This is a genomic window from Enterobacter sp. 940_PEND (assembly GCF_001059415.1).
In the GTDB taxonomy this organism is placed as follows: Bacteria; Pseudomonadota; Gammaproteobacteria; order Enterobacterales; family Enterobacteriaceae; genus Enterobacter; species Enterobacter cloacae_M.
On the sequence record NZ_JUMS01000012.1, the window covers coordinates 1 to 55,281 of the forward strand.

Genomic DNA, 55,281 nt, shown 5'->3' on the forward strand with positions numbered 1-55,281 from the left:
ACCATCAATACCGTGGCGGGCGATAACGTCATCAACGCGGCGGAAGTGGCCGCAGGCCAGACCATCAGCGGTAAGGTAGCGAACGCGGAAGCGGGCAACACGGTAACCGTGACTATCGGCGGCAACAGCTACACCGCAACGGTTCAGAGCGATCTCACCTGGTCCGTGAACGTGCCGGAATCCGTCCTGACGGCGCTGGGCAACGGCGATTTGACCGTGTCGGCGACCGTCACCAACGGCCACGGCAACACCGGCGCGGGCGAGCGCGAAATCGTGATAGACGCCAGCCTGCCGGGTCTGCGCATTGATACCGTGGCGGGCGACGATGTGATCAACAGCATCGAGCACGGGCAGAACCTGATCGTTACCGGCTCCAGCGACGGGCTGGCGGCAGGCACCACGCTCACCGTGACCGTCAACGGCAAAACCTATGCGGCCTCCGTGCTGGCAGACGGCACCTGGAGCGCGGCAATCCCGGCGGCGGACGTCGGGGCCCTGGCAGCAGGCACGGTCACCGTGACCGCTGCAGGCCAGAGCGCGGCGGGCAACCCGGTGAGCATCAGCCACGATGTCACCGTCGATCTGTCTGCCGTTGCCGTCAGCATCGATGCGATTGCCACCGACGACGTGATTAACGCGGCGGAGAAAGGCGCGGATCTGGTGCTGTCCGGCAGCACCTCGAACGTGGAGGAAAACCAGACCGTTACCATCACCTTCGGCGGCAAGACGTACACCGCGAAAGTCGATGCCGACGGTAACTGGACGGCCACCGTGCCTTCCGCCGATCTCGCGGGCCTTAAAGACGGCGATGCCAGCGTGCAGGTGAGCGTCACCAACGCGCACGGCAACAGCGCCTCGGCGGGCCGGGAGTACAGCGTGGACGCCACCGCGCCAACTGTGACCATCGATACGGTCGCAGGCGATAACGTGATTAACGCCAGCGAAGCGGCTGCGGGCGTGGCCATTTCCGGCACCACCACGGCGGAAGTCGGTCAGACGGTCACCGTGACGCTGGGCGGTAAGAGCTATACCGCGCAGGTGCAGCAGGGCGGTATCTGGAACGTGAACGTGCCGGGCACAGACCTGTCCGCACTGGCGGATAACGGCTACACCGTGCAGGTCAGCGTGAGCGACGCCGCGGGTAACCCGGGCAGCGCGGGCAAAGCGATTACGCTTGATACCACGCCGCCGACCGTCAGCTTTAACGACGTCGCGGGCGATAACGTCATTAACAGCGTGGAGCACGGGCAGGCGCAGATCGTCAGCGGCACCGCAACCGGCGCGAGCGTCGGCGATAAGCTGGTCATCACCATCGGTTCGAACCAGTACACCACCACCGTTGACGCTAGCGGTAACTGGAGCGTGGGCGTGCCGGCCAGCGTGATTTCCGCGCTGAACGACGGCACCGTGACCCTCAGCGCGACGATTACCGACAGCGCGGGCAACAGCAGCACCCAGACCCACGATGTGGTAGTGAACACCGCCTCCGTGGCGCTGACCATCAACACCGTTAGCGGAGATGACGTCATTAACGCGGCTGAAGCCGGTTCGTCCCTGGTGATTAACGGCTCCAGCGCCCAGTTCGCCAGCGGTACGCAGGTCACCGTGACGCTGAACGGCAAGAGCTATACGGCCACCATCCAGAGCGACGGCAGCTGGACGACCACCGTTCCGGCCGCCGACGTGGGCGCGCTGGCCGATGGCGCGAGCTATCAGGTATCCGTGTCGGCGCAGGACAGCGCGGGCAACAGCGCGTCGGCGACGCACGGCATCAGCGTGGATACTACTGCGCCGGTCGTGAGCATTGCGACGCTGTCGGCTGACGATATGCTGAACGCGGCAGAAGCGCAGCAGCCGCTGACCGTGCGCGGCTCTTCCAGCGCGGAGGCGGGTCAGACCGTCACCGTGACGCTGGGCGGCAAATCCTACACTGCAACCGTGGCAAACGACGGCACCTGGACGCTCGACGTGCCGGCGGCAGACCTGGCCGCCCTGAGCCAGGGCGCGCTGACGGTGACCGCCTCGGTCAACGATAAAGCGGGTAATAACGGCCAGACCACGCACACCTTAACGGTAGACACCGTCGCGCCAACCGTGACCATCAGCACCGTGGCCGATGACGATATCGTCAACAACGCGGAGCAGCTGGCGGGTCAGACCATCAGCGGCACCACCACGGCGGAACAGGGCCAGACGGTGACCGTCTCCTTCAACGGGCACAGCTATCAGGCGACCGTCGGGGCGGACGGATCCTGGTCGGTCTTCGTGCCGGGCCGTGATTTCCTTGGCCTGAGCGACGGGGATTACACCATTACCGCTTCGGTGAGCGATAAGGCGGGTAACCCGGGCAGCGCAACGCACGACGTGACGCTGAACGGCGATGTCCCAACCATCACCATCAACACCTTTGCGCAGGACGATATCGTCAACGCCGCCGAGCACGGTACGCCGCTGGTCGTCAGCGGTACCACCGACGCCCCGGCGGGCCAGACGGTGACCATTACGCTGAACGGCAAAACCTACACGGCGACCGTCCAGAATGACGGCACCTGGAGCTATACGGTCGGCAGCGCAGACGTGACCGCGCTGGCGGACGGCGGTTCGTACGTGATTAACGCACAGGTCAGCAACACCATCGGCAACAGCGGCAGCGATAACCACAGCGTCACCGTGGATCTCACCGCGCCGTCGATGGGCATCAGCATTGACTCGCTGCAAAACGACACCGGCCTGAGCGCGAGTGATTTCATCACCAACGATGCTCAGGTGGTGGTCAACGGCTCGCTGACCGCGCAGCTCGGCAATAACGAGAAGGCGCAGATCAGCCTCGACGGCGGCACCACCTGGATTGACCTGACCGTGACCGGCACCACCTGGCGCTACACCGATGGCCGCACCCTGACGGACGGTACGTATCAGTACCAGGTGCGCGTTATCGACAACGCGGGCAACGTGGGGGCGACGGACAGCCAGGACGTGGTGATTGACCTGACCATGCCTGTAGCAACGACGATTACGGTTGATTCCATCACCCAGGATACGGGTCTGTCCGGCAGCGACTTTATCACCAGCGACAACCAGATCAGCCTGAAAGGGACGCTCGGCGCGGCGCTGGGCAGCGGCGACCACGCGCAGATCAGCCTCGACGGCGGCGTTACCTGGATAGACGTCAGCGTCAGCGGCCTGAGCTGGACCTATGTCGATGGCCGCACGTTGGCCGACGGGGATTATAACTACCAGCTGCGCGTGATTGACGACGCGGGCAATATCAGCGCCACCGCCAGCCAGGTGGTGACCATTGATACGGTTGCGCCGGACGCCAGCAAAACCATCGCCATCGACAGCATCAGCGACGATACCGGCCTGAGCAGCAGCGACTTTGTCACTAACGATACGTCCCTGACGCTGCACGGCTCGCTCGGCGCGACGCTGGCCGACGGCGAGTATGCCCAGATCAGCATCGACGGCGGCGTCACCTGGCAGAACGTGATCGTCACCGGCAACAGCTGGTATTACGTCGATAGCCGCACGCTGGGTAACCAGACCTATGACTACTACGTTCGCGTGGTGGATGCGGCGGGCAACGTGGGGGCCAGCGCCCATCAGCAGGTGACCGTCGATACGGTCGCCCCGGATGCGGCGATTACGGTGACCGTGGATAAAATCACCGTGGATACCGGCTTCGACAATAACGACTTCCTGACCAGTTCGACCTCGTACACGCTGCACGGAACGCTCGGCGCAGAGCCTGGCGCGGGTGAATTCGTGCAGGTGAGCATGGACGGCGGCAGTACCTGGGTGTACGCCACCGTCAGCGGTACGCAGTGGAGCTACAGCGACACCCGTACCCTGACCGACGGCAGCCATAACTATCAGGTGCGGGTCGTTGACCAGGCGGGGAACGTCGGGGCAACCACCTCGCAGGCGGTGACGGTGGATACGCAGGCGCCGCAGTACGGCGTCACCATCGACAGCATCAGCGAAGATACCGGCCAGTCCGGGAGTGATTTCATCACCATGGACACCACGCTGACCATCAACGGTTCGCTGGGCAGCGCGCTGGCAAACGACGAGCGCGTGCAGATCAGCCTGGACGGCGGGAACACCTGGCTCGATACCACGGTCACCAACCAGCGCTGGAGCTACACCGATACCCGCGATCTGCCTGACGGGGACTATACCTACCAGGTGCGGATTATCGACCAGGCGGGCAACGTCGGCTCCACCGCCTCTCAGGTGGTGACGGTAGACACCACGCCGCCATCGACGGTAGGCACGGTCGTGAGCTATACCGACGGCGAAGGCGAGCGTCAGGGCACCTTTGGCAGTGCGGTGGCAACGGACGATAACTCGCCGCTGATCAACGGTACGCTTAACCGCGCCCCGGACGACGGTGAAATTGTGCAGCTCTATCGTGACGGGGTCCTGCTCGGCCAGGTGACCATGAACGGCAGCGCAAGCTGGTCCTTCCAGGACAACGGCCTCAGCGACGGCAACCACACATACATTGTGCGCGTCACCGACAGGGCCGGTAACTACACGGAATCGGACGGCTTTGTGCTGAACGTCGATACCAGCATCCCGACCACCACGGCGGCGATTACCGCGCAGACCACGTCGGACACCACGCCGATTGTCAGCGGTACCGTCTCCGCTGACCTGGTGAACGGTGAATACCTGGTGGTAACGGTGAACGGTAAAACCTACACCTCCCAGACCGGCGGCGCGGTGGTGGTCGATCCGGATCACAACACCTGGTATCTGCAGATCCCGGACGGCGATGCGCTGAGCGTGTCGAGCTACAGCGTGACGGCGCAGGTGAAGAGCAGCGCGGGTAACGGCAATACCACCGGTACGGCGACCGGCAGCCTGGTGATTGATACCACCTCGGTGAATACCGACTGGGCGACCACGGCGGGGAACAGCAACAACTCCACCATGACCCTCGGTATGAACAGCAGCGGTCTGTGGAACATCATTGCTAACGGCCAGTCATACTCCAGCAGCGATAGCTCGACCTATGCCGGAAATGCGCTGACCAACACCCGCGGCTACTACGTGGTGAGCCAGACCGCCGCCGACTTTGACCGTAACGGCACGCAGGATATCTTCGCGACGGAAAATACCTACGCCGGGTCAACGCAGGTGATGTGGACCTACGACGGCAGCACCTATAACGCCAGCCAGCTGGCGATGGGCACCACCATCTGGTACGGCGGCGTGATTGCCTACGACAAAACCGGGGATGGCTATCTGGATCTGGCGTACGGCGATGCCGGTATGGACTCATTGACCTACCTGGTGAACAACAACGGCGTACTTTCGCCGGACGGCACCGGCGGGGAAGGCGGGTTCTACGGTCAGTTCGATTCCGGGCGTGAAATCTCCGGCGTCGACCTGAACAACGACGGCACGGTGGATATTGTCCAGCACACCAACCGCAGCGGCGCGTACTCGTTAACCGTGATCAACAACAACGGTAACGGCACGCTCTCTATCGGTCAGAACCTGACCAACGTGTTTGTGGTCAACGCCTCGAATACCACCACGGCGGCGTCCATGACGTGGGCGGACTTCAACGGCGATGGCTACATGGATCTGTACCTGGGCAGCAGCTACAACAATAACGGCGGGGTGATCTACTACAACGACGGTACCGGGAAGCTCTCTGCCACCAAGAGCGCGGTGGAAGCCTCTAACGCCACAGCGGGCTATCTGTCGGTGGCGGTGGACTGGAACGGCGACGGGCAGATGGACATCATCAAGCTCAGCACCTACGGCGGCTCGCAGACGGCGACCCTGTTCACCAACAGCGGCTACGGTTCCACCTGGACCTCCAGCCAGCTGGCGTCCGGTATTGCCTACGCGACCGGCGTGGCGGCGGTGGACTACAACTGGGACGGCGCGCAGGATCTGCTGGTCTCTCAGCAGAACGGCAAGGTGGTGCTGGTGCAAAACAGCAAAACCATTGCTGACGGCACCGCGATGCACCTGCACATTGTCGACAGCGAGGGCATCAACGCCTACTACGGTAACACGGTCAATCTGTACAACGCCGCGGGCGTGCTGGTGGCCTCGCAGATCATCAACGCCCAGTCCGGTATCGGGTCGAACGATACCTCTGCGCTGGTGAGCTTCTACGGTCTGGATCCGAATGAAACCTATTCGGCCGAGATCCTGAAGATCACCAACGGCGTGTCGGATAACGTCACCTGGAGCGGTCTGGAGGCGGGCAACGGCAAAGAGGGCTACGTCCTGACGGCCGAAGCCGCCACCGGCGGCCACAGCGGGACCATCACCGGGACCGGGTATAACGACACCTTTATCGCAGAGGACGGCACCTATACCTACAACGGCTCCGGCGGCTGGAATACCCACTCCGACTACGACACCTGGAGCAACACCGGCGGGATGGACGTGGTGGATTACCGCAATGCGACCTCCGGCGTGACCGTTGATTTGCGCCTCTCAACCGCGCAGAACACCGGGTTCGGTACCACGCGACTGTTGAACATTGAAGGCATCAACGGCTCGGATTACGACGACGTTATTACCGGCAACAGCGGTGATAACCAGTTCGAAGGGCGCGGCGGAAACGACACCTTCAACATCGGCAGCGGTGGTCACGATACGTTGCTCTACAAGCTGATCAACGCCTCGGATGCGACGGGCGGTAACGGTCACGACGTGGTGAACGGCTTTACGGTCGGCACCTGGGAAGGGACCGCGGACACGGATCGTATTGACCTGCGCGATCTGCTCTCCGGCAGCGGCTATACCGGCACGGGCTCGGCGAGCTACGTGAACGGCGTCGCCACGCTGGACAGCAGCGCGGGCAATATCAGCGATTACATCCGCGTGGTGCAGAACGGCAGCAATACCGAGATCCAGGTTGACCTGGACGGTACCGGCGGTCAGTTCTCGCCAACCACCCTGGTGACGCTGAACGGCGTGCAGACGGATCTGGCGACGCTGCTGGCGAACCATCAGCTGTTAATTGCGTAAAACAACGCCGCGGGGAGCGATCCTCGCGGCCTTTTGCGTTTCTTTACATGAAAAGCGATAACCCTATATTTCACAAGATTATTTTGCGGGCTCGTTTAGAGAGTGTTCGATTTTTAATCATTCCGTAAAGGTATCATTTCAGTGCGAAATTACCGCTCTGGACAGGACGTAGCATTATGAAGACACATCCACAGTACGAACCCTGGCTGCAGGGCATGCTCATCATCGCGAAGCACTACCGGCTGGATTTCTCAGCGGAGCATGTTCGGGTCACGATTAACCATGAAAGCCAGTCTCCGCGCCAGCTGGTGCTGGAGGAGATGGCGCGCCAGCTTGGGCTGGGGATGCGTATGGTGGCGGCTGAAGCGGTATCCCTCGATCCGTGGCGCCTGCCGCTGCTGGCGGAATTCACCGGCGGACAAATCGCGGTCATTAACCGCATGGACAGCGAAGGCAACGTCAGCCTGCAGTTTAGCGGCGACGCGGGGCTGGAGACCACGCTGACGCGTGACGAACTCGGGGCGCGGTTAAAAGGGCTGATGGTGCTGCGCCCGCTCGAGTCCACGCCGGATGCCCGCGTGGACGACTACATCAAACCCTATGAGAAAAACTGGTTCTGGCAGCTGGCTCTGAAGGACTGGCGACGCTACAGCGACATTATGCTGGTGGCGCTGGTTGCCAACGTGCTGGCGCTCTCCGGCATGGTTTTCTCCATGCAGGTGTACGACAGGGTGGTACCGTCGCAGTCGGAAGCCACGCTGTGGGTCCTGTTTGGCGGCGTGATGATTGCCATCGTGTTCGAATTCATCATGCGTATGCTGCGGGTGCATATTTCTGACGTAGTGGGCAAGCGCGCCGACCTGCGTATCTCTGAACGCGTTTTTGCCCACGCGCTGCGGATTAAAAACGGCGCGCGCTCGAAATCAACCGGATCGTTTATCGCCCAGATCCGCGAGCTGGAGTCGGTGCGCGAGCTGATCACCTCGACCACCATTGCGGCTATCTCCGATCTGCCGTTCTTCCTGCTGTTCGTCTTTATTCTGTGGATGATTGGCGGCCCGCTGGTGCTGGTGGTCCTGCTCGCCGTGCCGCTGCTGCTCATCCCCGGCCTGCTGGTGCAGCGCCCGCTGGGGAAACTCTCCAGCGAAGGGATGCGTGAATCCGCCATCCGCAACGCCACGCTGGTGGAAGCGGTGCAGGGCATTGAGGACATCAAGCTGATGCGCGCCGAGCAGCGTTTCCAGAACCAGTGGAACAACACCAACGACGTCGCCGCCAGCGTCGGCATGAAGCAGCGCTGGCTGACGGGCCTGCTGCTCACGTGGACGCAGGAGGTGCAGTCCATCGTCTATGCGGTGGTGCTGCTGGTGGGCTGTTATCTGGTCATCAGCGGTGACATGACCACCGGTGCGCTGGTGGGAACCTCGATTCTGGCATCGCGCACTATCGCGCCGCTGTCGCAGATCTCAGGCGTGCTCTCGCGCTGGCAGTCGGCAAAGGTGGCGCGCAAGGGGCTGGACGACCTGATGCAGCGCCCGATTGACGATCCGCAGCACGGCAAGAAGGTGCATAAAGCCCACCTGCGCGGCGACTATGCGCTTGAGGACGTCGGGTTTTATTACGACGAGGAAGAGAAACTCACCGTGCTCAACATCAGCAAGCTGCAGATCCGCGCCGGAGAGCGCGTGGCGGTGCTCGGGCGCAACGGCTCCGGTAAAAGCACGCTGCTACAGCTTCTGGCGGGCATGCAGGAGCCGCAGCAGGGCAGCATCCTGCTCGACGATATCGCCCTCAATCATCTGGACCCGGCCGACGTGCGCCGCGACATGCAGCTGCTTAGCCAGCAGGCCCGGCTGTTCTTTGGCTCCGTGCGGGACAACATCCTGATGGGGAACCCGTTAGCCACCGACGATGAGATTCATCAGGCGCTGGTTAACAGCGGCGCGCTGGAGTTTGTGCGCAAGCAGAAAATGGGGCTGAACTACATCATCAACGAGGGCGGGGCTGGCCTCTCCGGCGGTCAGCGTCAGGCGCTGCTGCTGGCGCGTGCCCTGATTACCTCGCCGACTATCCTGCTGCTGGACGAGCCTACCGCCTGGCTGGACGAAATGAGCGAGAAGCAGTTTATTCAGCATCTTCACAAATGGCTGGGTAAACGCCGGACGCTGGTGGTGGCGACGCATCGCCTGCCGATTCTGGACCTGGTCGACCGCATCATCGTGCTGGAAAACGGCAAGGTGGTGATGGACGGCCCGCGCGATGCGATCCTGCACCAGCACGGCATGGCGCCGCAGAAAGCCGCGCAGCGTACGGTGACCATGAAGCCGGCGGCGGTTGCAGAGGAGGGCGCAGCATGAATGATTTCTCTCGTTTCAATAGCCGACTGAAGGAGCCGCGCCTGCCGCGCTCGTCGCTGGTGGCATGGTCCCTGTTCGCCCTGCTGGCGGTGTTTATCGTCTGGGCAAGCCTGTTCCATCTGGATGAAGTGACGACCGGCAGCGGCAAGGTCATACCGTCTTCGCATGAGCAGGTCATCCAGTCTCTGGAAGGCGGCATCATCCACAGCCTGATGGTGCGCGAAGGCGACATCGTGGAACGCGGCCAGCAGCTCGCGCAGCTTGACCGGACAAAAACCGAGTCGAGCGTGCTGGAGAGCGAGTCTCGCCTGAATGCGGCGCTGGCAACCGCTGCGCGCCTGAAGGCCGAGGTGAACGACACGGAGCTCGCGTTTCCGGAGGAGCTGGATGACGACGTTGAGCTGGTCAAACAGGAAACGGCGCTCTATCAGTCCCGTCGTGAAAGTCTCGAAAAAGGGCTGGCCGGGTTGCGTCAGGGCGCCGAGCTGGTGCAGCGCGAGCTGTCGTTAACCCGACCGCTAGTGACCCAGGGAGCGGCCAGCAAGGTTGAGGTGTTACGTCTTGAGCGTCAAAAAAATGAGCTTGAGAATAAAATCACCGAGATGAAAAACCAGTATTACGTTCGCGCCCGTGAAGAGCTGGCAAAAGCCAATGCGGAGATTGAGGCCCAGCGTTCGGTGATGAAAGGGCGTGAGGACTCCCTGACCCGGCTGACCTTCAATGCCCCGGTTCGCGGGATCGTGAAGGATATTGACGTCACGACCGTGGGAGGCGTTATCCCGCCGAACGGCAAGCTGATGAGCCTTGTCCCGCTTGACGATCAGATGGTAGTCGAGGCGAAAATCTCGCCGCGCGATGTGGCGTTTATTCATCCTGGCCAGAAAGCGCTGGTGAAAATTACGGCCTATGACTACTCCATTTACGGCGGGCTGGAAGGGGAAGTGACCATGATTTCGCCGGACACCCTGCAGGATGAGGTGAAAAGGGATGTCTACTACTATCGCGTTTATATTCGTACCGACAGTAACCATCTGACCAATAAGCAGGGTCAGGAATTTCCGGTCTTTCCGGGCATGATTGCCACCGTTGATATTAAAACCGGCAGCAAAACCATTCTGGATTATCTGTTGAAACCGCTGAACAAGGCAAAAGAGGCGCTGCGGGAACGATAGGGGAATGGCGTTCGGAACTCCGAACGCCTGCTGGATTATACGGTTGACGTCACGTTGTGAGCGTGGCGTCGCTCTTTAGGCACAACGTTGATGTAATGCGTAACATACGCAAAATATAAACCGGCATAATTTTCGACAAGGTCGATAAACGCCGGGTATATCGACATCCGACCATCACCACGATCTTTAAGATATCCCGCCTCTTGTGCCGATTTGATAATTCGGTTGACGTGGATGCGTGAAACAAAAAATTCTTTTGCGAGCGTGCTGGCTGAATAGTCAATGACCGCACCGTGAGCGGATTTATTTTTCATGGCCTGCAGATAGATATAAAGCATAATCATACGGCCGCCATCTTTATCAATAAATAATCCCACCTCAGGCAACACCTTTCTGAACGTTAATCCCCGAAAAAGATATTCAGCCGCGCGGCGGAAGAAGTTGTTTCTCAAAATATCATTATCCAGCAGATTAACATTAATATTAAATGCCGGATAAAGAATGCTGACGGGCAAAAAAGCGCCGGACATATAACGCTTAAGTTCATTGAGTCCTTTTTCAGTTGGCGCGATTCTCGTTTTGCGTCGATCATCCGTGCAGCGCCAGGTCCTGATGCGCCCGGTGGTTCTCAGTATCGTAATGATCGCAATCACGCTGTTGGGGCTGGCTATTTTATAGCGAGAGCATAGCTCTTTAATCTCTGAAACTGACTCGGCCTGATTTCCAAAAATAAAACAACACATGGAGAGAATAATGTTAAATCGTGATTCCTGCAGCATTGTCTTGTAGAACAAAGGTTGTTTTTTGTAGATGGTGTCATTAATTGTGTAGTGCTCTAATATTGCCTCACCGAATCGCGGATTGTTCTTTATAACATCCCTTCGATGTAGCAAGGCCCTGGATGAGATGTGATTATCCATAGCATTTTTCTCGTATTTGAATGAGCCGATAGATGAAGTGTCCACTCTTCTTTTCGGAATTTTCATTATACCCTGAGAATAAGATATTTGCCGTTGTTATTTGCAAAGAAAAGTACATTTAAACGACGGTGATTAACGCAAAGATGTTCCTGTGAGTTCAGCTGATATCTGTTTCTTACCCTGAGTCGGTACTGTAAAATTAATGTTTATAACAGGTGCGTTAAATTTTACGTATTCACAAATGGAAATGGCGCCTTAGTGCCCAGGAGCAGTTTATGACCCACACAATTTCTCTCAGAAATGAGGCGTGCGATGAACATAAATTTGTCATCTCCACCTGCGGTTTTACGTTCCAGGGATATCGTCTGATCCTTAACCAGTACGGAATACAGGCTTCGCATATTCACTTTGACGGGGATGAGGCATCCCAACAGGATCTGGAAAATATCCTTATAAATCAGAGCGCTCATATTGTGGTGTTTCTCGGAAAAGGTATCGTCAGTCTCCTGGAGAGCCTGAAGCGACTGGCATCCGTGCTCAATGCACTTCCCGTTATTCGACGCGTCACCCTGTATGGCGACATACCGGATGGCTGGCTATATCGCACCCTGGGCACTCTTTTAAATAATAGTTATCAATTATCATTGATTCGCATAGCCCGCGTTTCAGATGTCGTCACTGGTTCTCAAACGCACCATCATGTTTTTAAAGATCGTTCGTACTTATTACGCGATCGCTACAAGGATAATTCTTCGCAAGACAACGTAAAATGGCTAACAAAAAGAGAGATTGACGTTTTATTAAATTTCTACCGCGGCATATCCGTAAAAGAAATGTGCGATGAAATGGGGCTTTCTAATAAAACGGTTTATACGCACCGTAAGGAAGGCGTGCTGAAATTACGCTTAATTAAGCGGTGGTTACACGACTCGCACAATTTTAATACGGAAAGAAGTATCAAGCGGCGGAGTCAAAATACGGAGTTTACGGATAAGGAAGCAGAGATTTTTAATGCATTATATAAAAAAGAGATCTTCCCTGCTTATCAGATCATTACCGATCGTGACAAAAAAGGCGTAGGCTTTGAGATACTGATCCGCTGGAATAAAAACGGTAAAATTGTCAAGCCGGCCAGTTTTCTCACGGATATTTCAAACCATGAGATATGGTTGAAAATAACGGCGTTAGTCATCCATGCCGCCGTGTCCGGGATTAATAAGTATAACGGTAAATACTATTTTTCTGTGAATATTCCGCCTCGCCTGGCTTCCGGGAATGCATTGCCTGATATGGCAAAGAAAGCTATCGACATGCTGCTCAAACCGCAGTGGGCCGAGAAGCTGGTCTTTGAATTCGCCGAAGATATTGACGTGACGAAGGACAAAAGGATCCCTGAAACCATGCGGCATTTGCGTAATACGGGGTGTCGATTGTTCCTGGATGACTGCTTCTCTAATCATCAAACTATGTTCCCGGTGCGACAGGTGCATTTTGATGGACTCAAGCTGGATCGGGACATCGTTGAGCATTTTGTGGCAAACGACAATGACTATAACCTGATTAAAGCGATACAGATTTACAGCGACATGACCGGAACGGACTGTATTGCCGAGGGGGTTGATAGTGCAGAAAAGTTTGAAAAATTAGTCGCGCTGGGCGTCAAAAACTTTCAGGGATATTATTTATCGCGGGCCGTGAAAGAGGAAGAGTTAGATCGCATGGTCAGGATTTTTAGCTAAGAAAAAATAAAGCCCCGAAGGGCCTTTTATTATTTTCGACCCAGCAGCAGGCCGAGAACAATACCGACCGCACCCGCTGCGACGAGGCCGGTGAGGGGATTATTTCTGACAGCTTCAGTAACGTCGGAAACGGCATCGCTGGCCTGTGCGGCATATTTTTTAGCCGCACCTTTTACCTGATGCTTTGGTGAATCGACGAATTCACCAAACTGCTGCTGCGCTGAACCTGCAAGCTCGTCAAATTTATTTTTTGCTTTATCTTCAGCAAACTGGGTGTTTTTATCAGTACCGAAATCAGACATTTTTACCTCCTTTTGTTGATAATTAAAGGATAGCCGCTCTTTCTGGATGTGGGAGACATAAGGCTAAATTCGGTACACGTCAGGGCTGTTTTCGGATATATCTCTATACCGGGAACCCGTTATTTCTCATTGTCATCCTGACCGTAATACAGTTTCCCGATGCGAATCAGCGGGCGTCCCTGAGACTTACGATGCAGGTTACTGTCCCTGAGTGAATAAACGCACCCGCAGTACTCCTGCTGGTAAAACTGCTCCCGCTTGCTGATCTCAATCATGCGAGAGGAGCCGCCCTGTTTACGCCAGTTATAGTCCCAGTAAACCATACCCGGATAGCGCGCGGCAGCACGCTGGCCGCAGTCATTTATCTGCTGCATGTTTTTCCAGCGGGAGATCCCCAGCGAGCTGCTGATGACGCTGAATCCATTTTCTGCCGCATAGAGCGCCGTACGCTCGAAACGCATATCGAAGCACATGGTGCAGCGGACGCCACGCTCGGGTTCCCATTCCATGCCTTTCGCGCGCTCAAACCAGTTATCGGTGTCGTAATCGGCATCAACAAACGGCACGCCGTGTTTTTCCGCAAACCGAATATTTTCCTCCTTCCGAATGAGGTATTCCTTCTGCGGATGGATATTGGGATTGTAGAAGAAAATCGTGTAGTCAATCCCCGACGCCTGGATAGCCTCCATCACTTCACCCGAGCAGGGGGCGCAGCAGGAATGCAACAGCAGCCTGTCGGCACCGTCTGGCAGGGAAAGTTGTGGGCGGATAAAAGGGGCTGTCGTCATGGCGTTCTGCAATATGTTTATGAAATTTATGGAAGGGTAGCATAAATTCAGAATCTGTTGAGGCGGGATAAAGGCAGGACAGAGCGATCCCGCAGGGCGGGATCTTCTCCGGTACCACGTGTCGCTATTCGGCAAATTTCAGCAGCGCGTCGCTATCAAGACGATAGCGAACCCATTCGGACTGCGGCAGCGCGCCTATGCTCAGGTAAAAATCAATGGCGGGCTGGTTCCAGTCCAGAACGCTCCATTCAAGGCGGCCGCACTGCCGTTTTACCGCGAGCTGCGCGATATGTTTCAGCAGCGCTCTTCCCGCGCCTTTACCGCGATAATCCGGAGAAACGTACAGGTCTTCCATATAAATCCCGTTGCGTCCCAGCCAGGTCGAATAGCTGGTGAAGAACACGGCATAGCCGGCTATCTTACCGTCAAACTCCGCGATCAACGCTTCGGTTTTTGTGCCTGCGCCAAAGAGCGTTTCGCGGATCTCCTCCGGCGTGGTAACCACTTCTTCCGGCGCTTTTTCATACACCGCCAGCTCGTAGATCATGGCGTATATTGCCGCTGCATCTTCGGGGCGGGCCTGACGAATGGTGATGCTCATTGTTTTTCCTGTGTTTCGATTGATGGCGTTAAGCATACGGAGTATTGTCCGAAGAATTAAGTGCAATGAAATCAACAAATGATGAATATTATGCATCCGGTACTGAGGCGTCTTGATTTAAACCTGCTGCCCGTTTTCGACGCGATTTACCGCCACCGTTCCGTTCGGCTGGCCGCTGACGAGCTGGCGATGAGCACATCGGCACTGAGCCATGCGCTGTCGCGTTTGCGCATCACCCTTAATGACCCGCTCTTTTTTCGCGAAGGGCATCGCATGTCCCCCAGCGTGTATGCCACTCAGCTTGCGCCTTCCATTGCTTCCGCATTGTCGTTCCTCAATCATGAGCTGACCCCGCAGCCGGAGTTTGACCCGGCCAGCAGTACCGAAAGCTTACAAATTGGGATTACGGACTTTACCGCGCTGTGCATTTTCCCGGCGCTGATGCACAAACTGCAGCTTGCTGCCCCGGGTTTGCGTTTCGAATTGCGCTATCTGCCGCACAGCCCTGCGCTGACGGAACTGCTGGCGGGCGAAGTGGATCTCGCGCTGGGGTTCAGCACTCAGGATGATATCCGGCACCCGGAGCTGGAAGAGATCGACTGGTTTGAAGATGAGTATGTGGTCATCAGCAACGCGCGCCGGACGCGTCTCACGCTGGAGGAGTATCTCGCGGCCCGACACCTGGTGGTGACGCCATGGAATGAGAAGCAGGGCGTTCTGGACGTGCGGCTGGAACAACTGGGCTATACCCGACAAATCGCGATCAAAACGCCGTCGATGCTCAGCGCGCCGTTTATCGTTGCGGAGAGCGACCTGCTGATGGCGATCCCCCGTTTTGCCGCTGAGAAGCTGGCTGCGGCAGCGGACCTGAGGATTTTTCCTTTACCGTTTTCGATACGCACGTTTGAAGTGAAAATTTACTCGCATAAACGCAGCGGCCAGCGGGGCGCAACGCGCTGGCTTAAGAAGGAGCTGCAAACGCTGGCGCAGACGCGTCATTACGGGCTGTCCGGCTCCCAGAAGAGGATGTCGCCGGGTTGACACTGCAGCGCCTCGCAAAATGAGTAGGGCACTAAAGTCCAAACGATAAAAAGAGATGCGACCGGAGAGGAAAGTACGATATCGTAACTCTATGATTAAACGCGTAGTTCGCAGGAACACCGTCGCAACAGGACGATAAATGATTGATGACATCCGTTATCTGATAGTGTTTGCAAAGATTGCTGAGGCAGGATCCATTTCAGGTGGGGCGGAAGCGTTAGGGCTTACAACCGCAACGGCAAGCGCGCATTTATCAAAGCTGGAAAAAAATCTTGGCTGCGCGTTACTGTACAGAAATACCCGTAAACTCTCTCTGACTCACGATGGCGCCAACTTGCTGGAAACGGCCAAATCGATGCTGGCGCTGTATGAGCAGGGGGTCATTGAATTTAAGCAGCGTTCGATCTCAACGGCGAATAAGCTGACTGTTTCTCTTCCTGCCGTTTTTCTGAAGAGTCCGTTTACCCGCCATCTGGCCGATTTTATAAAACGTCATCCGGGCATTTTACTGAATATCTCTTATAGCGATACGCGCAGAGATATTATTGCCGACGGTATCGATGTGGCATTTCGAATCGGCGAGCTTCCGGACAGTTCTCTTAAAGCGCGCCATCTTTTTGTGCTGCCGCGCCAGGTAGTTGCGTCCCGGGAATTGCTCAGCCATTACCCGACGATTACGCATCCTGATGACCTGGCGAAACTGCCATGGATTGGACTCAATATGAGGCAGAATAACCGGGAATTTCGACATAAAAATGGAGAAGTGGCCGTCGTAACGTATACGCCCACGGTGTATGTAGATAATGTCGAAGCCGCTTATGCCCTTGCCAGACAACAAATTGGTCTCGCAGCACCTCCTCGCTATTTAAGCGAAGAGGATGTTAAGCGCGGAGAAATGCTGGAAATACTTCCTGACTGGTCATTAGAACCGCTGAAAGTCTATGCCGTATGGCCTTCTAATATGTCGACCAGCAGTATTGCCTACAAATTGATTAATGATATTTATAACGCGATTGAGTTTCACGCGTTATAACGGGTTAAAATGCTAAAAAGAGCATGTAACACGCCGTAATAAGCAACAGTCCGCCCATCAACACGTTAAACGTGCGGAGCTGCCGCGTGCTCCTGAGCAGCACAGATACTTTTTCTCCCATCAATGCCCATGCTGAAAGCGACATATAACAGACTAAAAAATAGACCGTGATAAAGACGAGAGCTGTAACAGGGCTAGAGGGTTCAGAAAACATCGCTGCCCCAGAGGCGCACGCGGTCCATGCTTTGGGGTTGATCCACTGCATGACAAAACCCTGAATAAAACCGGGTGAATCCGTTTTTGTTAATGACATATCGGACCGTGACGACGCTATCTTATAGCCCAGACACATGATAAATAAAGAACCGGCAATATTAAGATACCGGAAAAACACTGGATATTTTTCGATTGCAGCGTAAAAGCCGAAACATATAAAGATAAGTAATAACGTAAACCCTATCGTTGCACCGGAGACAAATGAGAAGGTCTTTCTAAAGCCGTGAACGGCACCAGACGATATAATCACCATATTAACCGGGCCAGGAGAAAAGGAAAGCGTCAGTGAAAATATAAACATTGTTAAAAATACCAGCATTTTATCTCCGTGGGTTGGTTTATCTGCATTAGAGATACTGCGACTATTAAGTCACAACTTTACTCGTCATGTGTCTGAATACTACCTGGGAACGTATGCCAGAATAAGTGGCCTTTATCTAAAGGTGTGTTTGATTTTTTGCACCGTTCGCGCAGGCGCGGATGGCCCATTAGTGACAGGGTTTCAGTTGCTATCTCAAGGAGGAACGGCAAACGCTGGCGCAGTTTGCAAGGGAGTCCTATGCCGGGCAAGCTCAGCGCTACCCGGAAAAGGTGGAAACAAGGGATAGTCAATTTAACGGCAGGTAGATATCCGTTTGCAGCGCATGTTCTGGCACCTCGTGAATGAAGTTGAGGTAGTGGAAAAATACCGGGGCATCGCGCAGCGTTTCGCCGCTGGCCGGTAGCCAGTAGCGAAACATCGCCCACACCGTGGCGGAAATGGTATCCAGAGACCCCGTGTGGCGGGCTACGGCGTAACGTCCGCCGTCGATTTCGCCACTGCAAACCCCGAATTCATTTTCTGGTATCGCTTCAGAGATACTGCCGCAGATATCGAAACGAAAGGCGTCTGCGGGTGTGGTTGCCGGGTCATCCCAGGCGATACCAAACGTGCTGCTTTCGTGTACTGGCGATAGGCCCGAGCTTTTACGCCAGGCAATAAATTTCGCCGCGCTGTCATTTACCCGATCCGGGTTGCCACGGTGCTGAAGCATTGCCACTTGGGTCTGTGGGAAATCGACAATCTTAATTTCCATCGTTTTTTGCTCCTGAAAGGTCATTTTCGGTACGCGCTGGTGCCAGTTCAGCCAGTCCGGCTGCTGCCGAAACTGACGCGGGCTTTTTCCAAACGCGTTTCTGAAGGCGCGACTGAACGATTCAGGGCTCTGGAACCCGGCATCGAGCGCAATATCAATCACCTTATCCTGAGGATTAAACGCCAGTCGCCAGGAAGCATGACGCAGACGCAGCCACTGGATATAGCGATATAAAGGCTGGCCGCTAAACGCCAGAAACTGCCGGTGAAAATGATAAGGCGAACAGCAGGCTAACGCGCTGAGCTTCTCCAGCGTGAGCGGTTCATCGAGATGTTGGGCGATATAGTCGCACACCGTCGTGAAGCGCTCGCGGTAAGCCGTTTTGATTGCATCGTTCATTGCATCCTCCTGATGACCTACTTTGCCTCACCGAACGGCCAAAATCCTGACCGATCTTGCTGATTATGGAGAGGTTATACTGGCGGTATATCGTTGTGCGGCAGCAAACGTTCCGTCGTACCTAAGATACTGCTAAATGATGAATGAAGACTCACTTCCTGTACTTATATTAGGTTTGTCATAATCCAAATTTTCTTAGCTACAAAATTTTATGAGAGGTAATGATGGTAAAGGACTTAAAGCCAGAACAAATCGAAATCATAAACCGTATTGTATTTGAGCAAATCGAAAAGATGCAGGCCAGCGTAGCCAAAATTGTTGCTGAAACGGAGAGAACTACGCACCAGCAGCTGCAGGATAGCGGGATTGATATGATCGATTTTTATCCGGCTAATAAGGATTATTTGATGATGACTCTCGTTCAACACTTAATAGATCAAGTACATGGCGGCAATATGGTTCTTGCCCAAAAAATGATATCGATGGAAGCAAAACGGCTGAACATCAGCGTACATGTTGAGGCAGATTAAATAATCTCGAATAAGGAATAAATTAATGGGGCCATGCTTGTGAGCAGACAAATTCTTTGATTATCGCTGAGGCCATCAGCTGCTCGCCGCTGAAGTGCGGCCAGCAGCTGATAGCTTCTTTTTTCAATTCGCTGCATGATTTGCGCAAATTTCAGCGCAAAATTCCATAAAGGCTTCGACAGCAGCGGGGGGCAGTCGACGAGATGGCCGCGTGATATACAGCGGATAGGTTTCGCCAGGCCATTCCGGAAAAAGTTCGACCAGCATTCCGTCAGCGATCAACTGCGTGACGCTGAGTGAAAGTACCTGGGCAATGCCAACACCACTTACGCAGGATTGCACCATCAGATCTACATCGGTTGTCGTCAAATGACCATAAGTATCAATAGCCAGTACTTCGCGATCACGACGGAATTCCCACTCAAACGGTTTCCCGCGGCGAGGATCGATATACTGAATGCACTCATGCGTGACTAGTTCTTCAGGATGCTCAGGTCGACCATGCCGTTTCAGATATGCCGGTGATGCCACAGTGAGTACGCGCGTCTGAAAGAGCAATTTCGAAGAAATAGTTGAGGGGAGTTGCGGCCCGAAACGCACCGCAACATCTATACCCTCTGTCACAAGATCCCCTACGTCAGGCTGCTGCACTACTGTAAGTTCCAGTTCCGGATGACGTTCGCGCAAAAGAGGCAGTTTCGGGGCCAAAATATAACGAGCGAAGATTGGATTAACGCTGACCCGTAATGATCCTCGTACAGCAATGGCGGCACCGGATACGTAGCTTGCCGCAACTTCAATCCCTTCAAGATGTGGCGAGGCGCGCTCATACAAAGCCCGGCCTTCGTTCGTCAGGTTCATCGTACGCGTCGTACGGTTTAGCAAACGCACACCGAGCCTCTCTTCAAGGCGATCTATCGATCTGCTCACGCCAGAAGCGGACAGTCCCAGCACCTCGCCAGCGCGACTGAAACTACCCGCCTCGACAACTGCGGCCAACACGCTCAATCCTGACAGTAGCCTTCCGTCAAAACTCATAGAGACTCACCTTTGAATTTATTCAAATATAATTTGCATAAAACTACCTTTATCAAAAATGGTGCGCAACCTATTGTGTCAGCCAATTCGTTGCCAGGCGCTATTTTCCCTGTCCCCGGCTGGGCAAACCTCGCAACGAACGGCATCACTTAACCCTGAGGAATACGAAATGACAACGACGCGCACTCTTTTTAAAGGCGGCATCATCCTTACTTTGGATGCCGATATACCCAACCTCTCCGTGGGCGATGTTCTCGTCCATGGCGACCGTATCGCAGCTGTGGGTCCGGAACTGCAGACGGATGATGCCCTGGTGATTGATGCAGCTGGCCATATCGTTATGCCCGGCCTGGTGGATGCTCATCACCATATGTGGCTTGGCGTAATGCGCCGCATGATGCCAAATGTCGACGATCTGTTTGATTACATTGATGTGGTCGCAGAGAAACTGGGCAAACATTATCGTCCCCTGGACATGTACCTGAGTACCAGGCTCACGGCACTTGCCTCACTGGATGCCGGTATTACTACCATCATTGATGCCTGCCACAACTCGCGCAGCCCCGAGCATACTGATGCAGCATTAGATGCTCTAAAGGAAAGCGGCATCCGCGCGTTACATATGGTCGGTGCAGCAATGGATAAAGAAGCTTCATCGGCGCATTTGCCTGCCGATTTGGAGCGACTCTCGCGAAGCTGGAATACAAGTGACAGCCTGGTGCACGTTGGTCTGTTTGGTCAGCTCAATCTTGACTGGTGGAAGGTCGCTCGCAAACTCGACATGCGTATTCTGACCGAATTCATCGGCGATCTCGCCAATCTAGGCCCTGAGTTTGCCACGCCGGGCGTACTGGGCACACATAACATCTTCAACCACTGTTCAAGGGTTCCTCAGGATACCTGGAAGCTCCTGGCCGATTCAGGAGTAAACATCACTGTCAATCCACGGTCGGATGCGCTATTTGGCTTCGACGATGAAAGTTTTGCCTACCAGCAGGCTGTCGATCGCGGCTTGACCCCGGCACTGGGCATTGACCTTGATACTGCCTTTGGCAGCGATATGTTCGGGGAAATGCACGCTCTGTTCGGGCAACAGCGATCGGCTATGCGCTACCGTCGCTTCCGTGGTGAGGACAATGTGTCGTCACCCATCACGGCCGAGGAGGTCCTGAAAGCGGCAACGGTTAATGGCGCGCGTGCGGCCGGTTTGGAGGATCAGATTGGCACCCTTACGCCAGGCAAGCAGGCCGACATTATCATGGTTCGCACCAGCGGAGCCGCTGTTTTCCCGGTAACCAACGTAATTGGTACCGTCGTGCAGGCGATAGAGCGGTCTGATGTAGATACCGTGATGGTGGCCGGCCAGCTTCGTAAACGTGCGGGCAAGTTGGTGGATATTGATCTGGCGGCGCTAAGCACAGAGATAACCGCTTCTCGTGATTACCTGCTCAACGCCAGCGGCTATCACATCGATCTTTTTAAAGCATCCTGATGACAGAGCGGCCTGATACACCGGGCCGTTCAACCCACTTAATCATATTTCATAAAGGATAATGACATGGGAGCCCTCGCCATTAAGCGGCTCGCGGAGGATAACACCCCGCGCGTCCTGCTTCCCCGCCCGGCAACGGGCGTTATTGCCGCACTTTTCTTTGGCTATCTGGCAGTCGGACTGCCACTGCCGGTGATTCCATTGTTCATCCATGGTCATCTCGGCTTCAGTAACCTCGTGGTGGGACTGGTGATCGGCATCCAGTTTCTGGCCACGGTGCTCACCCGCGGCTATGCCGGACGGGTTACGGACCAGCAGGGCGGTAAACGTTCTGCTCTGCAGGGAGCAATCCTTTCAGCGATAGCAGGGGCGCTGTATCTGGTGGCTTCGGTAACGGATTTATCGCCTGCTGCAACCCTTTGCATTGTTATCGCAGGTCGTCTGATGGCCGGTTTTGGCGAAAGTCAGTTCGTGACGGGATGTGTGTCCTGGGCCATTGCCTCAGTTGGCCCTCAGCGCGCCGGTATGTCCATGTCCTGGACCGGCATCGCGATGTTCGCGGCGCTGTCGATTGGTGCTCCTGTTGGCATGGCGTTATATCAGCATTACAGCCTCACAATGGCGATGATTGCCTATATTGCTGCACCGATGTTGGCCGCTCTGGTTGCATTTTGTACCACATCATATATATCGCCTGGAGGTCCGCGACTGCCATTCCATCGCGTAGTAGGGCGCATCTGGCGCGAAGGGCTGGGATTAATGCTGCAGGGCGTTGGGTTGTCAGGACTAACCGCTTTTGCCTCGCTGTACTTTGCGGCACATCACTGGCAGAACGCCGGCCTGGTGATGACTGCGTTTGGTCTGGGTTTTATTTTCATTCGCCTCGCCCTGGGGCATCTGCCAGACCAAACAGGCGGCTATCGCGTTGCGGTTTGGTCACTGGTGGTTGAAGCGCTTGGCCAGGCAATGTTGTGGTTGGGTTCAAACGAATGGATGGCACTAGCAGGTGCTCTGGTTACCGGACTGGGCTGTGCACTGGTTTTCCCCGCACTGGGCGTTGAAGCCTTAAAACGTGTTCCACAAGCCAACCGCGGCAGTGCAATGGGCGCATTCGTTGCATTTCTGGATGTCGCTTATGGAATCGCCGGGCCAGTAGCTGGCCTGATCGCCGGTCAGTTTAGTTATGCCGCTGTATATCTGTCTGGTGCGGCCTGTGCGCTGCTGGGTGCACTGATTGCGAGCGCGTCTCGCATGCAGCAATCCTGAAGAAACATTCGAGCCGGCAGCCTTTGCTGTCGGTTTACTAATCTGGAGAAATTATATGTCACGCATTTTCATCTCCGGTTCGTCGACAGGCCTGGGTCTGATGGCGGCCGAACTGCTGGTTCAACAAGGACATCAGGTTGTGTTGCACGCGCGTAATGCGAACCGTGCAGAAGATGCGCAACGCGCCTTACCGCAGGCTGAAGCCGTCGTTGTCGGTGACCTGGAGACAATTGAAGGTGCCAGGCAAACGGCATTACGTGTCAACGCCCTGGGACGCTTCGATGCCGTCATCCACAATGCTGCCGTTGGCTACAATGAAGCGTATCGCGTGACCCGCGACGGGCTGCCGCACGTTTTCGCGATCAACACGCTCTCGGCTTACATCCTCACCGCGGTGATTGAACGTCCGCATCGCCTCGTCTACCTGAGTTCGGGTATGCATCATCATGCCCGGGCAAACCTGGATGATATTCTCTGGCGCAAACGTCGCTGGAATGGGGCCGACGCCTATGCGGAGAGTAAATTGCACGACGCTATGCTGGCTTTTGCTCTGGCGCGTCGCTGGCGTGATGTGCGTAGTAACAGCCTCGAGCTTGGCTGGGTGCCGACAAAGATGGGGGGGCCGCATGCCCCGGACGATATGGACCAGGCGCACCTGACCCAGGCCTGGCTTGCCGCCAGCCGTGATACTGAGGCTGACGTAACGGGGAAATATTTCTATCACATGAAGCGCATGACGGCTAATCCGCAGGCGCACGACGTTGCATTGCAGGATCGTCTCATTAATATTTGTACTGAGATTTCAGGTATAGCGCTGCCGGAGTAATACGTAACGTTAACGAAATGCGCATTAACCATAAAAAACAGAGTGTTTACATATCAAGGATAAAATAGGTACCATACCCCCCTATAGTATCAGGAGGGCGTATGCCGCATTCACCCGAAGATAAAAAACGTATTCTTACTCGCGTCCGCCGCATTCGGGGCCAGGTTGAGGCCCTTGAACGCGCGCTGGAGTCGGGCGACCCCTGTCTGGCCATCCTGCAGCAAATCGCCGCCGTGCGCGGGGCTGCCAATGGCCTGATGGGCGAAATGGTTGAAATTCACCTCAAAGATGAGCTGGTGACGGGGGAAACCACGCCGGATCAGCGAGCCGTACGCATGGCAGAAGTCGGCCATTTGCTGCGCTCTTATCTAAAATAAACCCACACACCTGACAAAAAGGGAAGACATGATGAAATCTCGCGCTGCAGTTGCATTTGGTCCCGGCCAGCCGCTGAAAATCGTTGAAATCGACGTGGCACCGCCGAAGAAAGGCGAAGTGCTGATCAAAATCACCCATACCGGCGTGTGCCATACCGATGCGTTTACGCTGTCCGGTGACGATCCTGAAGGCGTTTTCCCGGCGGTGCTGGGTCATGAAGGCGGCGGGATTGTGGTGGAAGTGGGCGAGGGCGTGACCAGCCTGAAGCCTGGCGATCACGTTATCCCGCTGTACACCGCGGAGTGCGGCGAGTGTAAGTTCTGTAAATCCGGTAAAACCAACCTCTGCCAGGCGGTTCGCGCCACTCAGGGGAAAGGGCTGATGCCGGACGGTACCACCCGCTTCTCTTATAACGGTGAACCTGTTTATCACTACATGGGCACCAGCACCTTCAGCGAATACACCGTTTGCGCGGAGATCTCGCTGGCGAAGGTGAACCCGCAGGCGCCGCTGGATAAAGTCTGCCTGCTGGGCTGCGGCGTGACCACCGGTATCGGCGCGGTGCATAACACGGCAAAAGTCAAAGAGGGCGACACCGTGGCGGTGTTCGGTCTCGGCGGCATTGGTCTGGCGGTGATTCAGGGCGCGGTGCAGGCGAAAGCCGGTCGTATCATCGCGGTCGACACCAACCCGGAGAAATTCAAGCTCGCGGGTGAAATGGGCGCGACCGATTTCGTTAACCCGAAGGATCACGAAAAACCGATTCAGGATGTCATTGTTGAGATGACCGACGGCGGCGTTGACTTCAGCTTCGAATGTATCGGCAACGTGAACGTGATGCGTTCCGCGCTCGAATGCTGCCACAAAGGCTGGGGCGAGAGCATCATCATTGGCGTGGCCGGCGCGGGCCAGGAGATTAAAACCCGTCCATTCCAGCTGGTCACCGGTCGCGTGTGGCGCGGTTCCGCGTTTGGCGGCGTGAAGGGCCGTACTCAGCTTCCGGGTATGGTTGAAGATGCTATGGTCGGCAAGATTCAGCTCGACCCGTTCATTACCCACCGTTTGCCGCTGGAGCAGATCAACGACGCGTTCGATCTGATGCACGAAGGAAAATCCATCCGTACCGTCATTCATTTCGGCGACAAGTAACTCTTCTGCCAGCGGTTTTTCACCGCTGGCGTTTCTTTAATAATCTTCTCTAAAGTGTGACCAGTGCGGCGTTTTTAGCCGTAATCTAAATCCCCACCGTGCCGATGACTATTTAACACGCATGTTTTTACGCATCTTACCTACAAGAGAGTCGACGGTCATGGACAACACTACTTCGATGCAGGCGCAGCGCAAGCTGAGCTTCTTGCATCACATCAGGCTGGTTCCGCTGTTTTCCTCCATTCTCGGTGGCATTATTCTTCTCTTCGCCTTGAGCTCGGGTCTGGCGGGGTATTTCCTGCTGCAGGCCGATAACGATCAGCAGGATGTCACATCCGAAATTCAGGTGCGTATGGGGCTGTCGAACAGCTCAAACCATCTTCGAACCGCGCGTATCAATCTGATCCACGCCGGTGCGGCAAGCCGCATCGCGGAGATGGATGCGATGAAGCAGAACATCAGCGAGGCGGAAAAGCGCATTAAGCAGTCCCAGGACAGTTTTACCGCCTATATGAACCGTACGGTGCGCACCTCTTCAGACGAAGCGCTGGACGCTGATCTGAAAGCACGCTACGACGCCTATATCTCGGGCATGCAGCCGATGGTGAAATTTGCCAAAAACGGCATGTTCGAAGCGATTATCAACCACGAAAACGAAACGGCGCGTCCGCTGGATGACGCTTACAACGCCGTGCTGCTAAAGGCGATTAAGATCCGTACCGAGCGTGCCAATGCGCTGACGGCGCAGGCGCACAGCCGCACGCAGCTGGGCCTGATGTTTATGGTGGGCGCGTTTGCGCTGGCGCTGGTGCTGACGGCGATGACCTTTGTCGTTCTGCGCCGTACGGTAATCAATCCTTTGCAGCGTGCAGCGAAACGTATCGAGAATATCGCCAAAGGCGACCTGACGATGCCGGACGACGTGGCCGGGCGCAGCGAAATTGGCCGCCTGACGCGCGATCTGCAAACCATGCAGCACTCGCTGGAAAATACCGTGGGCACCGTACGTCAGGGGGCGGAGGAGATCTACCGCGGCACCAGCGAGATTTCTGCCGGTAACACCGATCTTTCTTCGCGTACCGAACAGCAGGCTGCGGCCATTGAGCAAACCGCCGCAAGCATGGAACAGCTCACCGCAACGGTGAAACAGAACGCTGATAACGCCCATCATGCCAGCAAGCTTGCGGAAGATGCCTCCGGGAAAGCCAGCCGCGGCGGCCAGATGGTATCCGGCGTGGTCAAAACCATGGGCAATATCTCCACCAGTTCGAAAAAAATCTCCGAGATCACTGCTGTTATTAACAGCATTGCGTTCCAGACCAATATCCTGGCGCTTAACGCGGCGGTAGAAGCGGCGCGGGCGGGCGAGCAGGGGCGCGGGTTTGCCGTGGTAGCAAGCGAAGTCCGAACCCTTGCAAGCCGCAGTGCGAATGCCGCAAAAGAGATCGAAAGCCTGATTAACGAATCGGTCTCGCTGATCGACCAGGGCTCCGGTGAGGTCGTGGCCGCCGGTAACACCATGAATGAAATCGTCGAAGCGGTTAAACGCGTGACCGACATCATGCTGGAGATTGCCGCCGCGTCCGACGAGCAGAGCCGCGGTATTGTCCAGGTGAGCCAGGCGATTTCTGAGATGGATAAAGTGACCCAGCAGAACGCCTCGCTGGTGGAAGAGGCCTCTGCGGCGGCGGCGTCTCTGGAAGAACAGGGCGCGCGTCTGACCGAGGCGGTCGGGGCGTTTCGTCTGAGCGGTGCAAAGTCGGGCCGCGCGGTGACGTCTGCGCCAGTGGCGAAGAACCCGCCGCTGCGTCCGGCGGCGACGGTTTCCGGGGATAACTGGGAGACGTTCTGAGTTGTCGGCAGTGTCGGGTGGCGCTTCGCTTACCCGACCTACAAAATCTGACCTACAAAAAAGGGACCTTTCGGTCCCTTTTTTCATCTGTTACTTCTTATCGGGCAACGCGTACGCGATAACGTAATCCCCGCGATCCGGAGACTGGCGGGCGCCCCCGGCGTTAATGATGATGTACTGCTTACCGGTTTTCGGCGACACGTAGGTCATCGGGCCGGACTGGCTGCCGACCGGCAGGCGGTCTTTCCAGATCTCTTTCCCGGTGGCGGTATCAAACGCGCGCAGGTAGAAATCCTGCGTGCCGGCGAAGAACAGCAGACCGGACTGGGTAGAGAGCGAAGCGCCCAGCGTCGGCATGCCGATTGGGATTGGCATGTGCATGCGAATGCCCAGCGGGCCGGTATCTTCCACCGTGCCGACAGGCACCTGCCACACCAGCTTGCCGGTTTTCAGGTCAACGGCCGACATGGTGCCAAACGGCGGCTTCTGGCACGGAATGCCAAGCGGTGACAGGAAGCGTTCGCGCATCGCGCCGAACGGGGTGCCGTCCATTGGTACGATGCCCATCTCGATGCCGCTGGCGTTTTTCGCCACGTTAGCGCGCGGCACCATGTAGTTTGCCAGGCCCAGGCGCATATCGTTGACGAACATCAGGCTGTTGTTCGGGTCAACGGAGACGCTGCCCCAGTTCATCCCGCCGAGAGAGCCGGGGAACTGCAGGGAACGGTCGAGACCCGGCGGGGTGAAGACGCCCTGATGGCGCATCTCTTTAAACTGAATGCGGCACAGCAGCAGGTCGACAGGCGTCGCCCCCCACATGTCGGATTCGGTCAGCGTCTGGTTGCCAATCATCGGCATGCCAACGGAATACGGCTGGGTCGGAGAGTAGCGTTCACCCTCAACGTTACCTGCCGGAACGGGACGTTCTTCTACCTTCGCCACCGGCTTGCCGGTTTCGCGGTTAAGCATGAAGATCATGCCCTGCTTGCTGGTCTGCACCAGCACAGGCGTGGTGCCGCCTTTACCGTCAGGCAGATCGTACAGCAGCGGCTGGGAAGGCAGGTCAAAGTCCCACAGGTCGTGATGGGTCGTCTGGAAATGCCAGCGCACCTGACCGGTGGTCGCGTCGACGGCGACGATGGAGGAACTGTACTTATCATCCAGCGCGGTACGTTCGCCCGCCCAGAAATCCGGGGTGGCGTTGCCGGTTGGCAGGTAGATCAGGTTCAGCTTAGCGTCGTAGGACATCGCTGACCAGACGTTCGGCGTGCCGCGGGTGTAGGTCTGGCCTTCCGGCGGCAGGCCGGTCAGGTTCGGATTACCCGGGTCCCACGCCCACGCCAGCTTACCGGTGTGCACGTCGTAGGCGCGCACCACGCCCGGCGGTTCGCCGGTTGAGTAGTTATCCGCGACGCGACCGCCGACGACGACAACATTGCCTGCGACCAGCGGCGTAGAGGTCTGCTGATAATATCCAGGCTTGATCTCGCCCATGCCGACGCTCAGATCCACGGTACCATGGTCGCCGAAATCTTCGCAGACCTTGCCGGTATCCGCGTTGATGGCAATCAGGCGGGCGTCGGTGGTCGGCAGGAACAGGCGGCGAGGGCATGCCGCAGGCTGTGTTTCTGCCTGTGACGTTGTCACGCTGGAATGATCTTCAAAATAGCCCAGACCGCGGCAGCGCTGCCAGTTAGGCGCCGTGGCTTTGGAATCGTAGCGCCATTTTTCTTTGCCGGAATCCACGTCCAGCGCCAGCACTTTACTGTATGGAGTACAGACGTACAGCGTGTCGCCAATCTGCAATGGCGTGTTCTGATCTTCCGCGCCGGAGCCGTTGCTCTGCGGAATATCGCCGGTGTGCGCAACCCAGGCGACCTTCAGGTCGCGGACATTTTGCTTGTTTATCTGGTCCAGCGCGGCGAAACGGTCGCCGCGGGTGGTATTGCCCCAGTGCTCCCAGTTCTTTTGCTGATCGCCGGGGGCGACGGGTTTCACCGGAACGGGCTCGTTCGCTGCCACGAGGGTCTGCGGCTTAAACATCCAGCCCAGGCTGACCAGCATCGCCACCGCGAGCAAGGCCGCGACGCCAAAAGCGGGAGCCTTGTTCGCGGCGCTGTGGTTTGCCGCGCGCAGGAAAGGCCAGACGATAGCGCAGAGGAAGGCCAGTACGGCAAAGGTAAACAGGCGAGAGAAGAGCGGCCAGAAATCCCAGCCCGCATCGCCTACCGCCCAGAACAGCGAGGCAATAAAGGCGATGCCGTAAAGCACGATCCCGCTGCTGCGATTGAGGAAAATCAGGATCGCGGCAATCACCATCACCACGCCCATTATCAGGAAGTATCCACTTCCGCCTACGGTGACGAGCTTAAAGCCCAGCCCGCCGACCGCCAGACCGATGAGCAACATCAGTCCGGCAAGAAGCCACTGCAGGATACGCGGTATCCCACGTGGCGCGCTGCCAAATGCCATTTCTGTCTCCTTAAGATCCCCCCGTCGTGCTGGGTATGTACCAGTTGGGTAATAAATGCGGAGGGAAGAATGATTAATACGGGTGAATTCGGAGTTACAAAATGCTTTGCGAACCATTTGGTGAATTCGCCGCTATGATAAAACTGTTAAATTGTTTTACGCAATTGTTAATGAATGATTTCGCATTAATTGATTAGGGAGCAGGACAATGCCCTCGCCCCGCTGGGGAGAGGGTTAGGATGAGAAGAGAAAGGTGTCAGACCGGCATTGATTTACGGATAGCGCTCAGCAGCGTCTGCGCGCCCGTTGAAAGCGGCGTGTCTACGCGGGTCAAAATGCCGATAGGTTCACCGGGGCCGGGGGAGGTAATCGGCAGGGCAATCAGCGTTCCCTGACGTAAATCATCTTTCACCGCGCCGGATGGGACGAACCAGACGTAGTCATAATCCAGCGTAAGCTGGCGCGAAAGCGAGGCCGACAGCGTTTCGATACATCCTGAGGGCAGCGTACACCCCTGCATTTGCAGCAAGGTTTCTGCGGTCTGGCGGGGAACTGTCCCTTTTGGGCAGACCACTACCGGCCACTCCATAACGCGGCTTAATGTGACTGTGTCCTGCAGCAGGGGGTGATCGGGACGAACCACCAGCTTCAGGGACTCCAGGAACAGCAGTTCATAGTTGAGGCCGCCCATCAGCTCAGGGTCGGACATGCGACCGATTCCGAGATCCAGTTCGCCCGATTTCAGCCCCGCGAGCAGCATAGTGTTATTCATGGTAGCGACCTGAATCGTGGTATGCCGCTGCTGCTTGTGGAACTGGCCGATAACGGGTGGAAGGATGCCCAGCGCCGCGGTAGGCAAAGCACCCACGCGCACCACCTCACTGGTTTGCTCTTCTTTTCTGTGCAGGGACTGGCCTGCGGTATTGAGCGCATCCAGCACCTTAACGGCGTGCGTAAGGAACTGTTCGCCCACGATGGTAAGCTGCGCCCCCAGCCGGCCGCGGTCAAAAAGACGGGCACCGGTCAGCTGTTCCAGCTCGTTGAGGGTTTTTGAGAGCGCAGGCTGGCTCAGGTTGAGAGTTTCAGCCGCACGCCCCAGCGTTCCCTGTTGAGCGACGGCCACAAATGTATGCAAATGGCGCAAGCGTATGCGCTGACTGAACAGACCATTTTTTTCCATAGGCGATGTTAAAAACAGAGCGATGCGGGTGACAAGTTAAGTTGTTTAATTTTGATAACCTGATAGCAAAATATTTTTAACATTTGATCTGTTTGAGTTACAACATGTTTTTTGGCGGGGGAATAAAAGCGAACATCCTTGTTCATTTATTGCTCATTGCGGAGGGGGGGGGCGTTTACAGGTTTAGATCACGCCGTCACCGCCATCGGAACACCACACCTGGCCGGACGTGAATGAACATTCATCCGAGGCCAGCGTGACGTACAGCGGGGCAATCTCAACGGGCTGGCCCGGACGTCCCAGCGGGGTGTCGCCGCCGAACTCCTTCACTTTTTCCATCGGCTGCCCGCCGCTGGACTGCAGTACCGTCCAGTAAGGGCCAGGGGCAACCGCGTTGACGCGAATACCTTTCGGACCCAGCTGTTTGGCTAAGGATTTGGTAAACACCGCCAGACAGGCTTTCGTCTGGGCGTAGTCCAGCAGCACGGGGCTGGGCTTCACCGCCTGAACGGACGAGGTATTAATGATAACGGACGACGCTTTCAGGTGGCGCAGCGCCGCCTTGGTGATCCAGAAAGGGGCGTAAACGTTGGTTTTAAACGTTGCGTCAAAATCTTCCGTGGTCAGTTCTTCAAGCGATTCACGGAACTGCTGACGGCCGGCATTGTTGACCAGAATGTCCAGCCCGCCCAGTTTCGACACGGCTTCTTCGACCAGATTCTGACAGAAGGTTTCGTCCCGGACGTCCCCCGGCAGCGCGATAGCCTTGCGACCTTCGGCTTCAATCAGGTCGATGACCTCAGCGGCGTCTTTTTCCTCTTCAGGCAGGTAGTTAATGGCAACGTCAGCGCCTTCACGAGCATAGGCGATAGCGACCGCGCGACCAATACCGGAGTCACCGCCGGTAATCAGCGCTTTTTTGCCGGCCAAGCGGCCATGTCCTTTGTAGCTTGTTTCCCCGTGGTCGGGTACAGGCTGCATTTCGGATGCCAGTCCCGGCGGCGTTTGCGGCTGTTCCGGGAACGGGGGCTGCGGGTAAGCGTTCGTACGTTGTTTAGTATCACTCATAGCTGACTCCTTAAGCCAAGGGGTGAGATTTGATGGATAACTGCAGCGTTAACGCTTCGCTGAATTATTTCTGCAAACGATCGACACGAACGACGGCAGGAGATGATTTTTTATCAAGCGAACCGTTGATACTGATCATCTGGTCGGGTTTTACCGTTCTGCCGTCGAAGACTGCCTGGGGAATAATAACGTCGATTTTTCCGGTTTTATCCTGAAATACAAACTTATCGCCGCTACCGTCAATAAGATTACCGCGTAATGAAATTGTCGCGCCATCATGCAATTCTTTTGCCTGCTTGATGGTCATAATACGCGCGTCGTCGGTTCCGCGATATCCGCTATCAAGCGCGTGGGGAGGCGGTGGCGCTTCGCCTTTTTGTAAACCCCCGTTATTATCTGCCCATGCGGCCGGAACCAGAAATATCAATAAAGCGGAAATAAGTGATAATTTCATCCGATATCCTTCATTTTACGTGTCTTGACTTATTAAGTATTGTTGCTATTCCTTTATGTGGCAAATGTGATAAGTCCTAAAAACATTCGCGTTAGAAATCAAAATTATCGGATAATAAGCGAAACGGTGACGATGGCCATGAAGCGTGAAAATGAAAAGTTACCCGGGATAGATGAGAGTTACCGTTTGCTGACGTTTGAATACGCGTTTCGTCAGGTGGGTTTAATTGTTCTGCTGGGTATTATCGTCGCGGCGATTGCCGGTTTTTTTTCCAGCGGAATGGTCAGCGACACGGTCAAAACGAATTCCGCTAAATCATTGACTATAAACTATGAACGCTTTGGGCGACGGGAGACAGAGACGCGGATGGCGCTCGCGTTTCCGGTGCAAACGGAGGGGAAGTATGTCCTCAGCATGGCCAGCGAGAGCAGCAATGCGTATGAACCCGGCAGCGTCTGGCCGCAGCCGGACGCTATGTTCAGCCGCGGAAAGACCCTCTTTTTTGTCTATAACAACCTGAAAAAAACCGACCGCTTCTCCGTGTTACTGTTCACGACACCTTCCAGAGCCGGTAAATGGAACACCGTCTTCCGCGTCAACAGCGAGCCGGAAATTAACATCTGGCAATTTATTTACCCCTAGGAGGCTGATATGGATATGGTCTTTCGCGCGCTGGCTATTTATTTGTTTCTGGTGGTGGTATTTAAAGTGGCCGGGCGTCGCGCGCTGCTGCAGATGACCAGCTTCGATCTCATTCTGCTCTTGATAATTAGTGAAGCCACGCAGCAGGCGCTTCTCGGACAAGATTTTTCCGTGACCGGCGCGATGATAACCATTACCACGCTGGTGGTGGTGGATATTATTTTCGGGCTGATGAAGAAATATTTCTCGCCGGTTGAGAATATTCTGGATGGCACTCCTGTTATTCTGGTTGAGAACGGCGTGCCGTTAGCCGATAAACTGAAAAAAGTTGACGTGTCCTGTGATGATATTCTGGTGTCCGCGCGTCAAAATAATGGTATTACGGAAATAAGCGACATTAAATATGCCATACTTGAGCGCAATGGCCATATTTCAATCATTCCTTTCGAGAAATAAGAGGCGGCAAGATGAGCAATCTTTTTCACGACAGCAATAATACCGTGGGTGAACTGACGAAAAAGCTGGCGAGCAAATTAACCGATCTCGGGCTTCGCTTAACCACCGCGGAATCCTGCACGGGCGGAAAGCTCTCGGTGGCGCTTTGCGCAGAGGAAAACACCGCCGAATTTTATGATGTCGGCCTGGTCGTGTTCAGCGATGAAGCCAAAGCGCGGATCCTCGGCGTGCGCCCTGAGACGCTGGCGCGGTTTACTGCCGTGAGCGAGCAGACGGTAACCGAGATGGCCGCCAGTATCCGCGACATCGCCCAGGCGGATATCAGCATCGCCATCAGCGGCTACGCGGGCCCGGAAGGGGGCGACGACGGCACGGCGGCGGGGACGGTCTGCTTTGCGTGGAACATACGCGGCGAGACGAAGACCCGCACCGTGCTTTTCTCCGGTGACTGTCAGGACGTGGTCGAAAAAGCGGTGCATTACGCGCTGGCTGAACTTGTGACAACGTTGTCGGACGGGAATAACGAATAAACTCACGTGGAGGTTCTATGGCTGTCATAGTGATTACCGGCGGGACAGCGGGCGTGGGAAAAGCCACGGCGCTGCACTTTGCAAAGGCGGGTTACGACGTGGGGCTCATCGCCCGCGATGAAGCCAGCCTGCACTCTACCCAGGAGGAGCTACGGCGCTTTGGCGTTAATGCCCACGCCGTGCAGGCGGACGTCGCCGACAGCCAGGCGGTGGTGGATGCCGCTAACGAAATTGAGTATCGCCTCGGCGCGATAGATGTCTGGGTGAACAACGCCATGGGGGCCGTTCTGGCACCGTTCCGAACCCTCACGCCGGACGAGTTTCGCCGCGTGACTGAGGTGACGTACCTCGGCTACGTGAACGGCACTCGCGCCGCGCTCGAACTTATGGTTCCGCGCGACAGGGGCGTAATAATCCAGGTGGGGTCCGCGCTGGCCTACCGTTCCATTCCGCTGCAGTCAGCCTACTGCGGGGCAAAAGCGGCGATCCGCGGGTTCACCGACGCGGTGCGTACCGAGCTGATGCATGAGAACAGCCGGGTTCAGCTTTCGATGGTGCAGATGCCCGGGCTCAATACCCCGCAGTTCGAATGGGCGAGGAATAAGTTTGCCTGGGCGATGCGCCCGGTGCCGCCTGTCTTTGAGCCTGAGGTGGCCGCCAGCGCCATCTTCAGGGTGGCGCAAAAACCGGTTCGCGAGCTGTGGGTCGGCAGCAGCACCATCCAGTCAATTGTCGGGCAATTTTTCTTCCCCGGTTTTCTCGACCGGCTGATGGTGAAAAAGGCGTGGGAAGGCCAGATGACCGACGATCTCAACGCGCCGGATCGCCGGGACTACCTCGACCAGCCGGTTAACGATCTGCATAAAATCCATGGCCGCTTTACTGACGAGGCGAAAACCCGCGCACCGTCCGTCACCTCCGGCATGCCGGGTAAGGTAGCGCTGGGCGCCCTCGCGGTGGCGGGAATAGTGCTGACGCGTCTGATAACCCGCCGGAAACCGTAGTCAGCGCAGCGCGCTACGGTGCGTCCAGAACCAGCGATAGCCGTAGCCGCCAAGACTGAGCTTTACGGTTTTACCGCAAATCAGCGCGTCATCGTAGCGCTTGTCCTCGAGACAGGCGGTCCAGGTGGCGTTGCGGATCCCTTTGGCGGTGAACTGCACCGGCTCGTCGCTGAAGTTGACGAAGGTCAGGATGCTGCGCTCGTCGGTCTCGTAATAGAGACCCAGCACCGCGTCATTATCGATTGTGATAAGGCGAAAGGGCGCAACGGCAATTTCGGGGAACTCCGAGCGGGTATTGGCAATATCGATGATCCGGTGCAGAAGCGAGTTGTGGTGAAGCAGCGAATCGGCGACGTTGACTTTCTGATAGCGGTAAGGGCCGTGGTCGATAATCGGTGCGATAAATTTTTCAGGGTCGGATGCAGAGAAACCGCCTCCCTGTGACCCCGCCCACTGCATCGGGGTGCGGACGGCATAGCGCTCCTCCAGATCCAGGTCGTCACCCATGCCGATCTCGTCGCCGTAGCGCATCACCGGGACACCCGGCAGGGAAAACAGCACCGCGTGGCAGAACGCCAGCCGCTTCCGATCGCCGTTGAGCATCGGGGCCAGGCGGCGGCGGATCCCGCGCTGATAGACGTTCATCTCCTCATCAGGGGCGAACGTGTCGAGGACAAACTGTTTGTCTTTCTGACTAATGCCTTCCAGATCTAGCTCGTCGTGGTTGCGCAGCCAGTCGGCAAAACAGCAGGAGTCAGGCGGGACGATCATCTTCTTCACCGCATTGCGCAGCGGGCGGGCGCTTTTGCGGGCCAGGCTGACGTAGAAATACTTGTTGAGCCAGAAGTTGAGCACCAGATTCAGGCGGTCGTTATTGCCGAAGTAGTCTTTATAGGCCTCAACGTCTACGTCAACTTCGCCAAGCAGGATCGCGTCCGGATTGCGCTCTTCGATAAGACGCCGCATATGCTCGAGGATCCACAGACCCTTTTTTTCATCACCGTTCCCTGCCTGGGTGGTGAGGTGGGATGCGGCATCGAGGCGAAATCCCGACACGCCAAGCTTGAGCCAGAAGAGGATGATGTTTTCAATCTCTTTAAGCACTGCGGGCGAGGTGAGGTTCAGATCCGGCTCGTGGCGATAAAACATGTGCCGGTAGTATTGTCCCGCCTCGTCGTCCCAGGTCCAGATGCTCTTCTCCACGCCGGGAAACATGGGGGGCGTATCGTCTTCGTCGTTATCCGACCAGAGGTAGTAATCACGATAGGGTGACGCCGGGTTACGGCGGGCCTGCTGGAACCAGGGATGCGCGTCCGACGTGTGCTGGATCAGCAGCTCGATAATGACCTGCATGCCCAGCTCGCGGGCCTGTTCGATAAAGGCGATGATATCGGCCAGCTTTCCGAAGCGGGGATCCACCTGGAGGTGGTCGCTGACGTCGTAGCCTTCATCGAGAAAGGGCGTGAGGTAAAACGGGGTGATCCAGATGACCGTCGCCCCCATGCGGCGAATATAGCGCAGCTTGGACGCGATCCCGGCGATGTCCCCGCAGCCATCGCCGTTCAAATCATAAAATAGCGCGGTATCAATCTGATAAATAATGGCTCGTGTATGCCAGTCGGTCATAGCGTTCCTCAGTGATAGCCTTCAGTATCCGACACTTTGCCCCGGAAGACGTAGTAGCTCCAGGCGGTGTACACCAGGATCACCGGAATAATCAGCAACGTGCCTACCAGCATAAACAGCTGGCTGGCAGGCGGGGCCGCGGCTTCCCACAGGGTGATGCGCGGCGGAATAATGTTCGGCCAGAGGCTGATGCCGAGCCCGCTAAACCCGAGGAAAATAAGCCCCAGCGTCAGCAGGAAGGGGCGGGAGTGGCTGGCCGGGTTGCGGGTCAGGCGCCAGATCAGCACGCTGAAAAGCGCAACCAGCAGAGGCACCGGCAGGAACCAGAAGAAGTTGGGCAGGGTAAACCAGCGCTCGGCCACGTATTGCCAGCCGAGCGGCGTCCAGATGCTCACCACGGCGATGACGACCATCAGCGCCAGCAGCACGTGGCGGGTCAGCTCGCGCATGCGGGCCTGCAGCGCGCCTTCACTTTTCATAATGAGCCAGGTGGTGCCCAGCAGCGTGTAGGCGACGACCAGACCGATACCGCAGAAGAGGTTAAAGGGGGTGAGCCAGTCAAGCGCGGAGCCGACAAAACGTCGGCCTTCGACGTCAAAGCCGTTAATTACGGCACCCACCACCACGCCCTGGCTGAAGGTAGCGAGCAGGGAGCCGCCGGCAAAGGAGTAGTCCCAGAATTTGCGGTGCGACGGCGTGGCTTTGAAGCGGAACTCAAAGGCGACGCCGCGAAAGATGAGACCGATCAGCATCGCGGTGAGGGGGATCGTCAGCGCATCAATGATCACCGCATAGGCCAGCGGAAACGCGCCGAACAGACCCGCGCCGCCGAGTACCAGCCAGGTCTCGTTGCCGTCCCAGACCGGCGCCACGCTGTTGACCATCACATCGCGCTCCTTCGCATCGCCCACGAAGTTAAACAGCAGGCCAATGCCCAGATCAAAGCCATCCATGATGATGTACATCAGCGTGGCAAAGACGATGATGGCAAACCAGATAACTGAGATATCGACGCCCATCAGGTTCTCTCCTCTTCAGGAACAGACTCAGCGGCAGACAGCGGACGGGCGGGTGTGCCCGAGGTGTTTGACGTCAGCGTATCGACAGGCTGTGGTCCTTTTTTAATCAGCCGGATGAGATAAACATAGCCCACCCCAAACACCGACGAGTAAACGACGAAGAACGCCAGCAGGCTGATGCTCATCTGCAGGGTGCTGTGCAGCGATACCGCGTCGATGGTGCGCAGATAGCCGTAGACCACCCACGGCTGGCGGCCCACCTCGGTGGTGACCCAGCCGGCGAGCAGCGCCAGCAGCCCGGCAGGCCCCATACAGAGGGCAAACCAGTGGAACGGGCGAGAGTGGTATAGCCGATGGCGATAGCGCAGCCAGACGCTAATCAGCCCGAGGGTAATCATCAGCAGCCCCATCCCGACCATGACGCGGAACGACCAGAAAACAATGGTCGAGTTTGGCCGATCTTCTTTCGGAAAATCCTTCAGCGCCGGGACCTGCTTGTCCAGGCTGTGCGTCAGAATAAGGCTGCCGAGCGCGGGGATCTCCAGGCCGTATTTAGTGCGCTCCTCGTCCATATCCGGCAGGCCAAACAGCAGAAGCGGAGTGGCCTCGCCCGGCGGATTTTCCCAGTGTCCCTCAATGGCGGCAATTTTGGCCGGCTGATGCTCAAGCGTGTTCAGGCCGTGCATATCGCCCACGACCGCCTGGATGGGAGCGACCAGCAGCGCCATCCACATCGCCATGGAAAACATGGTGCGGACGGCGGGGGTATCGTTACCGCGCAGCAGGTGCCATGCGCCCGACGCGCCGACAAACAGCGCGCTGCTCAGAAACGCTGCGATAGCCATATGAATCAGGCGGTAAGGGAAGGAGGGATTAAAGACGATCGCCAGCCAGTCCTGCGGAATAACCTGTCCGTTTTCGATAGTGAAGCCCTGCGGCGTATGCATCCAGCTGTTGGAGGCGAGGATCCAGAAGGTCGACATCAGCGTGCCGAGCGCCACCATGCAGGTTGAAAAGAAGTGCAGGCCAGGGCCGACCTTATTCCAGCCGAACATCATGACGCCAAGGAAACCGGCTTCAAGGAAGAAGGCGGTTAACACTTCATAGGTCAGAAGGGGGCCGGTAATACTGCCCGCGAACTGTGAGAACCCGCTCCAGTTGGTGCCAAACTGGTACGCCATGACCAGGCCGGAAACGACACCCATCCCGAAGTTAACGGCAAATATCTTGAGCCAGAAATGGTACAACGATCGCCAGACATCGTTTTTGGTGCGCAGCCACATGCCCTCCAGCACCACCAGATAGCTGGCGAGGCCGATGGTGATCGCAGGAAAAAGGATATGAAACGAGACGGTAAAAGCGAACTGAATTCTGGCCAGATGGAACGCGTCGAGTTCGAACATGGTCCGTACCTCTGAAACGATGGGGCACGAGAATTGCCGGGCAGTTTATGGCTGCCCGGCAAAACCGATTACGGTTTAGTCTTACCGGCACCCAGCTCGGCACCGGTCAGCGGGTCAGAATGTGGATCGGACTTCGTGCGAGCAGACATCGCCTTGACCAGGGTTGCCTGTTCGGTCGTGAGCGTGACGCTTGCGCTGCCATCGCCGCCGTCAACCGCAGGCTGGGGGGACTCAACGTAATCGAAATGTTTATCGCTGTTCCAGCTTCCGCGAACCTCTCCACCTTCAGACATATTGTAGTACTTGTTGGTGAATTCCTCGATTGGCGGCAATTTTCCCGGTGGGAAATTATTACGGATGGACTGCAGCGCCTTCTCAAAGGAGAGCTGGTGCGCCGCCTCGCGCGTCATCAGAAACGCCAGGGCATCCTTTACGCCGGGATCGTCGGTCACGTTGATCAGCCGTTCATAGATGATTTTCGCTCTGGCCTCTGCTGCCACGTTTGAGCGCAGGTCCGCCGTTGGCTCGCCGATGGTATCGACGTAGGCCGCCGTCCAGGGCACGCCCGCCGAGTTAGTGAGCGGGGTGCCGCCACCGTACAGCAGGGAGGTGATGTGGCTGTCATTGCCGTTTTCGGTCATGGAGCGATACAGCTCGGCCTCATTTTCCACCCCTTCCGCCAGCGCGCCTTTGGCACCTTTATTAAGCATGCCGACCAGAGTACCGATGATTTCGAGGTGGCTTAGCTCCTCGGTCGCGATATCCATCAGCATATCTTTACGGCCCGGATCGTCATCGCTCAATCCTTGCGTAAAGTACCGGCAGGCGGCAGCCAGTTCGCCCTGAGGCCCACCGAACTGTTCCAGTAAAAGGTTGGCGAGGCCAGGGTTCGGTTCGGCAACGCGAACCGTGTATTGCAGCTGTTTGACGTGTCGGAACATGGCGATTCTCCCGGATTATTTTTTCGCTTCGACGCCCGATGCGTCTGAACGCAACAGGAACTGTTCCGTGGTCTGCGGAATATGGCGGATCAGCCAGTCGGCCATTTCGCGCTCTTCCGCCAGAATCGTCTCGATGGCCGGCACCGAGGCGACGTCGCCTGCTTTCTTAGCCGCCGCGAGCAGGGAGGTATAACAGGCGATTTCAAACTGTTCGAAAACATAGCCGCTGATCGAGCCCTTTACGATCTCATCCGACGGGAACATGCCGCCAATGGACTGCCCGAGCGCCGCCATTTTGCTCATCGAATCTTTTAAAACCGAACGAGAAATATCATTACGGTCGAGGATTTCTTCCAGCAATGTAATTTGCCGTTTTGTCTCATTAATATGCTGCTCAATTCTGGCGCGAACATCAGGATAATTATCGATACGGCTGGCCATGGATTCCAGCATAGATTCGGCTTGCTTTTCCATCGCATGGGCATCGCGTAGCCAGTCATGGTAGTGTTCTACGTGATTCATCATTGTATCCTCATTAGGGGTTCGCTTATTTGGTCTCACTTTCAGCAGCCTGATCGGCACGCGCGGCACTGTAGCCAGATAAATGGCCGACAATATTGGCGTAAATACTGATGATAATGACCCATAGCACGCTATTCTTCCACCATATTACGGAGGGGATGGCGAGAATGAACCATATTATGGCTGCCGCTAAATGGCACCGTTTAATTGTCCTGGGACTGATGCTCATTTTATTTAACCTGTATTATTGCGTCATTTCTGCGCTTTTTGGTTAATATTTCCTACGGCCAGGTCGGTGAGTTTAAGGTCGGTCTCTTTTTCTTCTTCCAGCGTTTCGGCAAGAAGCTTAACGGCTTTTTTATAGCCCAGTTGCTCTGCTAATGTGGCAAGGGTACCGTAGCTGGCAATTTCGTAATGCTCGACTTTTTGCGCGGCGGCAATAAGTGCGGCATCACGTACTTCATTTTTTTCCGTACTTTCGATGACTTCGTTGGCTTCTTCAATTAAGCCTTCCATCGCCACGCACTTCATGCGTTTGATTTTAATACCGTCTTCCTGCTCAACGATTTGGTCGATACGTTCGATCTGACCCTGCGTCTCTTCCAGGTGTGCGGTAAAAGCTGCGCTCAGCTTCTCGCTGGAGGCGGCGCGGGCAAGCTTGCTTAACGCTCGGGTAAGCTGCTTTTCTGCGCTGTAGGTATCCGACAGAAGATGAATAAAGACATCCTCGACGCTTTTCATATTCATAATAATTACGCTCCGGTAAAATAAAGAAAGGGTACTGCGAGCTTTTCAGCCCGCAGTATGCTCTCTGGTTTTATTAAAAGAGTATTAAATAAGATCAGGAGTTATCAGATTTACGGCCTCCGCCGTGACTGTTCTGTCCCCCTTTCTTACCCGCTTCAGAAGCGCGTTGCGGATCGTTTTTAAAGTTCCCCCCGCTATGCTGGCCACCTTTACGTCCAGCTTCTGATGCTTTTTCACGGTCTTCAGCGAAATTACCGGAACCACCACGATGCTCTGCCATATTAAACCTCATAGTCATATATTGGTTATGTCAGTACGATACGAAAATATTCCGTATCACTCGTCGTTCGAGTAATAACTCTAGTCGCTCTGCGGCATCCGTCAAATGCGTTTTGCTATTTGCGGTTGCGTTATTTTTAAATATTTGTAAATTTACGCTTCGCTTAAAAGGGAAATATGGATAGACAGGAAGGACTTGTAAACAGCCATTCAGATTAATCCTAACTTCGAGCTAAAAATTTGAAAGGTGAGGATAAAAATAATGGCTTACTCGAATTGGTTAGTTTGCATTCAGGAGAGACCCAAAAAATACTCCTTTATAGCTAGAAAGCGGAACCCTAAATAATTATAAGGAAAATCCTGGATAAAAGCGTTCAGGTTAAAAGGGCGGTTCCGTTCGGCGCTGTTCAGGGACCAGTAGCACACGGTTTGACCACTGTCGTCTTAAGATCACAATTCAGAAATTCTTCCCCCCGGAAGGAACGGGTTTCTCTACACTCCAGGTAATATTCACTGGAGGCATGACATCATGGCGAACACCATCACGGCTGATGACATTCGGGAACACTTTTCGCAGGCTATGTCGGCGATGTACCAGCAGGAAGTTCCGCAGTACGGCACCTTGCTTGAACTGGTTGCGGACGTAAACCTGGCGGTTCTGGAAAATAATCCACTATTACATGAACAACTGGCTAACGCCGATGAGCTTGCGCGCCTGAACGTGGAGCGTCACGGGGCGATCCGCGTCGGTACGGCACAGGAACTTTCAACCCTGCGCCGTATGTTTGCCATTATGGGCATGTACCCGGTCAGCTATTACGATCTCTCTCAGGCGGGGGTGCCCGTCCACTCAACGGCGTTTCGTCCGATAGAGGATGCGGCGCTGTGCCGGAATCCGTTTCGTATTTTTACCTCGCTGCTGCGTCTTGAGCTGATTGAAAACGTTGCGCTGCGCGAGCGTGCCGCGGAGATCCTGTCTCACCGCAACATCTTCACCCCGCGCTGCCTGGAACTGATCGACCTGCACGAGTCGGAAGGGGAGTTTTCTGACGCACAGGCCCATGAGTTTGTGCAGGAAGCGTTAGAAACCTTCCGCTGGCACCGTCACGCGACGGTCGATCAGGAGACCTATCTGGCCCTGAGCAACGAGCATCGCCTGATTGCCGACGTGGTCTGCTTCCCGGGCTGCCACATCAACCATCTCACGCCTCGCACGCTGGACATTGACCGGGTGCAGGAGCTGATGCCGAAGTACGGTATCGAACCAAAAATTCTGATCGAAGGGCCACCGCGTCGCGAGGTACCCGTTTTATTGCGTCAAACCAGCTTCAAGGCGCTGGAAGAGCCGGTGCTGTTTGCCGGTGAACATAAAGGCACCCACACCGCGCGCTTCGGTGAGATTGAACAGCGCGGCGTAGCGCTGACCCCGAAAGGCCGTGAACTGTACGATAGCCTCCTCGCCCAGGCCGGTACCGGTAAAGATAACCTGACCCATCAGCTGCATCTGCGGGAGATCTTTAGCGCCTTCCCGGATAGCGAAATGCTCATGCGCCGTCAGGAGCTGGCTTATTTCCGCTACCGCCTGACGCCAGCCGGGGAAGCGCATCGGCATGCGTTTCGTCCCGGAGACGATCCGCAGCCGCTGATCGAGCGCGGATGGGTGGTTGCCCAGCCCATCACCTACGAAGATTTCCTCCCGGTCAGCGCCGCGGGGATTTTCCAGTCCAACCTCGGGAACGAAACCCAGGCCCGCAGCCACGGTAACGCCAGCCGCGATGCGTTTGAAGATGCGCTGGGATGCCCGGTGTATGACGAGTTTACGCTCTACCAGGAGGCTGAAACGCGCAGCAAACAGCGTTGCGGTTTGCTCTGAAATCGTTACTCTGCTGGGGTGTGATGGAAAAATTAAGGTCGTTATGCAAAATCCTTCCGCCCCTGTGGTTGAAACGCGCCAGGGCGCACTGTCTGGTTTAACCGATGAAAACGTTCACCTCTGGTGCGGTATTCCCTACGCCGCGCCGCCCGTGGGGGAGTGGCGCTGGCGCTCGCCCCGGCCGCCTGAACGCTGGGATGGCCTGCGCGAGGCCACGGCCTTCTCGCCCTCAAGCTGGCAAAGCAGCGAGTATTGTCAGGAGCTAGGCGGCGGCGATCCGGGCCAATTTTCCGAAGATTGCCTCTACCTTAACGTCTGGTCCCCAACAGAGCGCGCCGAGCCGCTGCCGGTTATGGTCTGGCTGCACGGAGGCGGGTTTACGATTGGTGCCGGAGGCCTGCCGCCTTATAACGGCAAAGCGCTGGCCTCGCGCGGCGTGGTTGTGGTCACGATCAACTACCGTCTCGGCCATCTTGGCTTTTTCGCCCATCCCGCGCTGGAAGGCGAGGAAGGGCGCGTGGTGCATAATTTTGCCCTGCTGGATCAGATCGCCGCGCTCGAATGGGTACGGGATAACATCGCCGGGTTTGGCGGCGATCCCGCCAATGTGACCCTGTTTGGCGAATCCGCTGGCGCGCGCAGCGTGCTCTCGCTGCTGGCCTCTCCGCTGGCAGCAGGATTGTTCCATAAGGCGATTGTGCAAAGCGGATACACCTTACCGGACACGCCGCGCGAGCAGGCCCTGCAAAAAGGGGAAGCGCTGGCCGCCCATTTCGGCCTGGAAAATGCGACCGCCGGGCAGCTGCGGGCCATTCCGCCCGAGGCGTTCTGGCCGCTCACCGCGCCGCTGAACGTCGCCCCGGCGCCTATCGCTGGAGACTGTGTTCTGCCGGAAGCCATGCTGGACGTCTTTTTCGCCGCCCGTCAGCATCCGGTGCCGGTAATGATTGGCTCCAACAGCGATGAGGCCAGCGTGATGGCGGTGTTTGACATCGATCTCGCCGGACAAATTCAGAAGCTTCGGCGCGAACGCCGCTTCGGGCTCGGGCTGATTAAATTGCTCTATCCGGGCGTGAAAGGCGATGAAGAGCTGGGCAGGCAGGTGTGCCGCGACATGGCGTTTACCACCATGGGCTACGTGGTGATGCAGGCCCAGCAGCGCGTCGGCGGATTGTGCTGGCGCTACTGGTTTGACTATGTCGCAGAGGCGGAACATGCCACGTACATCAACGGTGCCTGGCACGGCAACGAAGTTCCCTACGTCTTCGATACGCTCGGTCAGGTGGAGCCTTCGCGTCAGTACGTCAATGGGCGAGATCTACAGTTTGCTGCCCACGTGGCGGATTACTGGGTGAGCTTTGCGCGTCACGCGGGTCCTCGCGACATCCTGCCCGGGCCGACGCACTGGCCCGCGTGCCGCAAAGGTCGGGACGTTCTGTTACGCATTGGCGTGAATAAACATGCAGCGTTCCGGCTTGAAAACCGCTTTATGCGCGCCCGCATGAGCCTCTTCAAGCGGGTAATGAAGCACCACGTCAGCCTCGATTAAGCAAACAGGCGCGAAACGCCGCGAGACCATTTTCCTCGCCTGGCGTTTCGCGCAGCACCAGCCGGTAGCTTGCGCCAGTTTTTATGCTTGTCTCATAGGGCCGTACCAGCCTTCCAGCGTGAATATCTTCTGCCACCAGCGTTTCGTCGGCGATGGCGACGCCCAGCCCCTGAATAGCGGCCGTAATGGCGAGATCCATCGTGTCGAAGTGTTGATTTTTGTGCATGGCAAAGCCCGGGCCTTCCTGTTTCGTCAGCCACAGCGACCAGTCCGTCTTATCCCTTGTGGGGTGAAGGAATGTTAACGAACCCAGCGTTGCCCCCGCCCGCACCGGGCTTATCACCGGGGTGAGCGCCTCTTCGAACAGCAGATCGCCTGCGCTCATGTGCGTGCCGAACACGATTGCCGCGTCGTAAGATTCGGTTTTGAAATTGACGTTGTGATCGGTGGTGGTGGTCAGCGCGATCTGCAGATCAGGATGCTCGCGCTCCACCTCCAGCAGGCGCGGCACCAGCCAGCGCATGGCGCAGGTGGGGGCCTTCAGCCGGATCACCGTGTGCTGGCTGCGGGCCTGGTCGGCCACGGACAGCAGCTGCTCGAAAGCGGACTGCAGCTCCGGAAGCAGGGCGCTACCCTGCGGTGAGAGGCGCAGCCCGCGCGCGTGGCGCTCAAAAAGCGGAAAGCCAAACCACGCCTCAAGGGAGGCAATCTTACGGCTCACAGCCCCCTGCGTCAGACACAGTTCGGCGGCGGCATGGGTAAGATTGAGGTGACGCGCGGTGACTAAAAATGCGTCGATGGCATTAAGGGGGAGCGAACGGCGTGACATAAAAATCACCTCAGCTATGCATTTTTCTCATGGCTATTATGACAACAATTCGATTGTCCCGACAGCACAGATGTTGTTTGAATAGTTATGCAATGTCCATGAGAAGGGAAAGAGGATGACTTTACGAACGCCAGTGCAAACGCGCTCCAAACTGCCGGATGTGGGAACCACCATTTTTACCGTTATCGGCCAGCTCTCGGCGCAGCATAACGCGATTAACCTTTCTCAGGGCGCACCGAATTTTTCCTGCGACCCGAAGCTGATTGCGGGCGTCACCCGCGCAATGGAGGCGGGGCATAACCAGTACGCGTCGATGACCGGTCTGCAGCCGCTCAAAGAACGTATTGCCGATAAAATTGCCACGCTCTACGGCACGCAGTACGACCCTGCCAGCGAGGTGTTGGTCACCGCCAGCGCCAGCGAAGGGCTCTATTCGGCGATTAGCGGGCTGGTGCACCCGGGCGATGAGGTGATCTACTTTGAGCCGTCCTTTGACAGCTACGCGCCGATTGTCCGTCTTCAGGGGGCAACCCCGATTGCCATCAAGCTCACCGTGCCGGATTTTGCCGTCAACTGGGATGAGGTTCGCGCCGCGATCACGCCGCGCACGCGCATGATTATCATTAATACGCCGCACAACCCGAGCGGCCAGGTCTTCTCCGCCAGTGACCTGCAGCAGCTGGCGGCGCTGACGCGCAATACCGACATCATTATTTTGTCTGACGAAGTGTACGAACACGTCGTTTTTGACGGCGAGCCACACCACGGGATGGCCACGCACCCGCAGCTGGCGGAGCGCAGCGTGATTATTTCCTCTTTCGGAAAAACCTATCACGTCACCGGGTGGCGCGTGGGTTACTGTGTTGCACCGGCGGTACTGATGGACGAGATTTGTAAAGTGCATCAATTTTTAATGTTTTCTGCCGATACGCCAATGCAGCACGCGTTTGCTGAGCATATGGTCGACCCGCAAACCTGGCTGTCGCTGTCGGCGTTTTACCAGCGCAAGCGCGATCTGCTGCACAGCCTGCTGACCGATTCGCCGTTTACGCTGCTGCCGAGCGCCGGATCGTTCTTCATGCTGGCGGACTACAGCCAGTTCAGCGACGAGCGCGACAGCGAGCTGGTGAAACGGCTGATCGTTGAGTACGGCGTTGCCACCATTCCGCTGTCGGCGTTTTATGCGGACGGTACGGATAATAAATTGATTCGTCTCTCTTTTGCGAAAGATGAGGCGACGTTACGGGCAGGTGCCCAGGCCCTGTGTCGGGTTAAACCACGCTAAGATAGGCTCTGAGGAGTTGTAGATGAAATTACGCGCGTTAGTTGTCGGCATGGGATTGCTGTGTACTTTTTCTTCCTTCGCGGCTACCGAGCTGCGTTACGGGCTGGAAGCGGAATATCCGCCGTTTGAGAGCCGCAATGCGGCGGGCGAACTGGAAGGGTTTGACGTTGAACTGGGGAATGCCATCTGCGAAGCGGCAGCGCTGAAGTGCAGCTGGGTTGAAACCTCCTTTGATGCGCTGATCCCGGGCCTGGTGGCGAAGAAATTTGACGCCATCAACTCGGCGATGAACATCACCGAGCAGCGCCGCAAGAGCATTGATTTTACCCAGCCGATCTACCGTATTCCGTCGCAGCTGGTCGGCAAGGCAGGTACGGCGGTTGAGGCAACGCCTGAGGGGCTGAAGGGCAAAACCATCGGCGTGCTGCAGGGATCCATCCAGGAAACCTATGCCAAAGAGCACTGGGAAAAGCAGGGTGTCACCGTGGTGTCTTATAAAGATCAGAATATGGCCTGGGGCGATCTGCTGAATGGCCGTATCGACGCCTCGCTGGTCATGTCCGCGGCCGGGCAGGCAGGTTTCCTCAGCAAGCCGCAGGGGAAAGGGTTTGGCTTCATCGGCAAACCGGTGTCTGACGACACTATTCTCGGCAGTGGGATCGGTTTTGGGTTGCGTAAGGGTGACGAGGCCACCAAAAAGCAGCTTGATGCCGCGATCGATAAAGTACGTGCCGACGGCACGATCGCTAAACTCGCTGATAAGTACTTCCCGGGTATCGATGTCAGCGTAAAATAACCGCCTCATTAGCCCCGGCGAACGATGTCGCGCCGGGGCATTTTTCTACACATTTTCCAGGCTTTCTTTACACCACTTTCGGGCCGTTCTGGTCGACAGAAAATATTTCTCACTTTGTTCATATAATCACCGGCCAACAATTGGATTCTTAACCATTTTTGTTTAGGCTGTGCGTTCTTTCTTGCCGTCATTTCGCCGAGCGCGAAACACATTCACACGACCATAAGGACGTTTTTCCAGGCATGAATCGCAGACGTTTTCTAAAAGGCTCGCTGGCAGTGGCAGCCCTGAGCGGCACATCTGGCCTTGCTTCCCTGTTTTCCAAAGCGGCATACGCTGCCGACTCTGACATTGCTGACGGCCAGAGCCGTCGCTTCGACTTCTCCGTACTGCAATCCATGGCGCATGACCTGGCGAAAACTCCGTGGGGTGGCGCGCCGCGTCCGCTGCCGGAGACGCTGGCAACCATGACGCCGCAGGCGTACAACGCCATCCGCTACGATGAAAAACAGTCACTGTGGAACAACATTGAAGGGCGTCAGCTGGACGTGCAGTTCTTCCATATGGGGATGGGGTTCCGCCGCCGCGTGCGGATGTTCTCGCTGGACCAGTCGACCTCTATGGCGCGCGAGATCCACTTCCGTCCGGAGCTGTTCAGCTACGGCGAAACGGGTGTGGATACCAAACAGCTGGAAGGGCAAAGCGATCTCGGCTTTGCGGGCTTCCGCGCCTTTAAGGCACCTGAGCTGGCGCGTCGCGATATCGTCTCTTTCCTGGGCGCGAGCTATTTCCGCGCGGTGGATGACACCTACCAGTACGGCCTTTCCGCGCGCGGTCTGGCGGTAGACACCTTTACCGACACGCCGGAAGAGTTCCCGGACTTTACCTCCTTCTGGTTTGAAACCGTCAAGCCAGGCGACACGACTTTTACCGTCTATACGCTGCTCGACAGCCCGAGCATCACCGGTGCATATAAATTCGTGATCCACTGCGAGAAGAGCCAGGTGATCATGGAGGTGGAAAACCACCTCTACGCGCGGAAGGACATCAAGCAGCTCGGCATTGCGCCGATGACCAGTATGTTCAGCTGCGGCAATAACGAACGCCGCATGTGTGACACCATTCACCCGCAAATTCATGACTCCGACCGCCTGGCGATGTGGCGCGGCAACGGGGAGTGGATCTGTCGTCCGCTGAACAACCCGCAGAAGCTGCAGTTTAATGCCTATATGGACAAAAACCCGAAAGGGTTCGGCCTGCTGCAGCTCGACCGCGATTTCTCGCACTATCAGGACGTGATGGGCTGGTATAACAAACGCCCGAGCCTGTGGGTTGAACCGCGTAACGACTGGGGTAAAGGCGCGGTTGGCCTGATGGAGATCCCGACCACCGGCGAAACGCTGGATAACGTGGTCTGCTTCTGGCAGCCGGAAAAAGCGGTGAAAGCGGGCGACGAGCTGGACTTTAAATATCGTCTGTACTGGAGCGCCATGCCGCCGGTGCGCTCTCCGCTGGCCAACGTCTTCGCCACCCGTACCGGCATGGGCGGCTTCCCGGAAGGCTGGGCACCGGGGGAAAATTACCCGAAAGTGTGGGCCCGTCGCTTTGCTATCGACTTCGTCGGTGGCGACCTGAAGGCCGCTGCGCCAAAAGGCATCGAGCCGGTGATTACGCTCTCCAGCGGAGAAGCGAAGCAGGTTGAGATCCTCTACGTTGAGCCGTTTGACGGCTATCGCATCCTGTTTGACTGGTACCCAACCTCGGATTCGACGGAGCCTGTGGATATGCGTCTGTTCCTGCGCTGCCAGGGCGACGCCATCAGTGAAACCTGGCTGTACCAGTATTTCCCACCGGCGCCGGATAAACGTAACTACGTTGACGACCGGATAATGCGTTAACGATCGATTCCCTCTCCCTCCGGGAGAGGGTTAGGGTGAGGGGCAATGACCGCAGCAAAATCCGAAATTATCCCGGTATCTGACGCTCTCGAGCTTCGCGCCGTTGAAGAGCGCTACGCCGCCGATCTGCACAATCTCGTCGTCAAAAACAAAACCTTTCTGCAAACCGCCTTTGACTGGGCGCAGCACGTGGGCAGCGAGGACGATACCCGCCGCAACGTGCAGAGTAACCAGATGCTGCACCAGCGCGGCTACGCCAAAATGTTTCTGATCTTCAAGGATGATGCGCTGGTCGGCGTGCTGTCGTTCAACACGATTGAACCGACGAACAAGACTGGGTACATCGGCTACTGGCTGGATGAAGGCCATCAGGGGCAGGGGATCCTCTCCCGGTCCCTGCAGGCGTTTATGCGCTACTACGTTGAACGCGGGGAGATCCGCCGTTTTGTGATCAAGTGTCGGGTGGCGAATCAGCACAGCAACGGCGTTGCCGTGCGCAACGGTTTTACGCTGGAAGGGTGCCTGCGGGAAGCGGAATACCTGAACGGTCGCTTTGACGATGTGAACATCTACGGGAAGATCTACGCCCTATAACGCCCCCAGCAGCGGGGTGCGGGTGATGCGCTGGTCGCCGTTAATCACCTTTTCGCCGCGCAGGTGAATGCTCTCCCCGGCAAAGGCTTCGATGACCGCATCATCGGTGATTTCAACCCGGTGCTCGATGAGCACATCGCCGCTTATCCGCGCGCGTCCCTGGATCACCACCTTATCGTCCAGCATGATCGGCCCGCCGCGCAGCCATGCCTGACCGCCAATCAGAACGTGGTGCTTGATGACGCAGTTTCCTTCCACCACGGCATTCTCCGCAATCTGAGAGCTGTAGCGCACCGTCGGAATAGCATCGTCGTCATAACCGGCAATCACGCGGGCGTTACCATAGACCTTTGCGCAGTCGCAGACCCAGACGTTATTTAAGTCGTTACCTTCGAGGATGGCGTTGTCGAATATTTCGGCGCGGTGCTCAACAAACGCAAAATTCACCATCGCCTCGCCGTAGATTTGCGCCTGGTGCACAATGCGCGACTGGCTGACGGTCGCCTTATCGTAGATTTGCAGGATCTGGTCATGGTCCGGCGTTAACCCTTTGGCAGCAATGACCACGCTGTGGTGCAGCACGCGCGCTTCGTCGTAGATATGACACTCGCCCCGCACGCAGGATTGCTGAATGGTGACGTTGTCACTTATTCGCGCCCCGTGGCTGACCTCTGCGCCGTCCAGCCAGCAGCTGTCACCGATACGGGCATCATGGCTCACGACGCACGGCAGGGTAAGACGCGCGTTGCCGGACACGGTCGCTCCGGCGAACACCACGCTGTTTTCGTCGTAGATCCAACAGTCGCCGTCCTGCGCGAGGGCGCGCTCATCGTCAATCCAGCCGCCTCTCGTCCCGACAGTCACGTCGTTAAAGTCCGCCGTGGCGATAATCTGCCGCAGCGTGACGGAGCGGGTAGTGTCGCCGTTTTTCCATTGCCAGATGCGGGTTTCGTCGCTGAGGCGATATTTGTTCATCTTTATTTCTCTGATAAGCGTCTTCACTAAACGTAGCAAATTTTTCGATTTTCGAGCGGCTGGCAACCAGACGGTAAACGCCTTAAAATAGCATCCAGGATGCACTTTCACTTTATGAGAACGCAGGAAAACAATGACTGTCGATGAGAATTACTTCACAGAGAAATATGGCTTAACCCGTACCCATTCAGAAGTGCTGTACAGCGCGGAGATTGTGAAACCCGGTAAAACGCTGGATCTGGGCTGCGGCAACGGCCGTAACAGCCTCTATCTTGCAGCTAACGGCCACGATGTCACCGCATGGGACAAGAACCCGATGAGCATCGATAATATCGAGCGCATTAAGGCGGAAGAAGGGATCGATAACCTCCACACGGCGATTAAAGATCTCAACAACCTGAGTTTTGACGGCGAGTACGATTTCATTCTCTCCACCGTGGTGCTGATGTTCCTGGAGTCAAAAACCATCCCGGGACTTATCGCCAACATGCAGCGCTGCACCAGGCCCGGCGGATACAACCTGATTGTTGCCGCGATGGACACGGCGGATTACCCGTGCACTGTTGGCTTCCCGTTTGCGTTCAAAAGCGGTGAGCTGAGCAACTACTACGAAGGCTGGGAGTTGCTCAAATACAACGAAGACGTTGGCGAACTGCACCGCACCGACGAAAACGGCAACCGCATCAAGCTGCGCTTTGCCACGATGCTGGCGCGCAAGCCCGCTTAACGGGCGGCCAGCAGGCAGATCTGCAGGGCCGTGTTGTAAGATGCTTCGAACGACGACAGCGGCAGGAATTCAAACTTCGAGTGGAAGTTATGCGCGCCGGTGAAGAAGTTCGGCGTGAGCAGCCCTTTTGCCGAGAGCGCCGCGCCGTCGGTGCCGCCGCGCATGGGCGTCGGCTTCGGCGTGATGCAGAGCGATTCCATCGCCTCGAACATCAGATCGATAGCGCGCCGGTCCTCACCAATCGCATTGCTGATATTGCTGTAGGTATCTTCAATGCGATAGTCCACCCTGGCCGTTGGATACCGGGCGGCAACCAGCGCGGCAACGTCGGCAATCTGCTGCTTGCGGGCGGCAAAGCTGTCCTTGTCAAAGTCGCGGATATTGGCCTTAAGAATGGCCTCGTTTTGCCCGGCCTGAATGCCGTTAAACCAGATATAGCCCTCACGCCCCTCGGTGCACTCTGGCGTTTGCTGGCGGTCAAAATGGTTGATGTAGTCAGTCGCCATCAGCAGGGGATTCACCAGCACGCCTTTGGCGGACATCGGGTGCGCCGTTACGCCGGTAAAGCGGATTTCAGCCGCCGCCGCATTAAAGTTCTCGTAGACAATTTCTCCCAGCTCGCAGCAGTCGATGGTCCAGGCGAAGTCGACGTCAAAGCGCTTAAGGTCCAGCGCTTTTGCCCCGTTCAGGCCGATCTCTTCGTCAGGCACAAACGCCACGACGATATCCCCGTGCTGATGCTCTGCCGTCAGGTTTTCCAGCACCGTCATGACCACCGTGACCGCCGACTTATTATCCGCGCCCAATACGCTGGTTCCGTCGCTGAAAATAATCTCCTCATTCGGATAAGCCAGAATTTCAGGGTGCTCGTTAACCCGCAGCCAGATGTCTTTCTCTTTATTCAGACAGAGATCTTCACCGGTAAACGTTAATATTTGTGGATGAATATCCGGTGATAATCCCACGTCCACGGTATCAATATGGGTTATAAAGCCGATGCGCGGCGCGCCGGGCACGTTGCCTTTTTTGACCGCCGTTACCGTGGCGAATTCATCAATCACAATATCGTCTAACCCCAGCTGTGCCAGCTCCTGCGCCAGCTCCCGCGCCATGTCGTGCTGGCCCGGCGTTGAGGGCAGGGTTTTGACTTTGGGATCGCTCTGGCTGGTGATCGCGAGATAGCGGAAAAAACGGTGCGTTAATTGTCTGGAAAGCGGCGAGCCCATAGTGATTTGTTCCTTATTTATTTTTCGGGTGTTTGCCACATCACTTTAATGTTATTTATGAAATGGCAAAAGAATTAATTAGCCGTCGAATTAAAAAGACAGGAATAAATGATGAAAAGCAAACTCACAACTTTCACGCTTGCGCTTGCTGCACTCACGGTCAGTTCCACCGTCGCCGCGAAAACGCTGGTGTATTGCTCCGAGGGATCGCCGGAAAATTTTAATCCTCAGCTATACACCTCGGGAACCAGCGTGGACGCCAGCGCCGTGCCGGTCTATAACCGGCTGGTCGATTTCAAACCCGGCACCACGGAGTTGGTGCCAAGCCTGGCGGAGCGCTGGGAGGTGAGCGAGGACGGCAAGGTTTACACCTTCCATCTGCGTAAGGGCGTTAAATTCCAGAGCAATAAATCCTTCACGCCGACACGCGACTTTAACGCAGACGACGTGATTTTCTCGTTTATGCGCCAGAAAGACGTGAATCATCCGTATCACAACGTCTCTAACGGCAGCTATTCCAACTTCGAAAGTCTGGAGTTTGGCAGCCTGATTACCGGCATTGATAAAGTTGATGACCACACCGTGCGCTTTACCCTGGCGCACCCGGAAGCGCCGTTTGTCGCCGATCTGGCATGGTATTTTGCCTCGATCCTGTCCGCGGAGTATGCCGACGCGATGCTCAAAGCGGGCACGCCGGAAAAGGTGGATATGGAGCCTATAGGCACCGGGCCGTTTAAGCTGGCGCAGTATCAGAAGGATTCGCGGATCCTGTTTACGGCGTTTGCCGACTACTGGCAGGGGAAATCGAAGCTGGATCGGCTGGTGTTTAGCATCACGCCGGATGCCTCCGTGCGGTTTGCCAAAATTGAGAAGAACGAATGTCAGGTGATGCCGTTCCCGAACCCGGCGGACCTGCCGCGCATGAAGGCGAACAAAGACATCAACCTGATGAGCAAAGCCGGACTGAATACCGGCTTTCTGGCGTTCAATACCCAAAAGCCGCCGCTGGATAACGTAAAAGTCCGTCAGGCGCTGGCGATGGCCATCAATAAGCCGGCCATTATTGATGCGGTTTTCCACGGCACCGGCACTGCGGCGAAGAACCTGCTGCCGCCGGGCGTCTGGAGCGCAGACAGCGAGCTTAAGGATTACGATTACGATCCTGAAAAGGCGAAAGCGCTGCTGAAAGAGGCCGGTTTTGCCAACGGCGTGAGCGTCGACCTGTGGGCGATGCCGGTGCAGCGTCCGTACAATCCGAATGCGAAACGCATGGCGGAGATGATTCAGGCCGACTGGGCGAAAATCGGCGTACAGACCAAAATCGTCACCTACGAGTGGGGCGAATACCTTAAGCGCGTGAAGGGCGGGGAACACCAGGCCGCGCTGATGGGCTGGACGACCGCAACGGGCGATCCCGACAACTTCTTTGGTCCGCTATTTACCTGTACCTCGGCAAACGGTGGCTCAAATTCGGCGAAATGGTGCTACAAGCCCTTCGATAAAATTATTGCGGAAGCAAAATCAACGACCAACCGCGATAAACGCGTGGCGCTGTATAAAGAGGCTCAGCAAATGATGCATGACCAGATGCCGGCGGTGATGATTGCGCATTCAACCATTTTCGAGCCGGTGCGCAAGGAGGTGACGGGCTATGAAATTGACCCGTTTGGCAAACATCTGTTCTGGCAACTGGATATAAATCAGTAATTTTTCACTGCCCGGCACGCCTCCGGGCAGTCTTTTCGCAATTTGTGCTCTCCGCATCATTTTTTGTCACAACAAACCCATCGGTCTTTTGCTATAACTTCAAATGCATACTTGCAGATAACATGGAAAACTATCATGCGTACTCAAACTTTTTTTAAAGTTGCAGTGCTTACTGGTCTGTTGGCGTTGGCGGGTAATGGTGCCAACTTACTGATTTAGTGTATGATGGTGTTTTTGAG

At 56.3% G+C, this 55,281-nt stretch carries 47 protein-coding genes; 25 read left to right on the plus strand and 22 right to left on the minus strand.

All coding sequences use genetic code 11. From position 1 onward, the window contains the following. The 3 genes from ADJ24_RS02920 to ADJ24_RS02930 all read left to right on the plus strand — a co-directional run. A partial coding sequence (locus ADJ24_RS02920) for a beta strand repeat-containing protein (protein ID WP_048702049.1) occupies positions 1-7,005 on the plus strand: 7,005 nt, incomplete at its 5' end. A gap of 176 nt (positions 7,006-7,181) precedes the next feature. After that, positions 7,182-9,362, plus strand: coding sequence for a type I secretion system permease/ATPase (locus ADJ24_RS02925; RefSeq protein ID WP_023311647.1), 2,181 nt, complete (start codon positions 7,182-7,184; stop codon positions 9,360-9,362). Beyond that, positions 9,359-10,534, plus strand: a complete 1,176-nt coding sequence (locus tag ADJ24_RS02930; protein WP_023311648.1) for an HlyD family type I secretion periplasmic adaptor subunit — start codon at positions 9,359-9,361, stop codon at positions 10,532-10,534. The genes ADJ24_RS02925 and ADJ24_RS02930 overlap by 4 nt, the downstream gene beginning before the upstream one ends. Positions 10,535-10,569: 35 nt before the next feature. On the opposite strand, the gene ADJ24_RS02935 is transcribed toward ADJ24_RS02930, so the two are convergent. Further along, complete coding sequence (locus tag ADJ24_RS02935) at positions 10,570-11,454, minus strand: hypothetical protein (RefSeq protein WP_032668361.1); 885 nt, start codon at positions 11,452-11,454, stop codon at positions 10,570-10,572. Positions 11,455-11,729: 275 nt separating this feature from the next. Here ADJ24_RS02935 and ADJ24_RS02940 point away from each other — a divergent pair, with 275 nt between their 5' ends. Further along, positions 11,730-13,193, plus strand: a complete 1,464-nt coding sequence (locus ADJ24_RS02940; RefSeq protein ID WP_048702052.1) for an EAL domain-containing protein — start codon at positions 11,730-11,732, stop codon at positions 13,191-13,193. 29 nt (positions 13,194-13,222) lie between these two features. Here the strand turns inward: ADJ24_RS02940 and ADJ24_RS02945 are convergent, their stop codons facing one another. From ADJ24_RS02945 to ADJ24_RS02955, 3 genes are all read right to left on the minus strand, one after another. Beyond that, positions 13,223-13,495, minus strand: a complete 273-nt coding sequence (locus tag ADJ24_RS02945) for a DUF883 family protein (RefSeq protein WP_023311651.1) — start codon at positions 13,493-13,495, stop codon at positions 13,223-13,225. Between the two features lie 119 nt (positions 13,496-13,614). Further along, positions 13,615-14,283 (minus strand): epoxyqueuosine reductase QueH, encoded by a 669-nt coding sequence (locus ADJ24_RS02950; RefSeq protein ID WP_023311652.1) that lies wholly within the window; start codon positions 14,281-14,283, stop codon positions 13,615-13,617. Between the two features lie 124 nt (positions 14,284-14,407). After that, positions 14,408-14,884, minus strand: a complete 477-nt coding sequence (locus tag ADJ24_RS02955) for a GNAT family N-acetyltransferase (RefSeq protein WP_023311653.1) — start codon at positions 14,882-14,884, stop codon at positions 14,408-14,410. A gap of 78 nt (positions 14,885-14,962) precedes the next feature. On the opposite strand from ADJ24_RS02955, the gene ADJ24_RS02960 reads away from it, so the two are divergent. Further along, positions 14,963-15,925: a LysR family transcriptional regulator gene (locus tag ADJ24_RS02960; protein WP_023311654.1), complete on the plus strand. Its 963-nt coding sequence runs from the start codon at positions 14,963-14,965 to the stop codon at positions 15,923-15,925. Between the two features lie 139 nt (positions 15,926-16,064). After that, a complete protein-coding gene (locus tag ADJ24_RS02965; protein ID WP_023311655.1) occupies positions 16,065-16,958 on the plus strand; it encodes a LysR family transcriptional regulator in 894 nt (297 codons plus the stop codon). 4 nt (positions 16,959-16,962) lie between these two features. Here ADJ24_RS02965 and ADJ24_RS02970 read toward each other — a convergent pair whose 3' ends face one another. Together ADJ24_RS02970 and ADJ24_RS02975 are read right to left on the minus strand one after the other, a co-directional pair. Continuing rightward, the gene (locus ADJ24_RS02970; RefSeq protein ID WP_023311656.1) at positions 16,963-17,553 is read right to left on the minus strand and encodes a LysE family translocator; all 591 of its coding nucleotides are present in this window, start codon (positions 17,551-17,553) and stop codon (positions 16,963-16,965) included. A gap of 289 nt (positions 17,554-17,842) precedes the next feature. Then, positions 17,843-18,709 carry an AraC family transcriptional regulator gene (locus ADJ24_RS02975; RefSeq protein WP_023311657.1) on the minus strand — a complete coding sequence of 289 codons (867 nt, stop codon included), beginning with the start codon at positions 18,707-18,709 and terminating at the stop codon, positions 17,843-17,845. A gap of 224 nt (positions 18,710-18,933) precedes the next feature. Between ADJ24_RS02975 and ADJ24_RS02980 the strand changes: the two genes are divergently transcribed. Beyond that, positions 18,934-19,239 (plus strand): hypothetical protein, encoded by a 306-nt coding sequence (locus tag ADJ24_RS02980; RefSeq protein ID WP_023311658.1) that lies wholly within the window; start codon positions 18,934-18,936, stop codon positions 19,237-19,239. 123 nt (positions 19,240-19,362) lie between these two features. Here the strand turns inward: ADJ24_RS02980 and ADJ24_RS02985 are convergent, their stop codons facing one another. Next, complete coding sequence (locus ADJ24_RS02985) at positions 19,363-20,277, minus strand: LysR family transcriptional regulator (RefSeq protein WP_023311659.1); 915 nt, start codon at positions 20,275-20,277, stop codon at positions 19,363-19,365. Positions 20,278-20,446: 169 nt separating this feature from the next. Here ADJ24_RS02985 and ADJ24_RS02990 point away from each other — a divergent pair, with 169 nt between their 5' ends. The 6 genes from ADJ24_RS02990 (at position 20,447) to ADJ24_RS03015 (ending at position 27,240) form a co-directional block, all read left to right on the plus strand. Further along, positions 20,447-21,769 (plus strand): amidohydrolase family protein, encoded by a 1,323-nt coding sequence (locus ADJ24_RS02990; protein ID WP_023311660.1) that lies wholly within the window; start codon positions 20,447-20,449, stop codon positions 21,767-21,769. Between the two features lie 66 nt (positions 21,770-21,835). Then, a complete protein-coding gene (locus ADJ24_RS02995; RefSeq protein WP_023311661.1) occupies positions 21,836-23,035 on the plus strand; it encodes an arabinose transporter in 1,200 nt (399 codons plus the stop codon). A gap of 55 nt (positions 23,036-23,090) precedes the next feature. Further along, positions 23,091-23,861 (plus strand): SDR family oxidoreductase, encoded by a 771-nt coding sequence (locus ADJ24_RS03000; protein WP_023311662.1) that lies wholly within the window; start codon positions 23,091-23,093, stop codon positions 23,859-23,861. A 101-nt stretch (positions 23,862-23,962) separates the two neighbouring features. After that, positions 23,963-24,238: a metal/formaldehyde-sensitive transcriptional repressor gene (locus ADJ24_RS03005; protein ID WP_023311663.1), complete on the plus strand. Its 276-nt coding sequence runs from the start codon at positions 23,963-23,965 to the stop codon at positions 24,236-24,238. A gap of 31 nt (positions 24,239-24,269) precedes the next feature. Continuing rightward, positions 24,270-25,388: an S-(hydroxymethyl)glutathione dehydrogenase/class III alcohol dehydrogenase gene (locus tag ADJ24_RS03010; protein ID WP_032668253.1), complete on the plus strand. Its 1,119-nt coding sequence runs from the start codon at positions 24,270-24,272 to the stop codon at positions 25,386-25,388. 160 nt (positions 25,389-25,548) lie between these two features. After that, complete coding sequence (locus ADJ24_RS03015; protein WP_023311665.1) at positions 25,549-27,240, plus strand: methyl-accepting chemotaxis protein; 1,692 nt, start codon at positions 25,549-25,551, stop codon at positions 27,238-27,240. 90 nt (positions 27,241-27,330) lie between these two features. On the opposite strand, the gene ADJ24_RS03020 is transcribed toward ADJ24_RS03015, so the two are convergent. From ADJ24_RS03020 to ADJ24_RS03035, 4 genes are all read right to left on the minus strand, one after another. Then, complete coding sequence (locus ADJ24_RS03020) at positions 27,331-29,712, minus strand: glucose/quinate/shikimate family membrane-bound PQQ-dependent dehydrogenase (RefSeq protein WP_023311666.1); 2,382 nt, start codon at positions 29,710-29,712, stop codon at positions 27,331-27,333. A gap of 256 nt (positions 29,713-29,968) precedes the next feature. Then, positions 29,969-30,892: a LysR substrate-binding domain-containing protein gene (locus tag ADJ24_RS03025; RefSeq protein WP_023311667.1), complete on the minus strand. Its 924-nt coding sequence runs from the start codon at positions 30,890-30,892 to the stop codon at positions 29,969-29,971. A 183-nt stretch (positions 30,893-31,075) separates the two neighbouring features. After that, positions 31,076-31,960 carry an SDR family oxidoreductase gene (locus ADJ24_RS03030; protein ID WP_023311668.1) on the minus strand — a complete coding sequence of 295 codons (885 nt, stop codon included), beginning with the start codon at positions 31,958-31,960 and terminating at the stop codon, positions 31,076-31,078. A 64-nt stretch (positions 31,961-32,024) separates the two neighbouring features. Beyond that, a complete protein-coding gene (locus ADJ24_RS03035) occupies positions 32,025-32,414 on the minus strand; it encodes a YdeI family stress tolerance OB fold protein (protein ID WP_023311669.1) in 390 nt (129 codons plus the stop codon). Positions 32,415-32,552: 138 nt separating this feature from the next. On the opposite strand from ADJ24_RS03035, the gene ADJ24_RS03040 reads away from it, so the two are divergent. The 4 genes from ADJ24_RS03040 to ADJ24_RS03055 are packed head-to-tail and all read left to right on the plus strand — an operon-like array spanning position 32,553 to position 35,046. After that, the gene (locus ADJ24_RS03040; RefSeq protein WP_032668366.1) at positions 32,553-33,056 is read left to right on the plus strand and encodes a hypothetical protein; all 504 of its coding nucleotides are present in this window, start codon (positions 32,553-32,555) and stop codon (positions 33,054-33,056) included. A gap of 9 nt (positions 33,057-33,065) precedes the next feature. Beyond that, positions 33,066-33,512 carry a DUF421 domain-containing protein gene (locus ADJ24_RS03045; protein ID WP_023311671.1) on the plus strand — a complete coding sequence of 149 codons (447 nt, stop codon included), beginning with the start codon at positions 33,066-33,068 and terminating at the stop codon, positions 33,510-33,512. 11 nt (positions 33,513-33,523) lie between these two features. After that, positions 33,524-34,042, plus strand: a complete 519-nt coding sequence (locus ADJ24_RS03050) for a 2-oxo-tetronate isomerase (RefSeq protein ID WP_023311672.1) — start codon at positions 33,524-33,526, stop codon at positions 34,040-34,042. 17 nt (positions 34,043-34,059) lie between these two features. Next, positions 34,060-35,046, plus strand: a complete 987-nt coding sequence (locus ADJ24_RS03055) for an SDR family oxidoreductase (protein ID WP_023311673.1) — start codon at positions 34,060-34,062, stop codon at positions 35,044-35,046. Here ADJ24_RS03055 and ADJ24_RS03060 read toward each other — a convergent pair whose 3' ends face one another. The 8 genes from ADJ24_RS03060 to ADJ24_RS03095 form a co-directional block, all read right to left on the minus strand. Beyond that, entirely contained in the window at positions 35,047-36,672 is a 1,626-nt protein-coding gene (locus tag ADJ24_RS03060; protein WP_023311674.1) for an alpha-amylase family protein, read from the minus strand. A gap of 8 nt (positions 36,673-36,680) precedes the next feature. Next, the gene (gene cydB / locus ADJ24_RS03065) at positions 36,681-37,691 is read right to left on the minus strand and encodes a cytochrome d ubiquinol oxidase subunit II (RefSeq protein WP_023311675.1); all 1,011 of its coding nucleotides are present in this window, start codon (positions 37,689-37,691) and stop codon (positions 36,681-36,683) included. Next, complete coding sequence (locus ADJ24_RS03070; protein ID WP_023311676.1) at positions 37,691-39,094, minus strand: cytochrome ubiquinol oxidase subunit I; 1,404 nt, start codon at positions 39,092-39,094, stop codon at positions 37,691-37,693. Before ADJ24_RS03070 ends, cydB begins: the two co-directional genes overlap by 1 nt. Positions 39,095-39,162: 68 nt before the next feature. After that, positions 39,163-40,035, minus strand: coding sequence for a manganese catalase family protein (locus ADJ24_RS03075; protein ID WP_008502274.1), 873 nt, complete (start codon positions 40,033-40,035; stop codon positions 39,163-39,165). 15 nt (positions 40,036-40,050) lie between these two features. Further along, entirely contained in the window at positions 40,051-40,557 is a 507-nt protein-coding gene (locus ADJ24_RS03080; protein ID WP_024908416.1) for a ferritin-like domain-containing protein, read from the minus strand. Between the two features lie 25 nt (positions 40,558-40,582). Further along, entirely contained in the window at positions 40,583-40,786 is a 204-nt protein-coding gene (locus tag ADJ24_RS03085; protein ID WP_008502273.1) for a hypothetical protein, read from the minus strand. Positions 40,787-40,809: 23 nt separating this feature from the next. Further along, on the minus strand, positions 40,810-41,304 hold the full coding sequence (locus ADJ24_RS03090) for a ferritin-like domain-containing protein (protein ID WP_023311678.1): 495 nt from the start codon (positions 41,302-41,304) through the stop codon (positions 40,810-40,812). 94 nt (positions 41,305-41,398) lie between these two features. After that, a complete protein-coding gene (locus ADJ24_RS03095; protein WP_004150795.1) occupies positions 41,399-41,584 on the minus strand; it encodes a general stress protein in 186 nt (61 codons plus the stop codon). Between the two features lie 528 nt (positions 41,585-42,112). Here ADJ24_RS03095 and hglS point away from each other — a divergent pair. Both hglS and ADJ24_RS03105 read left to right on the plus strand, forming a co-directional pair. Continuing rightward, positions 42,113-43,456: a 2-oxoadipate dioxygenase/decarboxylase HglS gene (gene hglS, locus ADJ24_RS03100; protein WP_023311679.1), complete on the plus strand. Its 1,344-nt coding sequence runs from the start codon at positions 42,113-42,115 to the stop codon at positions 43,454-43,456. A gap of 43 nt (positions 43,457-43,499) precedes the next feature. Continuing rightward, positions 43,500-45,005 carry a carboxylesterase/lipase family protein gene (locus tag ADJ24_RS03105; protein WP_023311680.1) on the plus strand — a complete coding sequence of 502 codons (1,506 nt, stop codon included), beginning with the start codon at positions 43,500-43,502 and terminating at the stop codon, positions 45,003-45,005. Here the strand turns inward: ADJ24_RS03105 and ADJ24_RS03110 are convergent. Continuing rightward, the gene (locus tag ADJ24_RS03110; RefSeq protein WP_023311681.1) at positions 44,992-45,834 is read right to left on the minus strand and encodes a LysR family transcriptional regulator; all 843 of its coding nucleotides are present in this window, start codon (positions 45,832-45,834) and stop codon (positions 44,992-44,994) included. The genes ADJ24_RS03105 and ADJ24_RS03110 overlap by 14 nt on opposite strands. 115 nt (positions 45,835-45,949) lie before the next feature. Between ADJ24_RS03110 and ADJ24_RS03115 the strand changes: the two genes are divergently transcribed. The 4 genes from ADJ24_RS03115 to rimL all read left to right on the plus strand — a co-directional run bounded on the left by ADJ24_RS03115 (position 45,950) and on the right by rimL (position 50,407). Beyond that, on the plus strand, positions 45,950-47,119 hold the full coding sequence (locus tag ADJ24_RS03115) for a pyridoxal phosphate-dependent aminotransferase (RefSeq protein ID WP_023311682.1): 1,170 nt from the start codon (positions 45,950-45,952) through the stop codon (positions 47,117-47,119). Between the two features lie 22 nt (positions 47,120-47,141). Continuing rightward, positions 47,142-47,915, plus strand: a complete 774-nt coding sequence (locus ADJ24_RS03120) for a transporter substrate-binding domain-containing protein (protein ID WP_023311683.1) — start codon at positions 47,142-47,144, stop codon at positions 47,913-47,915. 242 nt (positions 47,916-48,157) lie between these two features. After that, positions 48,158-49,813 carry a glucan biosynthesis protein D gene (locus tag ADJ24_RS03125; protein ID WP_023311684.1) on the plus strand — a complete coding sequence of 552 codons (1,656 nt, stop codon included), beginning with the start codon at positions 48,158-48,160 and terminating at the stop codon, positions 49,811-49,813. A gap of 45 nt (positions 49,814-49,858) precedes the next feature. After that, entirely contained in the window at positions 49,859-50,407 is a 549-nt protein-coding gene (gene rimL / locus ADJ24_RS03130; RefSeq protein ID WP_023311685.1) for a 50S ribosomal protein L7/L12-serine acetyltransferase, read from the plus strand. On the opposite strand, the gene ydcK is transcribed toward rimL, so the two are convergent. Continuing rightward, positions 50,402-51,382 carry a YdcK family protein gene (gene ydcK, locus ADJ24_RS03135; protein ID WP_023311686.1) on the minus strand — a complete coding sequence of 327 codons (981 nt, stop codon included), beginning with the start codon at positions 51,380-51,382 and terminating at the stop codon, positions 50,402-50,404. The genes rimL and ydcK overlap by 6 nt on opposite strands. A 133-nt stretch (positions 51,383-51,515) precedes the next feature. On the opposite strand from ydcK, the gene tehB reads away from it, so the two are divergent. After that, positions 51,516-52,109: a tellurite resistance methyltransferase TehB gene (tehB, locus tag ADJ24_RS03140; RefSeq protein ID WP_023311687.1), complete on the plus strand. Its 594-nt coding sequence runs from the start codon at positions 51,516-51,518 to the stop codon at positions 52,107-52,109. Here the strand turns inward: tehB and pepT are convergent. Next, complete coding sequence (gene pepT, locus ADJ24_RS03145) at positions 52,106-53,335, minus strand: peptidase T (RefSeq protein WP_023311688.1); 1,230 nt, start codon at positions 53,333-53,335, stop codon at positions 52,106-52,108. The two genes, tehB and pepT, sit on opposite strands and share 4 nt — an antisense overlap. Positions 53,336-53,446: 111 nt before the next feature. Here pepT and ADJ24_RS03150 point away from each other — a divergent pair, with 111 nt between their 5' ends. Beyond that, entirely contained in the window at positions 53,447-55,042 is a 1,596-nt protein-coding gene (locus tag ADJ24_RS03150) for an ABC transporter substrate-binding protein (RefSeq protein ID WP_023311689.1), read from the plus strand. Positions 55,043-55,281 lie beyond the last annotated feature (239 nt).

Bases quoted from the DNA above. Each gene is read 5' to 3' on its own strand.
- ADJ24_RS02925 (WP_023311647.1), top strand. From the start codon at position 7,182: ATGAAGACACATCCACAGTACGAACCCTGGCTGCAGGGCATGCTCATC.
- ADJ24_RS02930 (WP_023311648.1), top strand. From the start codon at position 9,359: ATGAATGATTTCTCTCGTTTCAATAGCCGACTGAAGGAGCCGCGCCTG.
- ADJ24_RS02935 (WP_032668361.1), bottom strand. From the start codon at position 11,454: ATGGATAATCACATCTCATCCAGGGCCTTGCTACATCGAAGGGATGTT.
- ADJ24_RS02940 (WP_048702052.1), top strand. From the start codon at position 11,730: ATGACCCACACAATTTCTCTCAGAAATGAGGCGTGCGATGAACATAAA.
- ADJ24_RS02945 (WP_023311651.1), bottom strand. From the start codon at position 13,495: ATGTCTGATTTCGGTACTGATAAAAACACCCAGTTTGCTGAAGATAAA.
- ADJ24_RS02950 (WP_023311652.1), bottom strand. From the start codon at position 14,283: ATGACGACAGCCCCTTTTATCCGCCCACAACTTTCCCTGCCAGACGGT.
- ADJ24_RS02955 (WP_023311653.1), bottom strand. From the start codon at position 14,884: ATGAGCATCACCATTCGTCAGGCCCGCCCCGAAGATGCAGCGGCAATA.
- ADJ24_RS02960 (WP_023311654.1), top strand. From the start codon at position 14,963: ATGATGAATATTATGCATCCGGTACTGAGGCGTCTTGATTTAAACCTG.
- ADJ24_RS02965 (WP_023311655.1), top strand. From the start codon at position 16,065: ATGATTGATGACATCCGTTATCTGATAGTGTTTGCAAAGATTGCTGAG.
- ADJ24_RS02970 (WP_023311656.1), bottom strand. From the start codon at position 17,553: ATGCTGGTATTTTTAACAATGTTTATATTTTCACTGACGCTTTCCTTT.
- ADJ24_RS02975 (WP_023311657.1), bottom strand. From the start codon at position 18,709: ATGAACGATGCAATCAAAACGGCTTACCGCGAGCGCTTCACGACGGTG.
- ADJ24_RS02980 (WP_023311658.1), top strand. From the start codon at position 18,934: ATGGTAAAGGACTTAAAGCCAGAACAAATCGAAATCATAAACCGTATT.
- ADJ24_RS02985 (WP_023311659.1), bottom strand. From the start codon at position 20,277: ATGAGTTTTGACGGAAGGCTACTGTCAGGATTGAGCGTGTTGGCCGCA.
- ADJ24_RS02990 (WP_023311660.1), top strand. From the start codon at position 20,447: ATGACAACGACGCGCACTCTTTTTAAAGGCGGCATCATCCTTACTTTG.
- ADJ24_RS02995 (WP_023311661.1), top strand. From the start codon at position 21,836: ATGGGAGCCCTCGCCATTAAGCGGCTCGCGGAGGATAACACCCCGCGC.
- ADJ24_RS03000 (WP_023311662.1), top strand. From the start codon at position 23,091: ATGTCACGCATTTTCATCTCCGGTTCGTCGACAGGCCTGGGTCTGATG.
- ADJ24_RS03005 (WP_023311663.1), top strand. From the start codon at position 23,963: ATGCCGCATTCACCCGAAGATAAAAAACGTATTCTTACTCGCGTCCGC.
- ADJ24_RS03010 (WP_032668253.1), top strand. From the start codon at position 24,270: ATGAAATCTCGCGCTGCAGTTGCATTTGGTCCCGGCCAGCCGCTGAAA.
- ADJ24_RS03015 (WP_023311665.1), top strand. From the start codon at position 25,549: ATGGACAACACTACTTCGATGCAGGCGCAGCGCAAGCTGAGCTTCTTG.
- ADJ24_RS03020 (WP_023311666.1), bottom strand. From the start codon at position 29,712: ATGGCATTTGGCAGCGCGCCACGTGGGATACCGCGTATCCTGCAGTGG.
- ADJ24_RS03025 (WP_023311667.1), bottom strand. From the start codon at position 30,892: ATGGAAAAAAATGGTCTGTTCAGTCAGCGCATACGCTTGCGCCATTTG.
- ADJ24_RS03030 (WP_023311668.1), bottom strand. From the start codon at position 31,960: ATGAGTGATACTAAACAACGTACGAACGCTTACCCGCAGCCCCCGTTC.
- ADJ24_RS03035 (WP_023311669.1), bottom strand. From the start codon at position 32,414: ATGAAATTATCACTTATTTCCGCTTTATTGATATTTCTGGTTCCGGCC.
- ADJ24_RS03040 (WP_032668366.1), top strand. From the start codon at position 32,553: ATGAAGCGTGAAAATGAAAAGTTACCCGGGATAGATGAGAGTTACCGT.
- ADJ24_RS03045 (WP_023311671.1), top strand. From the start codon at position 33,066: ATGGATATGGTCTTTCGCGCGCTGGCTATTTATTTGTTTCTGGTGGTG.
- ADJ24_RS03050 (WP_023311672.1), top strand. From the start codon at position 33,524: ATGAGCAATCTTTTTCACGACAGCAATAATACCGTGGGTGAACTGACG.
- ADJ24_RS03055 (WP_023311673.1), top strand. From the start codon at position 34,060: ATGGCTGTCATAGTGATTACCGGCGGGACAGCGGGCGTGGGAAAAGCC.
- ADJ24_RS03060 (WP_023311674.1), bottom strand. From the start codon at position 36,672: ATGACCGACTGGCATACACGAGCCATTATTTATCAGATTGATACCGCG.
- cydB (WP_023311675.1), bottom strand. From the start codon at position 37,691: ATGGGCGTCGATATCTCAGTTATCTGGTTTGCCATCATCGTCTTTGCC.
- ADJ24_RS03070 (WP_023311676.1), bottom strand. From the start codon at position 39,094: ATGTTCGAACTCGACGCGTTCCATCTGGCCAGAATTCAGTTCGCTTTT.
- ADJ24_RS03075 (WP_008502274.1), bottom strand. From the start codon at position 40,035: ATGTTCCGACACGTCAAACAGCTGCAATACACGGTTCGCGTTGCCGAA.
- ADJ24_RS03080 (WP_024908416.1), bottom strand. From the start codon at position 40,557: ATGAATCACGTAGAACACTACCATGACTGGCTACGCGATGCCCATGCG.
- ADJ24_RS03085 (WP_008502273.1), bottom strand. From the start codon at position 40,786: ATGAGCATCAGTCCCAGGACAATTAAACGGTGCCATTTAGCGGCAGCC.
- ADJ24_RS03090 (WP_023311678.1), bottom strand. From the start codon at position 41,304: ATGAATATGAAAAGCGTCGAGGATGTCTTTATTCATCTTCTGTCGGAT.
- ADJ24_RS03095 (WP_004150795.1), bottom strand. From the start codon at position 41,584: ATGGCAGAGCATCGTGGTGGTTCCGGTAATTTCGCTGAAGACCGTGAA.
- hglS (WP_023311679.1), top strand. From the start codon at position 42,113: ATGGCGAACACCATCACGGCTGATGACATTCGGGAACACTTTTCGCAG.
- ADJ24_RS03105 (WP_023311680.1), top strand. From the start codon at position 43,500: ATGCAAAATCCTTCCGCCCCTGTGGTTGAAACGCGCCAGGGCGCACTG.
- ADJ24_RS03110 (WP_023311681.1), bottom strand. From the start codon at position 45,834: ATGTCACGCCGTTCGCTCCCCCTTAATGCCATCGACGCATTTTTAGTC.
- ADJ24_RS03115 (WP_023311682.1), top strand. From the start codon at position 45,950: ATGACTTTACGAACGCCAGTGCAAACGCGCTCCAAACTGCCGGATGTG.
- ADJ24_RS03120 (WP_023311683.1), top strand. From the start codon at position 47,142: ATGAAATTACGCGCGTTAGTTGTCGGCATGGGATTGCTGTGTACTTTT.
- ADJ24_RS03125 (WP_023311684.1), top strand. From the start codon at position 48,158: ATGAATCGCAGACGTTTTCTAAAAGGCTCGCTGGCAGTGGCAGCCCTG.
- rimL (WP_023311685.1), top strand. From the start codon at position 49,859: ATGACCGCAGCAAAATCCGAAATTATCCCGGTATCTGACGCTCTCGAG.
- ydcK (WP_023311686.1), bottom strand. From the start codon at position 51,382: ATGAACAAATATCGCCTCAGCGACGAAACCCGCATCTGGCAATGGAAA.
- tehB (WP_023311687.1), top strand. From the start codon at position 51,516: ATGACTGTCGATGAGAATTACTTCACAGAGAAATATGGCTTAACCCGT.
- pepT (WP_023311688.1), bottom strand. From the start codon at position 53,335: ATGGGCTCGCCGCTTTCCAGACAATTAACGCACCGTTTTTTCCGCTAT.
- ADJ24_RS03150 (WP_023311689.1), top strand. From the start codon at position 53,447: ATGAAAAGCAAACTCACAACTTTCACGCTTGCGCTTGCTGCACTCACG.